We start from the raw sequence: 55,794 nt of genomic DNA, 5'->3' as shown, positions 1-55,794 counted from the left end.
CGACCTCGCCCGTGTCACGGAAGATATCGCGCAGGGCCGAATTTACAGCGGGGGATCTCGCCACCAGCCGGCCCGCGATAGACCGCAGGACATCATCGACACCAAGGATCGTCTCCGCGGCCGGATTGCTATGGACGATATGACACGCCGAATCGAGCAGGATCACGCCGGCATTCAACTGGTCCACGACGTCGGCGAGCGCGATCGCGCGCTGCTGCTTCCGCTCGATCGCCCGGTTGATAAGCAGCGCCCGGCTCGCATGCGGAACCAGGAACTGGATCCGCGCCCGCTGCTCGGCGTCGAGCATCTCCCTGCCCGGGATCACGGTCATCAGCATCGGACACGGCGACTTCGACTGCTCCAGCACCACGTTCGCGACATCGATGCAGCCCTGGGGGCGCAGCCATTCCTGATAGAAGCGGCCGCGGCGGTATTCGTCGAAATCCACGAGATCGGGAATGTTGCGCACCTCGCCATAGCGCGGAAGCCGCGCAAGCGGGTCGTATTGAGCGTAGGTCTCGGCATAGAGCCGAATGTAGTGCGGATCGACCCCGCAGTAATAATGCGTCGCGCCTGATTTGCTGACCGGGTCCTTTGAAATCAGACCGCAGGCCTGGCTGCCGATGAAGGCATTGAGCTTGACAACGACATCGCTCCACAACTCCGGATTGAGACCGGCATCATAGATGGTCTCGATCAACTCGGACGGTTTTGGAGGTCGGGGCATCGGAACAGCCAATGGTGACACATGGAGATGGCGAAATGCTCTTCGTGCCCGCCGGCCATTGTGAGTCTATCACGGGAGCGAAAGGTTCAACCCTGAAGGCACAATTGGCAGCTTAGTTGACGAGCGGCTTGGAGAACCCCGCCGCAAGCTTGACGAGATCGGCCTGACGCGAAACGCCCGTCTTGGCGAACACGCGATGCAGATGCGTCTTCGCCGTCGTTTCTGCGATACCGAGCGCAACCGCCGTCTCCGGGATGCCACCGACCTCGACGATCGACAGGAACACGCGCAGCTCGGCCGGCGTGAGATCGAACGTCCGCGCGACCAGTTCGCCATAGGACTGTCCGCCAAACGACACCTTGCGCAGCAGCAGCGCGCCGACGGCATCGACCACCCGCTCGCTGCCGTCCCGCAGCACGGACGACAGCGGCAGGATGTGCGCAACGTAGCGCTCGCCGCCAGGTGAAAGCAGCGGAAACGCATGGTCCGTTGCAGCCAGCAGCGCAATTTCATTGCGGGTCGCGAACGCTTCCCGCAGCGTCCGGTTGGCCTCCGCACTGCTGGTCACGAGTTGCCCGGCAACGGATCGAACCAGATCGTCGGCCGCGAGCAAGGCGCGCCCCGCGGAATTCGCGTGCACCACCCGGCAGAACGCATCGAGCAGAAAGACGCCGCAGGCAAGATTGTCCAGGACCTCCGCGAACGCGGTCGCCAGCGTCAGTTGCGAGGTCATGGCGCGGTTGATCAGCGACGCGCGGCTGGCGTGCGGCACGATCAGCGTGAGCCGCTGCTTCATCACCGGATCCACCATCCGGCGGCCCGACAGCACCGTCATCATCACCGGGCAACTCGCATTCGAATTCTCGAGCACGACGTTGGCCGCATCGCTGCAGCCCTGCGGCTTCATCCATTCCTGGTAAAAGCGCCCTCTCCGATATACGTCGAAATTGACGAGATCGGGAATGCTGGCGATCTGGCCGTGCGGAGGCAGGACCGTGAGCGGATCGAACTTCGAATGCGTCTCGGAATAGAGCTGGATGTAGTGTGGGTCCGCTCCGCAATAATAGTGCGTGACGCCGAACTTGCTGATCGAATCTTTGGAAAACAACCCGCAGGCCTGCCCGCCGACGAAGTCGCGGATGCCGGTGACGACGTTATTCCACAGCGAGGGATCGAGCCCGGCATCGTAGATGGCCTCGACCAGTTCGGCTAATTTCCGCGGTCCGTGCATGGCTATAAATGGCCTGAGCGATCAATATCACCAAGCGTACCACAGCCCAAACATGCGGCATCCTCCGATCGGAGGACGCGCCGGCCGGGCGGATGGATGGAGCCCGGCCGGCGGGCGTCGCGCTCAAGCCGCCGGGGCTAATGCCGGCTCAGAACGCGACGCGAACGCCACCTTTCGCGGTGCCGGTGCGGCTCTGGTCGGACATCATCATGCCCTCGACCGCGCCGGCTTCGGCCAGACGTATTGATGTTGATGGCTCCGTTGAAGTTGACGAAGGTCGGTAGCGCGACGGAGTTCAACGATGACACCTTCGTGTTCGGCGCGACGAGATTGACATTGATGGTCGCATTTGACTTGGACGGAGGCGACCGGACCCCGGCTCACAACGAACAGAATCCGTTTCGTCAGCCACTGCTGCACAGTTGCGACACTGCCGCCAAAGGCACTACGCTTGGTCCCAGCCGGCCTTCTCCGCATTCTCCGACCAGACCGCGGCGCGGTAGATCTCGCGCCCGCTATTGTCCCCTGACGCAGATCCAGGCGTCGCGATCGCGCAGATCGTCGCGCCACACAAAGAGATGGCTTGCCATCTCGTTGGCCACCACGAATGTTGTTTCGGCGCATTCGAACACCATGCCGCTAGGGTCGATTTTCACGATATTGCCGACCAGAAGGTCGAAGAAAAAACGGCGCATTCAACACTCCGGCTGCCGACGCCGCGCGCAACGCTGCATCATGATCTACTCCGCGCGCCAGAACACGTAGTCGGCCGAATACGGCGCGCTGCGATAAGCCCCGGCCTGTTCGCAAGAACCGCGCACCATGTGTGGTGATGCGCTGAAATCAGTCGCGCGCGGTCACGGCATGTCGCCGCTCCTGACGTCGCTGGGCGTAGCGCCATAAGTTCGACGGAAGCAGCGGTTGAAATAAGAGAGATCCCCGAAGCCGACATCGTAGGCGATCGAGCTCACCGTCCGCTCGGCATATCCGGGTTCCCGCAGCATGCGATGGGCGCGCTTGACGCGCTGGTCGATCAGGAAGGAGGAGAACGTCTTGCCGTCGGCCTCGAAAAGGCGCTGGAGATAGCGCGGCGTCACGCCGAGCTCCTGTGCAACCGTGGCCACCGACAGGTCCTGCCGCCAGCAATTGTTGGAGATGGAGACCTTCGCCTTCTGGAGTCGAGCCCCCTTGACGCCGCGCCGTCCGGCCAGTTCACGCGTCTCATGGGGCGCACCGAGCACGAGCGCCAGAAGATCGTGCAGATGTCCGACCCCCAGCTGCCGCAGATTGGGCGTCGCGAAGACTTTCTCCCGCACCAGCGTCACCGCGTAGTCGACCAGCAATCGAAGCCCCGTCGAGCTCCCCGGCATGACACGCATCACGACATCATCGACGTCCACGATCATCGGCGCCAGCACACGTCTCGGCACACGCAGCGAGAAGCAGCTGCCCAGCGACACCCGCTCGAACGTGGTGACGTCCTCCGCGCTGGTCAGGACCGCCTCTCCTGGGTGAAGGTTCAAATCGTGTCCTCGCTCGGATATCCCAAGCACGCCGGATCGATTCACGATCAGGGCGAAGCTGTCGTCGCCATCGGCCACGAGCTGCTTGGTGCGGATGACTCGCGCTCCGCACAATCCTCCGATCAACAGCTGGGCTTCCGGCAAGACGTGAGACGTGAAGCTCGCCGCGGCCGGCTTTCCGTCCCTTGCCTCGACCTCCGCCTTCAACACCCCGCGGCAGTAAAAATCGCGAAGTAGCGGGATGCGCTCGTTTTCGGGAATATCGTTGGTTGAAACATCGAGAACGGAAAAATCAAATTGGCTCACTGCAATCCCTCCCAACCGACGAGCAGGTCCGGCCACACGCTGTCGTTTCCTCACACGCGCGTTCGATGCCGTCGCGCGGCGCTTGCTGCTCGTCACTTTTATGGAGCGCGATATACGAAAGTATCAGATGGCGCGCGTCCTGCATTCGGAGGACCCGCGAGCCTGACTCATCACAATGGATTGAGATCGCTGCGCGTAACAACGAAGCGTGTGAAATGGATCACACGGCGTCTTCACCGCCGTTCGTTCGCCGCGCGAACGGAACGGCAAAGCCGGCTGCGATCTTGACCAGATCAGCCTGCCTGCCTGCGCCTGTCTTTTCGAACAGGCGGCCGAGATGTGTCTTCACCGTCGTCTCGGCGATGCCGAGCTTTGCCGCAATGTCGGGAACTCCGCCAATCTCGACGATGGCCATCAGCACGCGCAGTTCGGACGGCGTCAGCCTGAAGGCCACTGCGATCGCATCGGCTGCGAGCCATGGCGTCGTCGAGGCCTTTTGAACGAAGAGCGCCGTGGCGGCAACATCTCGCGATAGACTGCGATCCCGCTTCAGGGGAAAAGCTTGGAGCAGATAGTGCTGTCCATCGACCGACGTCGCAAGCTCGATCTGTCGGCGAGCAGCGGAAAGAATTTCGCTGTCTGCATCGATTTCGCACAGGCTGCGGAATATTTTGTCGGCCTGGGTGTTGCGGGCCACGATCCGGTCGCCGACGAGTGCCAGCAGATTGGCATCGGCGAACAGCCGGCGGCATGCTGCGTTGGCGTGCATGACCCGTCCGTCTGCGTCGAGCAGGCAAACCGCCGTGCTCAACCCGTCGAGGACATCGGCAAGGTCGTCTACGGTATGCGAGCGCGCCCTGATCTGCCGGCCCATGATTCTGGAACGCTGAAGGTGCGGGGCAAGCAGCCGCATACGCTCACGCATCGGCTCGTCGACTGTTCCGCGGGACCGGTGGCGCAACACCTGCAGGATCGTGGTGCGCGCGGCCGACTTTTCGAGCGCCACGGCTGCAAGGTCTATCGCTCCTTGCGGCTCCACCCACTCGCGGTAGAAGCTCGTTGCCATAAAATCCGCATGAGGCATGACGTCGGTCACGCCGATCGTCTGCTCGGCCGCGAGCGTGAGATGACGATCAATCAGGGGGTCGAGCTCGACATATCGGTCGCGATAAAGCTGACGGAAGCGGGATTCGGTCCCGAAATGCTGATGAATCTCGATCGAGAGCCCGGCTGAATCCCTGGAGAGGATGGTCGCGGCACACCCGCCAACGTAATGGGAGACCTGTTCCAGCGCCCCGCTGCGCAGCGCGGGCTCGACTGCCGCGTCGTAGATCTCGCCGAGCAGAGACGAGAACCGATTTGCCTGGAGGATCGTCATCGGCCGGACGACGCAATCTGCGTGTTGCCTGCGCGCGCGCGAGAGAGCGAGAACCGGGAACTGGCGGAGGAGACGCGCCGGTCAATCGCCGCCTTCGACGATGGGAAAACATTGCAACAAAATGCTGGAATATCGAACATCGTCCTTGCGTAACGTCAACCGCAGGATGCGGCTTGGACGTTTTCGCCAAAGACTAGGATAAATGCGAACAGCGGGCGGACTGTGTGCGATGAGTCACGCGCCGGCGCGCACCGCAAGATTTTGTCGCGGCCGATCCTGCTGGCTCCGGCAATTACTTCCGATTCTCCTCGCAGAATTTCAGCGCCGCCAGCGCTTCGCCGGCCCGCGGGATCTGCATCTCGATGCTGTCGTCGTCATCGTCCTCAAAATCGACCGAGAGGCGCTTTGCCTTCGAGAGCCGGTCCATCATCGACTGATCGTATTCGAAGATGCCGCGCACGGTGGTCTTGTCCATGACCTCCCACTTCGCCTTCTTCATGATATCGGCGTCATCGGTGCCGACGTCGGCCCGGAGTATCTCGCCGACCTTGTCCCACTCCCAGCCGTCGTAGATCATCACCATCACGATGGCCTTCTCGGAATAGGTGATCACGATGACGTAGTCGCGATTCTCGTCTTCCTTGTCCTTGTAGCCGCGGCTCGCATTGCAATGCGCGTCCTGCGTACGCTTTTCGATGTTCCAGTCGCCGACCTTGGATTGTTGCGCCTGCACCGGCCTTGCGGTCAAAGCGACCGCGCTCAAGGCGCCGGCCAGCACCCCGGCGGCGAGAAGGAATCGTTTCATGTCAGCCTCCAGCCTGTTCCCGGGCCAAGATGACCACCTCTGCCGACGGCTCGCAAGGGGTTCAGGCGCCTGTGTAGAGTGCGGCCCGTGCCCTACTCCCGACGCGGCACGATCGCGATCGGGGTAAAGGTGTAAACTTCCTCGCCGTTCTGGTTGAACATCGTCCATTTCACCAGCGCGATGCCCTGCGGCTTGGATTTCGACGGCGTCAGGCTCATGACCTCGCCGACCAGATGCAGGCGGTCATCGGGGCGCACCGGGATGGTCCAGCGCAGCCCGTCGACGCCCGCTCCGATCAGCGGATGCAGGCCGAAGGGGCGGGTCTGGATCGCGAGGTTCATGGCAATCGCGGCGGTGTGCCATCCCGAGGCGGCGAGGCCCTTGAACAGGGTCTCCTTGGCGGCCTCGTGGTCGAGGTGCATCGGCTGCGGATCGAACTCAGCCGCGAAACGCTTGATGTCGGCCTCGGTGACGTGAAATTCAGGGGATTTGAACTGCATTCCGATGGTGAGATCGTCGAACCACTCGACCCGCGCCATGATTTCGCCTCGCAATGTGATGCGCCGCTTCCGCGGCTAACAGGATTGAGGAAGAGCGGGATGTAGCGGCTCCGAAACGCACAAACCAGCCAAGGGGGGCCCACGAAACCCGTTTCCCGATACGACGAAACACGCCTGAAACAGATAGCCGGTTATTTAATGGTCAAAATCATACAGGGACGGCCGCCATGCAATTCTTACTCGACCTGATCTGGGATTATTCCTGCTGTCAGCACCTCGTCGCCCTGCCGCCGCAGGAGGACGAGCTATGATCGAGCTGATCTCGGCCCTGCTCGCCCTTTGCAGCGCCGGCGTTTTTGCCGCGCACGCGCTGGATGCCTATCGCACGACGCATTACTGAGCGGTTCGCCTTCCCGGCGCTAGAACGGCCGGCGGTAAAAGTGCTCCGAATGCGTTGCCGGCGGAAACCTGTTGGCGAGCGCCAATGCGCCCCTCTCGTCCGTCTCGAGCGCGATCTTCTGTGCGAGCATCACGTCCCCGGGGACGAGGAAGCCCGACGGGATGAAGCACCACCCCATCGTCGCAATTCCGGCCTCGTCGATCTCATGGACATTGGCGGCCGTGCCATAATGGATGCGATAGGTCTTACCGGTATCGCAGCCGACGACATCGAAATACCGGTATTGCTCGAACTGAGCGCGCTGCGCCGGTGACAGCCATTCGGCCATAAGCCGGCGGCCGCGGGCATCCGGCGTGTTCTCGCCGAAGAAACGCCGATAGAGTTCGCGTAGGGCATGCAGACGCGCACGCGCCGGCCCGCGGAGCCAGACTGCCGCGATCATGAGCAGCTCAAATCAACCGCCGACCAGGCGGGGATAGAACAGCGTTTCCTGCACGGCCGGGTCGAACGATCGGATTCGGGTGACTTCGCCGGGTCCGGTTCGCAGCGCGGCGGTGAAGCCTGCTCCGGTCAGCTCCCGAAAGCGCCGTTCGGCTCGCGCCAACGCTTCGGCATTGCCAGGATCAAACTCGTGGCGCGTGTCGCCAGTCTGGTCCATCACGATCTGGGTCGCCATGTTGAGTCTCCTCATGCCCAGCCCCGAACTGATCAAAGCAAACGTCGTGCTGTCGGTTCCTGATGGCAACAACTTTCTCGTGCTGGCGCATCACGGCTTGCTGAGCTGCTCAACGCGCGGCGGCTGCTCCTCCTCCCTCGTCGATCTGCCGTCCCATCAGGGCGATCGCCTTCTGATAGACGCCGGCAGCATTCCAGGCCTCGATGGCGACGAAATTCGCCTCACCCGGCTGGTAACCGGCTCCTGCGCGCCAGCCGTGCGCCTTGAGAAAATTTGCCGTCGAGTTCAGCGCATTGGCGGCAACTTCGAGATTGCCGGTGCCATAGGCCAGGATATTCTTGGGCATGAACTGGGTCTGGCCGACTTCGCCGTGCATCGAGCCGCGGGTTGCCCCGGTCAACGTCCCGCGATCGATCAGCTTCAGCGCCGAATAGAGCTGGTCGGTGAAGAATTCGGGACGGCGGCAGTCATAGGCGAGCGTCGCGATCGAGGAGAGCATGTTCTGGTTGCCGCGCTGGCTGCCGAAGCCGGTCTCCATGCCCCAAATCGCGATCAGCGGGCCCGGCGGGACGCCATAGCGCTGCTGGATCGAGGCGAACAAGGCGGCTTGCGATTGCTTGAGCTGGCGCCCCTTGGCAACGATGGTGGTGGCGCCGCGCTTGGCGAGGAACTGGTCGAGCGTCAGCGCGAAACTGCGCTGGCCGCGGTCGGCCGCGATGGTGGCACTGGCGTAATTGGTCTGCATCAATGCCGAGAGCGCGGTCTGGCCGACACCCTTGCCTTGCGCCTCCGCGCTGAACTCGCGCTTCCAGGCCTCAAAACCCGCCGACGAACTGCCGCATTGCGCGGCCTCGGCCACAGGCGCCAGCGAGAGAAGCAGCGCGGTAGCACCGATCACCGCCTTTGCAACGGTCCTGCCCTTGATCATTCCTCGTTCCTCTCACTTACGCTGCGCGACCCGGCTCGCGCGGACGCATGATCCTACGTCGGCCCTGATCGTCAAGCCCTAGAAGGGGCAACCGGTGCCGGCAAGGCCCTTTGACACCCGGGTGACCGCCTACCCCTGGCCGTTGTGACCGAGCAGGAAATCCACCATGATGCTCTGGTGCTGCTCGTACATGTCCGTGCCGGTTCCTGTCACGCCGCCAAGCTCTCGGGCCGCCGCGATGAAGGGCGAAACTTCCGGCTTGGTGATCACGCAGCCGCAATAGGCCGATGGCGCAAGCCGCGTGACATCGACCGGCAGCGGGTCGCCGTCCGTCATCCCGGCCGGTGTCGCATTGGCGACGAAGTCGAAGCCCGCGGGATCCGCGGTGCCGACCCGCACAGACGCCTTGCCGAGCCCGTTGAGCCGGCCGATCAACGCGTCGCGGCGCTCAGTTGCGCTGTCATGAATTGCGAGTTCGCTCACGCCGGACTCGACCAGCGCAAGTGCAATCGCCGACCCGGCGCCGCCGGCACCGACGAGAAGTGCCCGCATCCCCTTCGGATCGATCCCCTTCGCCCGCGCCGCTCCGACGAAGCCGAGACCGTCCACCATGTCGCCGTGCCAAGAACCGTCGGCGCGCCGGCGCATCAGGTTTACGGTGTGCAGGAAATGTGCGCGCTCCGTCGCACTCACGCAGGCCTCGTAGCAGGAAAATTTGTGCGGGATGGTCACGACGATGCCGTCGAGATTTTTCAGCCGCGTTGCCACGGAGAGGAAATCGGACAAATCCGCTGGTGCGACCTGAACCGGCACGAGAATGCCGTCGTGCCCCCCTGCGGCGAAGGCGGCGCTGACGCCTGCGGGCGAGCGCACCTGCGCAATGGGATCGCCGACAATGACATAGAGCCGCGTCGCGCCAGATGGTGCCGGGATCATGCCGTTCGAGCCGGAACCGTGGAGCGGTCCGCCTCTCCGGCAATTCCTTGGGTCAATTCCAACCCTGCCAAACTGCCCTCCTTGCGCCACTTGTCGAGTAGCCGCAAGAACGCCACCGGCCCGCGCCAATACTGGCTGTTTCTCGCGGCGATCGGATCGAACACGCCTTCATTGTTGTAATAGCCGGGCGTGCACTCCGCGAGATAGGCCTGGCGGCCGAGCGCGGCTTTGACGACCTCGTCGACCCAGGCATTCTCGGCGTCCAGCGTCGGCTCCAGCGTCCGGGCTTTGCGCTTGTGCGCCTCGGCGATCACATAGGCGATGTGCTTCGACTGCTCGTCGATGATGTGCGGGAAGTTGGCGCTCTGGCCGGCCTGCACCGTGACGATCTGGAAGCAGTTCGGGAAGCCGCGGCTGTAGAAGCCGTGCAGCGTCTTGACGCCGTCGCGCCAGCGCGCGGACAGGCTCACACCGTCGCGTCCATACACCTCAAAGCCCATGCGGCGGGCGTAGTCGGTGCCGACCTCGAAGCCGCTGGCATAGACCAGGCAGTCGAGCTCATAGGCCTTGCCGTCGACCACGACGCCATTCTCGGTGATGCGCTCGACGCCCTGCCCCCTGGTGTCGACGAGATGCACGTTGGGGCGATTGAAGGTGTCGAGATATTCGTCGTGGAAACACGGCCGCTTGCAGAACGCCTTGTACCAGGGCTTTAACGCCGAAGCAGTCGCCTCGTCCTTGACGATCGCATCGACGCGCGCCCGGATCTCTTCCATCTTGCGATAGTCGGCCTGCTCGATGACCTTGAGCGCCTGCTCGATCGAGGTCACCGGCTGCTTCTGCCGGCGCGGCGCCAGCAATATCTCGCCGAGCAGGCCGGTCCAGCCGTCCTGCACCAGATCCTGTTCGAACGGCTCGCCGGAGATCACCGCGGTGAAATTGTCCATGCGCTCGCGCTGCCAGCCAGGCTTGAGCCCCTGCGCCCAGCTCTGCTCCGTCGGACGGTCGCCGCGCACCCCGATCGCAGACGGCGTACGCTGGAAGACGTAGAGCTCTTTGGCGGAGCGGCCGAGATGCGGCACGCATTGCACGGCGGTGGCGCCGGTGCCGATGATGCCGACGCGTTTGTCGCCAAGTCCGGTCAGACCACCTTCGGCCGAGCCGCCGGTGTAGCCATAGTCCCAGCGGCTGGTGTGGAAGCTGTGTCCCCTGAAGCTTTCTATACCCGGAATGCCAGGCAGCTTCGGACGGCTCAGGGGGCCGCCGGCAAGGATGACGAAGCGCGCGCGGATGCGATCACCGCGATCGGTCTCGACCAACCAGCGCCCCTCCTGCTCCTGCCATTCCATGCGCGCGATGACAGTCTGAAACAGCGCCCGCCCATAGAGACCGAAGTGACGGCCGATGCGGCGCGAATGTTCGTAGATCTCGGGAGCCCGCGCATATTTGCGCACAGGCATGTAGCCGGTCTCTTCCAGCAGCGGCAGGTAGATGTAGCTCTCGGTATCGCAGGCCGCACCGGGGTAACGATTCCAGTACCAGGTGCCGCCGAAATCGGCGGCCTTTTCAACAGATCCGGAAATCATCGATGCCGGCCGCGCGCAGTCGCGCGCCGCAAAGCAGGCCGCCGAAGCCACCGCCGACGACGAGCACCTCGGTCTCTTCGCTGACAGCCTCGCGCGCAAATCCGGAATCGGCCCAGGGATCGTCGAGATAGCGCCCGAACTCGCGGGTCACCTCGACATATTGCGCTTTGCCCTCGGTGCGCAGGCGGCGATCGCGCTCGTCGCGATAGCGCGCACGGAGTGCGGCAACGTCGATTGTAGATTCGCCGGCTGCACCGGTCTTGTGTCTTTCCGCTGACATCCATTTCCTCCCCGGCGGACACTGCTTCGCCGGCAGCTCGCATCACTTAGCCCTGAAAAAGTGACGCATGCAATCACGTCCCTCGCTTTTTGCGTGAACGTCGCGTGGCGTTCCGCTAACCTCGAGCGCACATCACACGTACGCCATGCAACGACATGGCGGTCCGGAGGAACGATGCAGGGATTGATGATGGACATGCCGCTTCTGATCAGCGGCCTGATCCAGTATGCCGCGGATTATCACGGCGAGGCCGAGGTCGTCGCGCGCGAGATCGAGGGCGACATCCATCGCTACACCTATGCGGACGCCCATCCGCGCATCAAGCGCATGGCGCTGGCCTTGAAGCGGCTCGGCATGAAGGCCGGCGACCGCGTCGGCACGCTGGCGTGGAATACGCACCGTCACTTCGAGATGTTCTACGCCGCGCCGGGCATGGGCTATGTGCTGCACACCGTCAACCCGCGGCTGTTTCCCGAACAGCTCGTCTACATCGTCAATCACGCCGAGGACCGGCTGCTGTTCATCGACCGCGCTACGCTGCCGATCGTGGAGGCGATCGCGCCGCAGCTCGACTCGATCGAAGCCTATGTCGTGATGTCCTCGCGCGAGCGAATGCCGGAAACCAAGCTTGCCAACGTCCATTGCTACGAGGAGCTTCTGGGACGAGAGAACGACGCCGGCTTCGCCTGGCCGGAGTTCGACGAAAAAATCGGCATCCACGATCTGTTACACCTCGGGCACGACGGGCAATCCGAAGGGCGTGATCTATTCGCACCGCGCCGCGATCCTGCAGACCATGACCTGCTCCAGCTTCGACTTCCTGCCGGGCCATGTCGAAGGCGTGCGCGAGGTGATGATGCCGATGGCGCCGCTGTTCCACGGCAACGGCTGGAACATGCCGTTCACCGCGCCCTATACCGGATCGAAACTGGTGCTGCCTGGTCGCAATTACGAGCCGGACAAGCTCTACGAGCTGCTCGAAGGCGAGAAGGTGACGCTGTCGGCGGGCGTGCCGAGCTTCTGGCTGATCCTGCTCGACTGGCTCGGACGCACCGGCAACAGATTCTCGACATTGCGCGCAACGCTGTCGTCAGGCTCGGCGCCGCCGCGCGCCATGGTCGAGAAGCTCAAGCGCGACTACGACGTCGACTACATCCAGGCCTGGGGCATGACCGAGGCCCTGGGCTGCTCGATGCCGGGCCTGCGGCCGGGCTCCGAGCATCTCGGCGACAAGGAGAAATTTGACCGCCGCCAGGTGTCGGGTCGCGCCTGCTTCGGCACCGCGCTGCGCATCGTCGACGACGGTGGCACCGAGCTGCCGCGCGATGGCAAGAGTGTCGGCCATCTGCGCGCGCGGGGACCGTGGGTTGCCTCCGGCTACATGAAGCTCGACGAAGGCCTCGACAGCGACGGCTGGCTGATCACCGGCGACATGGCGGTGATCGATCCACAGGGCCACGTCACGCTGACCGACCGCTCCAAGGACGTGATCAAGTCCGGCGGCGAATGGATCTCATCGATCCAGCTCGAGGATGTCGCCTTGTCTCACCCCGATGTGTTGCAAGCCGCCGTGGTCGCGATCAACCACCAGAAATGGCAGGAGCGGCCTCTGCTCCTCGTCGTCCGCAAGAAGGGCGCGACCGTCGACGGCAAGGCTTTGCTCGATCACATGCGTCCGAAGATCGCGAGCTGGTGGATGCCTGACGCCGTCGAGTTCATGGACGAATTCCCGATGACCGGCACCGGCAAAGTACTCAAATCGGCGCTGCGCGAAAAATTCAGGGAATACCGCGTCGCATGACCTGACGCGCGATCGTGCGCGGACCCTTTCCGTGCGTGATCGTCTTCATCTTTTGGTGAATTCGGGGGCGATATATCGAGATGTCGCTAGCCCCTTATCGAGGACACCATGGCGTTTTCCGGATCGCCTACTTCCATGCGCAGTTCCGGCGCACCAATCCGCTGCCCTACAAGGAGGTCTACACCATCCTCGAAGGCATCAGCGGCCGCGGCCACTATGTTCGGACCTACATGGCCTGGGGCGTCAACAACAACGGCTGGTGGGGCGAAGGCGAGATCAAATTCTTCGTCGACGGCGACGGCGAATTCCCGACCATCTGCGGCACCGGCACCGAGGACTATATTTGCGGCGCCTATAATTTCGATCCCTATGTCGCGCATTCCGGCCAGGGGCCCGCGCAGCAATCGCGCTACCAGGAATTCACCACGCCCTATGCCGGCCTGCCGCAGGTGATCCGCCCCGACGGTGTCTACAAATCGCAGCAGCGGTTCGGCATGTACCGCTGGCACATCCCCGATCCCGTGCGCTTCCGCTCAGATCTGCGCGTGACGATCCAGGCGCTGGGCTGGCTGCCCGGCATCAAGAAGGCAAAGTATCTTCCGTTGCAGGACGACATCGCCTCGGTCGCGTTCTGGTATCAGACGCTTCCGCCCGCGCCGTTCCCGGAGCGGCCCGATCCTATCTCGAAATCGGCTAGCCGCCCTTCCCTGCGCTCGCAGGAGCAGCGCCACCCGGACGTCATGTCAATCGTCCGGGTGGCGTTCGCGTTACGGCTCTTCAGCGCCGGCCTACTTCGCGTTACGGCTCTTCAGCGCCGGCCTACCAGGAATACTGGAGACCGACTCGCCCAAGTGTCCGCACGTCGCTCCACGACTGCGCCGGGAGCGCCACGCCACTCTCCGTCGCCGTCCGGTTAGACGTCGACGTCAAGCTGCCGCGATCGAGACCGAACGCGATGCCCATGGTCAGTGACAGGTTTCCCTGGATCCTGATCATTCCAACGACACCGGCGGCATGCTGGCCGTCGAACACTGCCCAGTGCGTCGAGATCGCGTAGTTGGTCCCGGCGGGCAAGAACGGATTGACAAGCGAAGTTGCCATCGCCGTTCCCGTCGCTGCACGGGTTATCTGGCGTGCAAGATCGAACTGGCTCTGCACGGCCTGCTGCGCGTTCGTACAGGTGTCGGTCCCCGGTATGTAGAAAAAGCCGGCACCGTAGATTGAGCAGACCTTTTCGTACTCGACCGCAGCATGGCCCAGCGTCGGGATCGCCAGAACCAGGGCCGCGGCCGCGAGAATCGCGCGCAGGTGACGTCCGAAAGCGCATCGCGCCGCCTTCATTTGCTTCCACATGGTTGTCTCCCATCAATGACGGTGGCGCTGCTCAGTAACGAGCGACGATGACATCGCCGTTGAAGCGGTAGTTCACGCCGAGCTTCAAAAGGTGAAGGTCGTGATCGACATTCTGGGTGCTGATCCGTGTCGTCAGTGCGATCGCAGCCGGACCGAAATACAGGTAGTTGTATTCCGCGCGCGCCGAGAGATTGTTCGTCAGCGCGAATTCAAGACCCATGCCGCCGATCAAACCGGTTCGCTGGTGATTTATGTCGACCGGGAAAGGCGTGCCGGTAAAGGCCTGGTAGTCGACATTGGCCCACGCAACGCCGCCCTTGACGTAAGCCAGCAAGCCGTCGAATGCGTAGCCGACGCGGCCCGTGCCCGTCGCCAGCGCATGATACGCCACGGCAAGGCCGGAGGTGATGACCGCGGGATCGGCGGGGCGGCTACCCTTGATCGATGCCCAGGAGAGATCGAGCTCGGCGCCGACCACGAGGTTGTCGAACTGCCAGTTGGCGCCGACCTGCGCACCTGCGATCGCGCCGCGCGTGTCCATCGTGAAGCGGTCCTGCGCGAAAGCGAAGCTCGGATCGACAAGGCGGCTGCTACCCACGCCATAGCCGCCGTGAACACCAATGTAGAAGCCGTTCCAGAGCGGCACCGGAGCGACGACCGGAACCTTCACGGTCATATCGGCTGCCATTGCGGAGGTTGCGGTGAGCGAAATGGTTGCGAGCAGCGGCGTGACAGCAGCAGCGCAGGAGAGGAAACGGCGCGCCGATCGCAGGATGGAGATTGTCATGGGATGATCTTTCAAAATACTGGAATGAATTATCGGATGAGATTTCGGGTGCGTCACCAGGCGTACATAAAGCCCGCGCGGCCGAGGCCACGGACGTCACTCCACGATTGCGCGGGGATCGCCGTGCCGAATTCCGTCTGCGTCCGGTTCGAGCTGGACGTGAGGCTTCCCTTGTCCAGGCCAAGCGAGAAGCCGCCCGAGAACACGAAATTGCCCGAGACCCGCACCAGGCCGGAGAAGCCTGCGGCGTGCTGGCCGTCATAGGTCGCCCAGTGGGTCGAGACCGCGTAGGTCGTGCCGGACGGAAGCCACGGCGCGACCAGCGATGCAGCCATCGCCGTGCCAGTCGACGCGCGGGTCTGCGCACGCGCGAGGTCGAACTGGTTCGTCACGGCCTGGTTGGCGTTCGTGCAGGTGTCGGTGCCCGGAATGTAGTAGAAGCCGGCGCCGTACAACGAGCAGATCTTGACGTACTCGACCGGAGCAGCGTGGCTCGGTGCGGCGACCATGGCGGTGAGGCCGGCGGCAGCGACGGCGGCAGTGATTGTCCGGGCGGCGCGGCGCACAACGAGCCGGCGGTTCATGGATATGGTTGACATGATGTTCTCCAAATTTCTGCTGAATGCTGTTTCGATGCGGGGGAATTAGCGCGTGAGGCCGCCGTCGCCGTTGAAGCGCACGTTGATGCCGGCCTTCACCACCTGGACGAAATGCTTGATTTCAGACGTCGTGTCCGGGCTCACCCAGTGGAGCGTTTCGGTGGGGGAAAAAGATCGCGTTGTATTCGACCTTGGCGGAGACGTTGCGCAGGAAGGACACTTCCAGGCCGACGCCGCCGACCGCACCGAACAGTTCCCGGTTGTAGTTGGTGAGCTCAGCCGTGAACCTCGACGAGAGCTCCATGCGGGCATAGGCGGCGCCGCCCTTCGCGTAGGCGAGCCATTGGCCCGATGCGTAGCCGACGCGCCCCGTCGCGGTCGCGAGCCCGGTGTAGCCGACGCCGTTGTTGGTGCTCGCCGTGATGAGGGGCGAGGTGCTGGTGTTGCCCTTCACGAAAGACCAGGAGCCGTCGATCTCGGCGCCGAGGACGTAGTTGCCCTGCTGCCAGTTGTAGCCGAACTGTCCGCCAGCGAGCGGCCCGTTGTAATAGGCAAAGAACGGATTGTTGGCGGGGCTGTTGTTGGGATCGCGAAACTCCGACTTGCCCCATCCCCAGCCGCCGTGGACGCCGGCATAGAAGCCGGTCCAGGAGACAATTGGTGCAGGCAGCGGACCGCCGGCAAGAGCAGGTGAAGTGAATGCCGCGCTCGCCGCTACAATTGCGGCTGCGAGTCCACGTCGGCGAGTTACGAAACGTCCTGAATGTGGGGGCATGTCGATGTCCATTCCTTATCTAGAGTTTTAGTTGATCTATTTAAGTATATCTATTTTAAGTTGTGCTCCGGGTTGCAGCTTTAGGGTTAAGCTCCGATCGTTTTTGAACGCACGGGACCGGCGATCACGCTCGCTGCGGATCGACGGACAGACGTTCCTGGTTGCGGGAAGAGCCCGGGCGCAGCCTAGGACAATGCGCTCCGCGGCCTGTCGATTAGCGAACTAAGGGCGAGCGATCCGCAACGATGCGCTTCCGAAGTCCCCTTGTATTGTCATGATTTCAGCCCCCCGTTTTAATTGAGGCCGATCTTAGGCACAGCGCTTTGAATTGCCAGTATCGTGTGAGCAACAGTTGCGGTTTGTTGCTTGTTATTGTCCTGCTCGCTTCTCAATCGCTGCACGACGCAAGACGGCCTGTGAACGGCCGTTAACATCGCAACGCACCATGTCGACCCTGACCCAAGTTACGGCTGGCCAGCTGATGACGATGCAGCGCCGTGCCGCGCGATCGTCGGCGCGATTCGAATCCAGCCTGCCCTCCGAACGCAGGCGCTGATCTATCCACAGGAGGCCCAGATGCTCTACCCGATGTCGCCCAAAGTCGTCGAGCTCAAGCGCAAGCTCGAAAGTTTCATGGACCGGCACATCTATCCGAACGAGGAGCGCTTCTATCGCGAGGCGGAAGAACTCGGGCCGTGGAAGGTCTATCCGGTTGTCGAGGAACTGAAGCCGCTGGCGCGCGCCGAAGCTCTCTGGAACCTGTTCCTGCCGGAATCCAGTCACGGCGCGGGCCTGACCAATCTCGAATATGCCCCGCTCTGCGAGGTCATGGGCCGCTCGCATCTCGCGCCGGAAGTGTTCAACTGTTCGGCGCCCGACACCGGCAACATGGAGGTGCTGGAGCGCTACGGCACGGAGAAGGACAAGGAGCGCTGGCTGAAGCCGCTGCTCGCAGGCGAAATCCGCTCCTGCTTCGCCATGACCGAGCCTGCGGTCGCCTCATCCGATGCGACCAACATCGAGAGTTCGATCGTCCGCGACGGCGACCATTACGTCATCAACGGCCGCAAATGGTACACGACCAACGCGACCGACCCGCGCTGCAAGATCTGCATCTTCATGGGCAAGACCGATCCTGACAATGCAGACCGCCACAAGCAGCAATCCATGATCCTGGTGCCGATGGAGACATCAGGCGTCGAGATCAAGCGTGCCCTGCCCGTGTTCGGCTTCTACGGCGTGCCCGACCGTGCCTCCGAGGTCGTCTTCACCAATGTGCGGGTTCCCAAGGAAAACATGCTGCTCGGCGAGGGCCGCGGTTTCGAGATCGCGCAGGGACGCCTCGGCCCCGGCCGCATCCACCATTGCATGCGGCTGATCGGGCTCTCCGAACGCACGCTGGAAAAGATGTGCCGCCGGGTGCGCAGTCGCGTCGCCTTCGGCAAGCCGGTTTCCGAGCAGACAGTGACGCAGGAGCGCATCGCAGAAGCCCGCATCATGATCGAGCAGGCCCGGCTGCTGACGCTCAACGCCGCCTATGCGATGGACATCGTCGGCAACAAGGTGGCGAAAGCCGAGATCGCGATGATCAAGGTCGCCGTGCCCAACATGGCCTGCCAGATCATCGACTGGGCGATCCAGGCGCACGGCGGCGGCGGCACGTCGAACGATTTTGGATTGACGCAGGCCTATGCGACCGCGCGCTTGCTGCGCCTCGCCGACGGCCCCGACGAGGTCCATCGCAATCAGATCGCACGGTTCGAACTGAAGAAATATTCGAACGCTTGAATCGAGCGATGGCAATCGCGCCTAGTTCAGCACCTCCACCGTCGCCGAGCGTCCCGCGACCAGCGACATATTCTCAGGCACCGGATCCAGCGCGATGCGTACCGGCACGCGCTGGGCGAGGCGGACCCAGCTGAAGGTCGGGTTGACGTTCGCAAGCAGGCTTGCCCCCTCAGCACGGTCGCGGTCCTCGATGCCGGCGGCGATGCTCTCGACACGGCCTGGCAGCATGACCTTCTCGCCCATCAGGCGGACCTGGACCTTGTCGCCGATACGAATGCGCGCAAGTTTTGTCTCCTCGAAGTAGCCTTCCACATGCAGCGTGTCGGTGTCGACGAGTGCCATCACGCCTTTCCCGGCCGTCACGTAAGCGCCGGGACGCAAATCCATGTTGGTGATCACGCCATTCACGGAGGCGTGGACTTCGCTGCGATCGAGGTTGAGCTGGGCGACCGCGCGGTCGGCGACGGCCGCATCGAACGCCGCCTTGGCCTGGAGCTGGGTGGCCAGCACCTGCTCCTGCTTCTGCTGCGACACGGCGTCGGTCGTCAACGCGTTGTAGCGCTTCAGATCGGCATTGGCCTGGTCGAGCGTCGCCTGATGACCGGCCACCGATGCATCGGCTTGCCGCAACGCCAGCGCAAAACGTTCACGGTCGATCCGGAACAACACGTCGCCGCGATGAACCTTCTGGTTGTCCTTCACCAGCACTTCGGTCACGAAGCCCGACACATCGGGCGCGACCTGCACCACATCGGCACGCACGCGGCCGTCGCGGGTCCACGGCTGCTCCATATAATAGACCCAGAGCTCACGGCCGACAGCGAGTGCCGCGACGATGGCAAGCGCGGTGAGTGCGAGGCGACCGAGCCAGGCAAAATTCCCCTTCATGGCAAAAACTCCGAGAGATAGACGACGACGCCGAGAAGGCAGACGAAGATCGCGAAATCGAACAGCGCGCGGTGCCAAACCAGCCGATAAAGATCGAAGCGCTGCATGAGCCGGCGAAGCACGGCGCTCAATGCATAGGCGATGATGATCCACAACAGCAGCGCCGGCACGAGCACGCCGTAAATGTCGATCTGATATCTCATGCCGCAACACTCTCGCCTGCGCGCGGCCGATAGGCCGGTGCGTCCGGAAACAGGCCGCGGCGGATGCCGACGAGGCCGATCAGGGCATCCTCGCGCGCTGTTTCGTTGGGATCCTTCACCGCCCGGGCCAGCGCCCGATCGACACTGGTCAAGAGTTCGACCGGCATTCCATCGCCCGCATATTTGCGGCAGGCGATGGCGAGCTGGTCGAGCATGTCGTCGATGACGGAAATGGTCGATGCCGCGAGGCCATAGCGAGCGCGTCGCAGGTCGATGATGTTGATTCCGATGCGAAGCTGGACCAGGCTGTCGGCATCGCGGCGATCGCTCTCCGAGAGATAAGCGATGCGTTGCACCAACAACCCGAGCCGGTGCAGCATGAGGCCGGCAAACTCCGCCCGGTCGCGCTTGCCGCGGCGCTCGGCAGCGACCGCGAGCGTCGTCCAGTTCGAAAGCACCAGGCGATTGGCGATCCACTCGGCCCCCACCCCACGTGCGATGCGCGTCACGACTTCGGCGATGGCCACGCCGACGAAGAAGGCGACCGCCGAATTGGCGTAAGACGCGAAATCCGCGCTGTAGGTCGATTGCAGCGCCAGCAGCGTCGCCGTGTTGGCCGCGAGCGCCATGCCGGTACCGGCTGTCGCCGGCCGCGCAATCAGGAAGCCGTAGAGCAAGAAGGTCGGCGCGAGCGCGGCGACAAGCACCTCAATATGAGAAATCGCAGGCACCAGCGCGAACAAATAGACCGCGACGACCACAATGGCGACCAGCGACCACAGGCCGAAGCTACGGATGAAGCGTGCGGGCTCGTCCTGCGCGGCGAAGAAGGAACACGCGACCGCAGCCATCATCGGCGCCGACGCACCGTCGGGCCAGCCGGTCCCGATCCAGAACGCGCAGCAGATCAGGATGGCCGTGGCCGCACCGGCCGCCGACCACAAAGCAAGGCCGCGGTCGCGATGACGCACGGGCGCGGCGCCGGCCTCGGAATGAAAGGCCAAATCGAGGGTTGAAACATTGCTGCCTTCGGCAATCGCCTCGGTCAACGCACGGCAGTCGCGTGATAGGTCGACCAGGTCGCGCAGCCGCGACAGCAGGCTCGTGGTGATGATCCGCTCCCAGGACGCCTTGTCATCGAGCACCGCCTGCCGCTCCGCGATGACGGCGCGGATCCGCTCGGCCGGCTGCCGTGCGCTGAGGTCGCTCGTGATCCATTGCGCCAGATCCTGCAGCAGCCGCTTCAGCTCCGGCTGCCGGCGCAGTGCCTCCTCACCTAACGCGGCCAGCCGATCCTCGAGCGAGGCGATCACCGGCAACAGCATCAGCATGCGCAAGCGGATTTCACCGAGGCCACTCACCGCATTGCGATCGGTCAGCCGGTCATAGGCAAGGTGGGTGGAGAGCGTGTCGATCTCGACGATGTCGGTTGCGAGCTTGAGGCGCCTGGGGCGGCGGGATTCGCTGGTGCCCTCGCGCAACAGCACGGTCTGGCTGAGACGGCGCGCATCAGACAGCCAGAGATCGACACGGCTCGCAACCGCAGGTGCAACGCTGCGGGGGAAGATGATGGTGGAGACGAGGCTGGCGCAGATGATGCCGAGCGAAATCTCTTCGACCCGAGATACCGCCGTGTCAAAGATGGCGCCGGGCTCGGACACAGCGGGAAAGCCGATCAGCGCGACCGTGTAGCCGGCCAGCATGAAGACATAGCTGCGCGGCGTGCCGTCGAGCAGCGACAGATAAAGGCAGAGCCCGACCCAGAGCGCGATCGCAAGGCACAGAAGCTCGGGCGCATTGATCAGGTTCGGCACCAACGCCACCGTCATGATCGCGCCGACCAGCGTGCCCATCACCCGGAAGAATGCCTTCGAGCTGGTCGCACCCGCCAGCGGCTGCGAGGTGATGTAGACGGTGGCCATCGCCCAGTAGGGCCGCGGCAAGTCCATCGCCAGCGCGATAACGAGCGCCAGGATCGACGCGGCAAACGTCTTCAACGCGAAAATGAGGTTCCGCGTGGCGGACCAGGAACGGCTCGTCTGCGCGCATGACTATTTCGCCTCTGGAAACGTCTTTGGAAGTGCCTTGGCTTCCTGCAGGCGACTGGCCCGCTGCTCGATGCGCTGAAGAGTCTCGAAGGTTATCGCAAGTTCCTCGGGCCCGACATCCCTGAGGAGGCTGGCCCGAACGCGCCGCAGGATGCGGTTGGTCTCCTCGACCTTGGCATCGCCCGCCTTGGTCAGATGTAGCGTTTTGGCACGGCGGTCGGTCGGGTCTTCCCGTCGCTCAACCAGCCCCTCGGCCTGGAGCAGGTCGATCAGCCGGACCAGCGACGGCCTCTCGATACCGAGCTCGTCGGCGAGCACACCCTGCCGGACGTTCGCGCCCTGGCGCGACAAAACCAGCAGCGGGATAGCCGTCGCATAGGACAGGCCGTGATCGGACAACGCCTGATCCGACTCGCGCCGCCAGATCCGGCCAAGGCGCGTGACGAGCCGGCCGATTTCGGCGTGGATATGAGCCTGCGAAGGAGCCATGCAAATTAGATAGGACGCGAACTATTAGCCTGCAACTATATAGCCGCGCATATTCCAACAGATCACCCAAAAGCGAACGAGGACAACCCAGATGGGACCGGGTTCCGCGACGGACGGAACTGGCCGGCATTCGCTACGCCTGGCGCATGCTCGGCCTGCTCATCGTACGCTGACGGCGGAATTGTCGTGCAGCACGGCGATCAACCGTCAGGGCATGATCATGGGCCTCAATCAGTCGCTGATGTCAGGCGCCAATATCAGCGCCCCACTAATTAGCGGCGCGCTGATCGGCCATCGGCTCTTCGTCTCGTGGGCGATGGCAATGGCTGCGATCGCGGCAATCGGCGTGGCGCTGGCCGGCCAACTCCTCGACACGCCGCGGACGCGCTAGCGCCCTCGCCTCAGTTCACCGCATACACATCAGGATCAAAACTGGAGCTCGGCTTCTTGAAGGAGCTGCGCAGGGCCGGTGACATCGGGACGTTGTAGTTGAGGCCGCTCGGCGGCGTCGGCGATTGCAGCCACTTCTTGTAGAGGACCTCGATCTCCGGGCTCGCGTACAGCTCCGCAGTCGCGCGGTCGGCGAGCGCCTTGAACGGCGCGTCCTCCCGCCGCAGCATGATCCCGTAAGGCTCCGGCTTCGAGAACGTCTCCTCGCTGATCATGAACAGCTGCGGCTCCTTCGAGCGCGCGATCGCGACTGCGAGCTGCACGTCGTCGAGCGCGTAGGCCTGCGCGCGGTCGGTTTCCAGCAACAGGAAGGCCTCGGCCTGGTCCTTGGCCGGCATCACGTTGATGCCGAGATTGCGCTCGGTGTTGACCTTGGCGAGCTGCGTCAAATTGACCGAGCCGGCCACTGCCGTCACCGCCTTGCCCTTGAGATCGTCGATGGTGTTGATCTTCGCGGCTTTCTTGGCCGCAAATCGCGTTGCGCTGAGGAAGTGCGTATTGGTGAAGGCGACCTGCTTCTGCCGATCGGCGTTGTTGGTGGTGGCCGAGCAATGCAGATCGAGCGTGCCGTTGACCATCAGCGGAATCCGGTTCGACGACGTCACGGCGAGAGTGTCGACCGCGATATCGGGCATGCCGAGCTGCTTCTTCACGGCGTCGACGATCTTCAGGCAGATGTCCATGGCGAAGCCGACCGGCCTCTGGTTTCCGTCCAGATAGCTGAACGGGACCGAGGCCTCCTGATAACCCAGCGTGATCTTCCTGGTCTCCTTGACCTTCTGGAGCGTACCCGTGAGGTCTTCGGCTGAGGCGGCAGTCGCAAGGCATGTGAGGGCCAGGACAACGGTGGGTAAACGCATCGGGGGCTCCTAAAGAAACTTGCGCGTCCATGCCGGGCGCAGCAATCGCAAGGTTGATAGCGCAGGCGCGCGCCAGCCGCCAGCGGCCGTTTGTCTCCGTGAAATCGGGTCGGCTCGAGCGCCGGGACGGCTCTTACGCGTCGATGCCACGCTGGATCAAGATGCGCTCGGCGCTATCATTCCAGACGTCCATCTTGGTGATCTTGCCGTTCCGCACCACAAAGCGGTCCACGTAGCGGTTGCCCTCGAAGGCGGTCCCATCCTTCCATTCGCCGTAGAGCGTGCCGACGCTATAGACCACGGTCTCGCCGTCGCCGGGGCAGACGTCGAACCGGTCCATCTTCTTCTTGACCCAACGGTAACGCTTGGCGTTGAAGGAGGTCGGGCCGCGCGGATGATCGAACTCGCGCCCGCCGGTAAAGGTGATCACCGTGCCCGGCGCCATGTAGGCCGCCGCGGCATCCGGATCGGGGATCATGGATGCGGTGAGATAGGCTTCCACGATCGCGGCATCGGACAATGGATCGGCTTCAGCTCTTGCGGCAACGGACATGGCTCATTCTCCCAGGGTTTGCGCAACACTAACCCCCCGCCCGGGAAACACGTGCATATATTTTGAACATTTCCCTCGCTACACTGCGGACAATCTGGAGCCGCCGATCCTGGTCGATTGCTCTAAATTCCTTCCGCAAGAGCCATGACCACGCAATCAGCATTTGACCTGATTTTTCGCAACGTCGTGTTGCGCGGTGCTGCCAGCCCCGTGGATATCGGCGTCACGCGCGGCCGCATCACCGCCATCGAACCGACACTCGCCTGCGAGGCCATCGAGGTCGATGTCGCCGGGCGCCTCGCCCTGCCCGGCTTCGTCGACAGCCATATCCATCTCGACAAGGCCTGCCTGCTCGGCCGCTGCGATCATAATCACGGCAGCGTCTCGGAAGCGATCCGCGCCGTTGCCGGGATGAAGAAGGACTTTACGGTCGAGGACGTTTATGCACGCGGCGCCAGGGTGCTGGAACGCGCCATCGTGCACGGCACGACGCGCATGCGAACCCATGTCGAGATCGATCCGCGCATCGGCTTGCGCGGCTTCGAGGCGGTCAAGTCGCTCAAGCGCGACTATGCCTGGGCAATCGACCTTTCGCTCTGTGTGTTTCCGCAGGAAGGCCTCACCAACGATCCCGGCAGCGAAGGGCTGCTGATCCAGGCGCTCCGCGACGCCGGCGAGGTGATCGGTGGCTGCCCCTACACGGACACCGACCCGAACGCGCATCTCGCACGCATCTTCGATCTTGCCGAAGCGTTCGACGTCGACGTCGATCTCCATCTCGATTTCGATCTCGATCCCTCCTGGTGGCATCTCGACGAGGTCTGCCGGCAGACCGAGCGGCGCAACTACGGGGGGCGCGTGGCGATCGGCCATGCGACGAAACTCTCCGCACTGCCACCGGAGCGGCTGAAGGCCGCCACAGCGCAACTGGCGCAAGCCGGCGTTGCCGTCACCGTGCTGCCGGCAACCGATCTCTATCTGATGGGGCGCGAAACGACCCACAACGCGCCGCGCGGGCTGACGCTCGCCCACAAGCTCGCCGGCGAAGGCGTGCTGTGCTCGGTCGCAACCAACAACGTGCTCAATCCCTTCACGCCGTTCGGCGACGCCTCACTGCTGCGAATGGCGAATTTCTACGCCAATGTCGCACATGCCTCGGTCAACGACTTCGACACCTGCCTCGATCTCGTGACCGAGCTGCCGGCGCGGCTGATGAACCTTGGGGATTACGGCATCAAGGTCGGAAACCCCGCCGATCTCGTCGTGCTCGATACGCAAGACAGCCGCTTCGCCATCGCGGAGTTGCCGGATATCGTGATGGGCTTCAAGGACGGCCGGCAAACGTTTGCGCGGCAGCGGCCCACTGTGTTCCGCCCCGGTTCCTGATCCGCTCCCAATGCATATCTGTATTGAAGCGCGGCTGATCGCCAGCAACTTCCGTTCGATATTACCGCCGATCGTTTCAAAATTCCAAATCCGGTAGATTCCCGGATAGTAGATTCTTGCTGATTCCCGATAGCTGCGCGCATTGCAAATCCCGCGGTGCCGGTCATTGCAGGACCTGCACTGATGTCTGCATTCAACGGGGAAGCATCGACATGTTCAGCGCATTCAGCAGTATCGACACTCACACCATTCGAGCGAGAACGCCCAGCGAGGCCGCGGTGAAGCGGCTCGACGGCATCGGGCATGTCCTGTCGGACCTCGATCTGGCGGGCGTCCGGACCCAGGATGACCTGACGCGCACGCTCCGCACGCTCGATATCGCCGACAAGTGCATTCGGTCGATCCGCGCAGAATTCCGCACTGAAGTCGCGACCGATCGGCTGGCCCGCAAGGCCGAGAACCTGATAGCGCTGATCGAACGCGCCCGCGACGAGCTCACCGGCTGCCGCACGGCAAAATCCTGAGCAGCAACCGCTTTATTTCTCGCGATTGATCTTCGCCAGGATTTTGTCCGCTTCCGGTGCGCCAGTCGGCGCTGCGGGCGAATTCCTTCGTTCCCTTAGGTCCGAACACCCCTTCGTCGGCGAGATCGGCGACCCAGCCCTGACGCTCGGCGGTGCCCTGCGCGGACCACGGCGTCAGCCCCGCCTCGCGCACGGTCTCTGCGACCTCGCGCACTTCCTCGGCACGGCGGCGGCCATGCTCGATCACGCGCTGGAAGAAATAAGCACCCTGTTTTTCCCAATTGATCGTGGGGAAGGTTTCCGCCAGTGAAGCCAGCACCGCATCCTCGACGCCATAGGCGCGTGCGGTGGTGAAGCTTTCGATCACCATGGCCTCAAGGCCCTTGATCATGATGCTGCGGCACATCTTGACCGCCGAGGAAACACCGAGCTTGTCGCTCGCAACCTTGGCCGCAAAACCGATCGCGTTCAAAAGCGGCTCCAGCTCCCTGGCGCCGGGACCGCCGAGCAGCAGCGGCACCTTGATGCGATATGGCGGCACCGAGGTCATCACGGCACCCTCGACATACCGCCCGTCCGCGCCGTCGATCAGCGCCGCGGCACGCTGCTTGGCGCCGGGAGACGCCGAATTGAAATCGAGAAACCAGGTGCCCTGATTGATCGCGGCGGCGCAGGCTTGCGCCACGGGCACGGCCTGGCTCGCCGTGACGGCAGAGATGAGGAAATCGGATTTCGCGGTCAGCTCGGCGTGAGAAGCGGCCAGCCCGACACCGAATTTCGCCGCATGCTCTTTCAGGGACGCGCCCTGCTCGCCCCCGAGCTTGATGTCATAGGCCGAGACCTTGATGCCCTGCTGGCGCAGATCCTCAGCCAAAATCCTGCCGACCTCGCCATAGCCGACCAGCCCGATCTGCCAGAGCCTGGGATCACCCGCCATCAGTTCAGTCCTCGCGTCGTCTCGTCGAAGAGATCCTCGACCGCATATCGGCGCGGGATCAGCGACTGCTGGAACGCGTAGTCGACGATCAGCTCCAGCGGCTTTCTGTTCGCCTCGAACCCGAATGGCACGAGATCAGGTGTTGCCGCCGTGCCGATCTGTTCCTTGTTCTGCTTGAGGAGATCATAGACGCCCGCGACCACATCAGGGTGCGATTTCGCGAGCTGCTCGGTCACGACCACGAGATGGTTGACTGGCACGACGCCGCGACGCGCGTACCATTTGGCGGCTTCCGCGGCCGGATCGGGGAACAGCGTCTTCAGCTTGGGATCATTCGAGGCCTCGCCGAGGACGGCGTCGAGCTCACCGTCGAGCAGCATCTGCAGGATCTTCTTGTCCTTCGGTGCGCGCTCGGTGCTGTCGACATATTCGGCGACGTGCGGATCCTCGAAGGTCACCCAGCGGATGTTGTCGAGATTGACGCCGCAATCGTTGGCGAGGATGCCCCTGATCCAGGCGCCGGTCGTGGTCGTGAACGAGCGGATGCCGACGCGCTTGCCTTCGAGATCGGACGGGCCGAGTGTTCCATGCGCAGGATTATAGAGCGCGTAGGAATGCTGGAAGCGGCCGAGCATGGTAGCCGGCAGCAGCACCAGCGGCTTGCCATGCGCTTTCGCCATCAGATAGGTGACGATTGCCATCTCGCAGACGTCGAAGGCCTGCTCGCGCACCATCGGCTTGAATGCGGTGTTGGTCGGCGTGTACCTCGATGAAATCGAGATCGAAGCGGTCGGAGCGGAGCTCGCCGCTCTTCACCGCCTGGACATGAGGGTGACTGCCGAGCACGGCCTTCAGCTTGAGACGATCCATCCGCCCGCTCCGCTTCTGTTCGCTTTAGACGTCCTCGGGATTGTCGACATAGACGAGGCCGGCCTTCGCCAAGGCCTCGCGCATGCTGTACATGTCGAGCCCGAGTTCGCCCGAGCCGAGCCGCTTGCGCTTGCCGCCCTCATCCGCATTGCGCTTCTTCGCCTTCTCGGCGACCTCGGCGGCATAGCGCTTCGGCACCACGACGACGCCGTCGTCATCGGCCACGATGATGTCGCCGGGATCGACGTTGACGCCGGCGCAGACTACGGGGACGTTGACCGAGCCGAGCGTCGCTTTCACCGTCCCCTTGGCCGAAACCGCGCGCGACCACACCGGAAACTTCATCTCGTGCAGCGCTTTGACGTCGCGGCAACCGGCATCGATGATCAGCCCCTGCACGCCGCGTGCCTGAAGCGACGTCGCGAGCAGCTCGCCGAACATGCCGTCGGTGTTGTCCGTGGTGCAGCCGACGACGAGGATGTCGCCCTTTTTGCACTGCTCGACCGCGACATGGATCATCCAATTGTCGCCGGGCTGCGCCAGCACGGTGACCGCGGGACCGGCAATCGAAGCGCCCGGCCAGACCGGCCGCAAATACGGCTTCATCAGGCCGATGCGGCCATAAGCCTCGTGCACGGTCGAAACGCCGTATTCGGCCATGCCGGCGGGATCGGCACGCTTGATGTTGCGAACGACGACCGGCTTCATGCCAGCACCTCCGCAACCGTCGGGAACAGGCGCTGATAGGCCTCGCCATAGGTCATCGGCACGCCGGTGTTGCGGCTGCCCTGGATGCCGCGGTTAAGCGCGACGCGCTCGTAATAGCCCCATAGATGTTTTTGCGCAGCGAGGATCTGGAATGCCTCGTACTTCTCCTTCCAGACCTCGTCGATCTTGAGGAGCAGGTCCGGTTTGTAATTGCACTGCTCCGGCTGGTGCGGCTCGAACAGGAACACCGGCGGCGCGGAGTATTGGTACTGCGCGCCGGGCTTGTGGCCCATGGCCTGCGCGACCACGCGGGTTTCCTGCGCAAAATGCGCCGCGTTCGGATGGTCAAAATTATAGGGGTCTTCCAGCGCGTGCGTCAGCACAAAACTGGGATTGAGTTCGCGGTAGATGTCGACCATGCGGTCGAAATGCGCTTCGTTGAGCTTCAGCGGATAGTCGCCGCAATCGAAGAACTCGATCTCGGCGCCGAGCAGCTTTGCGGCCCGCTCCGCCTCGTCCTTGCGGCCCGCCTTGACCGACTCCAGCGTCGCGCCTTTTTCCTTCCAGGCGAACTGGCTCTCGCCGCGCTCGCCAAAGGACATGCAGACGATCTTCATGCGAAAGCCCTTCTTCGCATGCAGCGCGATGGCGCCACCGGCGCGCCAGACGAAATCGCCCGGATGGGCGGTGATCACGAGACCTGTTTTCATGGGACAAACTCCCCTCTTTTGTTCGTAAGCGTCATCAGTTCAAGCAGCGGCGGCGGGTTCCTCGCCGTCGAGCACGCGCTTCAGGCGTTCGCCATCGAGCGCGCTTTCCCATTTGGCAATCGCGATGGTCGCGACCGCGTTCCCGATCAGATTGGTCGGCGTCAGCCCCTGCGACATCAGGCGATGGATGCCGAGCACCAGCGCGACACTCGTCACGGGAATGCTGCCGGTAGCCGACAGGGTCGCCGCCAGCACGACAAAGGCGGCGCCCGCGATTCCCGCCGCGCCCTTGGAGGTCACGAGCAGGATCAAGAGCAGCTCGATCTGCTCGGCGAGCCCGAGCGGCGTGTTGGTCGCCTGCGCCAGGAACACCGAGGCGGCGGCGAGATAGAGGCAGGTGCCGTCGAGATTGAAGGAATAGCCGGTCGGGATCACGAGCCCGACCACGCTCTTCTCGCAGCCGGCCTTCTCCAGCTTGGTCAGCATCCGCGGCAGCACCGTCTCGGACGATGTCGTGGCGATGCAGATCAGCAACTCTTCCCAGATGTAGCGGATCAGCTTGAGGAGCGAGAAGCCGCAGAGACGCGCAACGGGGCCGAGCGCCACGATGATGAAGATCACGCAGGTGAGATAAAAGCCGCCCAGCAGCTTGCCGAGCGATGCCAGCGAGCCGACGCCGAACTTGCCGACCGTAAAGGCAATTGCGCCGAACGCGCCGATCGGGGCCGCCCACATTACGAAACCGACGACGGCGAACACCATCCTGGCAGCGATGTCGATCAGATTGACCAGCGCCGCGGCCCGCTCGCCGAGCTGCACCAGCGCAAAGCCTGATAGCACCGAGATGAACAGAACCTGGAGGATGTTGCCCTCGGCAAAGGCGCCGATGAAGGTCGCCGGCACGATGTTGATCAGGAACGGCACGAAGCCGATCACGGCGGTCTGCTTGACATAGGGCTCGATCGCGCTGGCATTGATGCTGGCGGGATCGATGTTCATGCCGACGCCGGGCTTGAGCAGGTTGACCGCCACGAGGCCGATGATCAGCGCGATCGTGGTCATGACCTCGAAATAGACGATCGCCTTGACGGCGACGCGCCCGACACGGGCCATGTCGGCCATATGCGCGATGCCATGGACGACGGTGCAGAAGATGATCGGCGCGATCAGCATGCGGATCGCCTTGATGAAGGCGTCCCCAAGCGGCTGCATCTTGGCGCCCGCCTCGGGATTGACGATCCCAAGCGCAACGCCGGCCGCCATGGCGATGAGCACTTGGATCCAGAGCTCCTTCCACCAGGCGCGGCCGCGCGGCTTGTCGATCGCTAGCGCCGTCATTGGTCGAACTCGAACAGGCGCGCCGGATTGTCGACGAGGATCTTCTGCTGATACTCCGGCTCCGGCGCGAACAGCGGGATCAAATCGACGAGATCGCCGTCATTCGGCATCGCCTTGACATTTGGATGTGGCCAATCGGTGCCCCAGATGACACGATCGGGCGCGGTCTCGACGATCTTTCGCGCGAACGGCACGGCGTCGGTGAAGGGCGGACCGCTGGAGGACACCCGCTCCGAGCCGCAGATCTTGACCCAGCACTTCTCGTCGCGCTGCATCAATTCGATCAGGATCTTGAACGGCACTTGATCGAGCCCTTCGGATGCCTTCACCCGTCCCATATGGTCGATGGTGTAGCTCAGCGGCAGCTTTGCCAGCATGTCGGCATATTCGGGCAGGTCGATCGCGTCGAAATGCAGGTCGATGTGCCAGCCGAGCGGCGCGACCATCGCGATGACCCGATTGAACACGCTCTTGTCGGGAACGCCGCCGAGATGGCGGACGAAATTGAAGCGGCAGCCGCGGAAGCCGCCCTCGTGCAGCATGTGAAGTCCGCGCTCGGTGATGGTGTCGTCGATATTGGCGACCGCGCGATAGGCGCCGTTACTCTGCGCGATGGCATCGAGCGCCACCGTGTTGTCGGTGCCGTGCACACTGGCATTGACGATGACGGCACGCTCAACGCCGAGCTGAGCATGCAGCGCGCGGAAATCCTCGATCGGCGCATCCGGCGGCGTGTAGGAGCGGTCCGGCGCGTAAGGGTACTTCGCGCCGGGACCGAAGATGTGGCAATGTGCGTCGCAAGACAGCTTCGGCAGCTTGAACTTCGGCGTGCGCGTGTTCGGGTCGGGCGGCGGAATGGTCGGCGTGTACATCATTGCCATCAGATAAACCGCCGAACGAGACCGCGTCTTCAAGTCTTGCTGCTGACGACCGGTCGTCGCCGTGCCGGCGCGGCCTGATCGAGCGCCGGCGCCTGGAACGCGGCCACCGTGGCCTGCACCAATTGCTCGATGGCGCTGGCGGCATCGTTGCCGTCGGCCTCGCCGCGCGACAGGCGCGAGACGCGATCCGGCGTCACCAGCGAGTAATAGAGCGCACCGAGCAGGAAGTGACTGCGCCAGACGATGTCGGTGCGCGGAACGTGCGGCAGGCTGTCGTGGATCGCATCGATGAAGGCGTGGCTGGTGTCGTCGAAAGTCTGCGCGATGATTTTGCGCGTGACCTCGTTGCCCTCCGCAGACATCACCGCGCGAAGCCGCGTGAACCGCGCCCCGCCCCCGGCGAGATCGCTGCCCGAGGTGAAGGCCGGCGCGACATAGGCCCGCACCACCGCTTCCAGCCGATCCTGGAGATCGCGCACGCGCCTGGCGGCTGCGAGCAGTTCGGAACGACGCAAATTCATCGGCCCGCAATGGCGCCGGTAGATCTCCAGCAGCAGGCCGTCCTTGGTCTTGAAATGATAGGTGACGCTGCCGGGATTGGCGCCGGCGGCCTGTGCGATATCGCGCACCGATACGGCATTGAAGCCGTTGGTGGCGAACAGCTCCTCGGCCGCGGCGAGGATCGCCTCGCGCATGTTCGGCTTGCGGGCCGTTTCCTTGCTGGTGGGCTTGCGTAGCATGTGATTTGTACTATCGTACAAAAGATCAGGTCTCGTCAACAAGAACCATGGGCGGCGTCCGGACGGCTCGAAAGAGCGACGGTCAGCGCGCGAACGCCCGCAATGGAGTGCTGGAAAATGCTGGGTTTGAACAAGAAGATCGGCGGCTTGATGCTGGGTGCCGGTCTGCTGCTGGCGGGCGGCGCCGCGCAGGCGGCTGACAATTATCCGAGCAAGCCGGTTCACATCCTCGTCCCTTACGCGGCCGGCGGCGCGGTCGACGTGCTCGCGCGCACGCTGAGCCAGGCGCTGGCGAAGACCTGGGGCCAACAGCCTGTGGTCGACAATCGCCCCGGCGCCGGCGGCATCGTCGCCTCGCAGGCACTGACGCAGGCCGCGCCTGACGGCTACACGCTGATCCTGGTCGCGAGTGGTCATCCGCTCAACCAGTTCATCTATCCAAGCGTGCCTTACGACACGTTCAAGGACTTCACCGCGATCACCGAGGTCGCCTCCTCGCCGCTCGCGATCGTCGTCGCCAAGGACAGCCCCTACAAGACGCTCGGTGATCTGCTCGCTGCGGCGAAGAAGGAGCCGGACAAGCTCTCCTACGGCATGTCCGGCAACGGCACCTCGGCGCATCTCGCCGGTGAGCTGTTGAAACACATGTCCGGCACCAAGATCGTCGCGATCCCCTACAAGGGCGGCGCGCCCGCGCTGACCGCAGTGATCGCCGGCGACATCCCGCTCAGTATCAATCCCCTTGCGGAAGCCATCGCTCAGATCGAAGGCGGCCCGGTGCGCGCGCTCGCGGTGACCTCGGCGGAACGCTCCAAGGCGCTCCCCAATGTTCCGACTGTCGCCGAGTCCGGCGTATCCGGTTACGATGTTTCGGTCTGGTGGGGCGTTCTTGGCCCGGCAAAAATGCCACCGGAGATCGTGGCGAAGCTCGAGACCGATCTGAAGGCGGCGCTGCAGGATGCGAACGTGCTGTCGACGCTCGGCAAGATCGGCGCCGCCCCGGTCGGCTCCTCGTCCAAGGATTTCGACGCCTACATGCACGCCGAGGCAACCAAATGGGAGCCGGTGCTGAAGGCCGCCGACATTCGCGCGCAGTGAGGCGGGCTCATCATATGAGGACCTCGTCCGGACACCTTGCCCGCTCAGCCTTGCTCGCGGTTACTATCATCAGCCTGCTCGGCGCGCCTGCGCACGCCGACGGTGAAGCAAAACTACTGGCGCCAACCGGAACGTTGCGCGTCGGCATCTATCCAGGCAGCCCGACCTCGATGGTAACAGACGCGGCCGGCACGTCGCACGGCCTCGCCTACGATCTCGGCGGCAAGCTGGCAAAACGGCTCGGCGTTCCTATCGACTATGTCAGGTTCCAGCGCGTTGCCGGCATCGTCACCGCGATCCATGACGGCCAGGTCGACTTCACCGTGACCAATGCCACGCCGGCCCGCGCCAACGAGGTCAGCTTCAGCCAGCCCGTGCTGGCGATCGAGCTCGGTTTCTTGGTGCCGGCGAACTCGCCGAATCGGCAAGGTCGAGGATATCGACAAGCCAGGCGTGAAGATCGGCGTCACCAAAGGCTCGACCTCCGAGCGCACGCTGCCGGCGAAATTCAAGAACGCGACCATCGTTGCCGCTGAAAGCGTCAAGGTTGCCATCGCCATGTTCGGCCGCGGCGAGATCGATCTCTACGCCACCAACAAGCCCACGCTGTTCGAGTTGTCCGACCAGATGCCGGGTGCGAAAATCCTCGACGGCAATTGGGGCGCCGAGCATATGGCCATCGCGATCCCCAAAGGACGCGAGGAGGCGCTGCCTCTGCTCAACCGCTTCGTGACGGACGAGCAGTCGTCCGGCGCGCTCGACACGATTCAGCAGCAGGCAGGCTTGCGCGGCGCCACGAAGGCCACGCGCCAATAGCTCAATGCAATGCAACATCCCCTTAGCGCGTGTTCGCGCGCGAAGTCGGGTTAGGTGCAATCGTCACCGAACTGCGCTATTTCTAGGCAATCATGACTCGACGTACCGGCAGCGCTGATCTTCCTCTTCACAACGGACGGGTTCCGCCGTGGCTTGCGAGCCGCATGGCCTCACTGGGCGCGATCGTGACTCAGGCGATCGTGCATCATTATGGCCGTGACGCATTCCTCCAGCGGCTCTCGCATCCGTTCTGGTTCCAGTCGTTCGGCGCCGTGATGGGAATGGACTGGCACTCCTCGGGCATCACGACCTCGGTGATCGGCGCGTTGAAGCGCGGGCTCGGACCGCTTCAGGACGAGCTCGGCATCTATGTCTGCGGCGGTCGCGGCCAGCATTCGCGCAAGACGCCGGACGAGCTGTTGCAGCTCGGCGACCGCGTCGGCTTCGACGGCGCGAAACTCACGCGTGCGAGTCGCCTCGTGGCGAAGGTTGAAAGCGCCGCGGTCCAGGACGGATTCGACCTTTATCTGCACGGCTTCTTCGTCACCGCCGATGCCAAATGGACCGTGGTGCAGCAGGGCATGAACGGCGACAAGCGGCAGGCCCGCCGCTATCACTGGCATTCCGAGGCGTTGAAGAGTTTTGTCGACACGCCGCACAGCGCGATCGACGGGCCGCTGCAAGGCGAGATCGTTAATCTCACCGACCATCGCGCCGATGTCTCGCGCACTGCGCAGCTCGAACTCCTGAGCGATCTCGGCCCGGATCGCATCGTCTGCGAATTCGAGCGACTCACCGGGACTGGGTCCGAGCCCGCGCAGGCGATGCTGCCGCACCTGATCATGCCAGCCCACCACGACGTACGGCCGAAGGACGTGTTCGCGCGCCGCCTGCACGGCACACTCGCAGCCGCCGCCGAGCGCGGCCCGGTCGATTTTCCGGAGCTGCTGCTGACGCCCGGCGTCGGTGCGCGTACCGTGCGCTCGCTGGCGATGGTGGCCGAGGTGGTGCACGGCGCGCCTTATCGCTTCAACGACCCTGCGCGCTTCTCGCTCGCCCATGGCGGCAAGGACCGGCATCCCTACCCTGTCCCGATCAAGGTCTACGACGAGACCATTCGCGTGCTGAAAGGTGCGATCCAGAACGCAAAGCTCGGACGCGAGGAAGAGATGCAGGCGATCAAGCGCCTCGACGACCAAGCGCGGCGGCTGGAGCGCACCGCACGCGGGCCATCGGTCGAAGCCTATATCGCCGGAGAGCGCGCGGCCTCGCCCGATCTCGACGGCCGTTCCGTGTTCGGCTGGGAACGCGACCTGGCATCGACAAAAAAACGGACCGGTTGAAAAACCGGTCCGCAAGTTGCTCGGGAGGAATGTCTCGCTTAGGGCTCCTCGCCCTCTTTATCCTCATCCTCGCCCGCGAGCCGGTTGGCCGAGTGATCCTGATATTGGTCGGTCTGGATGGACTTGCCGTCCATGCCGCGAATGTCCGAGTGCTGTGCCTTGTCGCGGTTGGATAGCACCATGTTGTCGCCGATCTTGTCCTTCGGGACTTCGGTGAAGGCACCCGTGCCGTCGCCCTTGCCATGCATGCCCGATCTGAAATGCGTCTTGCTGCCATGCCCACCTGGCATCGGTCTCTCCTCTTGCGTCTTGCGTTGATCGACCCTGAGGCTCAGTGCTTCTCTTGTGCCGGTGTCGGTTTCGGTGGCTTGTGGCCGCTCTGGCCGGCATCGTTGTGCTTGTTGTGGTCGCTCTCCTGGTTGAGACCACCCCGGCTCACCGGGAACTCGCTCTGTCGCGCTTGCCGATTGACGTGATGGACGGCGTTATTTTCGGGGTTCTGGCCGATCGCCTTGTCGAGCTCACGCTGATCTGGAACGTCCGGCTTCCGTTCGAGGATGCGCAGCTGCTGCTCATGCGTCTTGTTGCCTTGCATAGTACCTCCAGTCGTCAGCGACGAGGCCGATGGGAACCGCCGCGCGCGACGTTCTTGTCGATGCCGCCGACCGCGTTGACGTCGTTTTCGAGATCACCCTGGATCGTGTTCTCGCCTATGATCTCCTCGAAATCCTCAGGCGACGCGCCAGCCATGGTCACACCCTTGGATGCGCCGATCAGGGGATTTTCGTGCACGTCTTTCTCGCTCGGGGTGTAGAGCTTGGGTTGCTTGTTGCTCATCGTCGGCTTCCTGCATTCGTGATGTCGTAACAACAGAGGCCGCCGCTAGCCGTTCCTGTCGAATGCATGACATCGCGTTACGATCCGGCAAGGAAATCCGGCAAGGGAACGCCAGATCCTTAACCGCGGCGCGCGACGACACGTCGAGCCGGTCGGACCTGTTCCGGGCGAGACTTAGAGCGGGAGTTGGCCGATCGACTGGAGATGCGGCAATCTGCGGCAACGAGCCTGCGAGATCGCACCGCCCGGACAGAGGGCGGAACCGAGACCAGCTTGTCCTTATAGATGGAACGGGGACGAAAAGCCTATCGTCGTTCCGGCGAGCGCGGCCCAGCCTTGCGCTGCCGCTGATTGGAGTAGGCGTCCCAATTGCTCCAGCTGCCGTTGCTGAGGCTTTGCAGGTCGGTGGTGAGCGGACGGCGCGTGCGCTTGTCGTGATCGGCGACCGCGCGCTCGGATTGCGCGATCTTGCGCTTGAGTTCCCCGATCGCCTTCTGAGTCTGGCCGCTCCGCTTCGAGGCTGCGATCTCGCCCATCGTGAAGCGCGCGGTCTCAAGCGCCTTCAGCTCGGCGCGATTCTTCTTCAATTGAACCCGGTGCCAGGCAATGTTGCTGTCGCTGTCCGCAACCATGTGGGAACTCCGCTGATTCGTTCCCACAGTGTATCGCGTGCCGAATCGGCGCCGCAACGGGCTCCCGACGGCGGAACTACGGTCTTATTGCGAGACAATCCCGGGCCTAGCGCTCGGCGAAGGCCTTTTCGACCACAAATTGGGCCCGCTCGCCGTGATTGCCCTCAACAAGGCCCCGCTCGCCAAGGAGCACGCGGGTATCCGCCACCAGCGCCGGGCTGCCGCAGATCATGACGCGGTCGTGGGCGGCTTCCAGTGCCGGCAGGCCAATATCGGCAAACAGCTTGCCTGACGTGATGAGGTCGGTGATGCGGCCGCGGTTGCGGAAAGGATCGCGGGTCACGGTCGGGTAGTAAATCAGCTGAGCGCGGATGTACTCGCCGATCAGATCGTCGTTCGGCAGCGTCTTGGTGATCATCTCGCCATAGGCGAGCTCCTTCACGTGCCGGCAGCCGTGCAGCAGCACGACTTTCTCGAATCGCTCGTAGGTCTCGGGATCCTTGATCACGCTCAGGAACGGCGCAAGCCCCGTGCCGGTGCCGATCAAATAGAGGTTTCGTCCTTCCTCCAGATTGTCGATCACGAGCGTGCCGGTGGCCTTGCGGCTGACGATGATCTCGTCGCCTTCCTTCAAATGCTGAAGCCGCGAGGTGAGCGGGCCGTCCGCCACCTTGATCGAGAAGAACTCCAGCGTGTCCTCGTAATTGGCGCTGGCGACGCTGTAGGCCCGCAGCAGCGGCTTCTCGCCGACCTTGAGCCCGATCATGGTGAACTCGCCGTTGCGGAAGCGGAAGGTCGGGCTGCGCGTGGTCTTGAAAGAGAACAGCGTGTCGGTCCAGTGGTGGACGTTCAAAACGCTTTCCTGATTGAAATTGCTCATCTCACCCTTCCGTGGCGCTTCCGTGCGGTTCCGAGGCGGTCAGCTATGCGTCGTTTGTACACGATCATTTGTATACTAATGAATAATCCGGCTTGATCCCACGGTCAAGGCTGCCCAAGATCGGGAGCGTTGCAGTTAAGGATAAGGACCCATTCCATGGCGCATGACGCACCCCAGGCCACCGGACCCTCGAAGCTCGTGATCCGAAATATCGGCCTGATCCTGTCCGGCGCGCTGGAAAAGCCGATCCTGGACGGCGACACCATCGTCGCCGAGAACGGCAGGATCACCGCGATCGGCCGCTTCAAAGACCTCAACACCGAAGGCGCCACCACCATCGTCGAGGCCAACGGCACCACGGTGGCGCCGGGACTGATCGACAGCCATGTCCACCCGGTTGCAGGCGACTGGACGCCTCGCCAGAACCAGATCGGCTGGATCGACAGCAATTTGCATGGCGGCGTCACCACGATGATTTCCGCCGGCGAAGTGCATATGCCCGGCCGGCCGCGCGACGTCGTCGGCCTCAAGGCGATGGCAATCTTCGCCCAGCGCGCATTCTGGAATCTGCGGCCAGGCGGCGTGAAGGTTCATGCCGGCGCGCCCGTGATCGAATGCGAGATGGTCGAGGAGGACTTCAAGGAATTGGCCGCAGCCGGCGTCAAGCTGCTCGGCGAAGTGGGCCTGGGCGGCGTCAAGGACGGCCCTACAGCGCGAAAAATGGTCGGCTGGGCCCGCAAATACGGCATCCAGAGCACGATCCACACCGGCGGCCCCTCGATCCCCGGCTCCGGCCTGATTGACAAGGACGTGGTGCTGGAGGCCGACACCGACGTGGTCGGCCATATCAATGGCGGTCACACGGCCCTTCCCGACGACCAGATCCGTTGCATCTGCGAGGGCTGCAAGCGCGGCCTCGAACTGGTGCACAACGGCAATGAGCGCTCGGCGCTGTTCACGCTGCGCATTGCGCGCGAGATGAACGATTTGCACCGCGTCATCCTCGGCACCGACGCGCCGGCCGGCTCCGGCGTGCAGCCGCTTGGCATTCTGCGCATGGTCTCGATGCTGTCCTCGCTCGGCGATTTGCCGGCCGAGCTCGCCTTTTGTCTCGCCACCGGCAACACCGCGCGGATGCGCGAGCTCGATTGCGGCCTCATCGAAGTGGGCCGTTCCGCCGACTTCGTGATCATGGACAAGGCGCAGCACTCGGCCGGCAAGAACATTCTGGACAGCATCCAGCTCGGCGACCTCCCCGGCATCGGCATGACCATCATCGACGGCATCGTGCGCACCCAGCGCAGCCGCAACACCCCGCCGGCGGGGAAAGTGCCGGACGTGGTCGGGAAGTAATGTCGATCGACCTCGGGAAATTGCGTCAAAGCGCGTATCTGACGAAATCAACAATTACGTCTACCCCTACTCGGGCGTAGAGATCGGCAATCCAAAGAGCCCTGAGTGGATTGCCGACCAGCTTCGTCAGATCCGCATTGGTTAATCCCTATTGGACCACCGTCGGCAACGACCGCTGCGTCATCGTCGCCGACGACTGACGCAACCATTGCTTGGCGTACAGCTCCAAGCTCGACGAATACTTTCTCCTCCTACGCAAGAATGGTTCGCTGATCGACATCAATGTCTACGGCAATGCCGTTGGTTGCTTTATGGCGCGTTAGTGCCGTAGGTCGGCAACGCGGAGCGTACCCACCATTAAACGCTTGAAATCTGCAGACGTGGTGGGCACGACGCAAGCGCGCCTTTGCCCACGAGACCGAATTCACCGCAGCCTGTTCAACAGCGACATCAGCATCTCGCGCTCCTTGGCGTCGAGCGGCGCCAGCGTCTCCCGCGTGATCGCGAGCGCGCTCGGCGCTACTTTCTCCGCAAGTTGCTGCCCGGCGCGCGTCAGGCTGACCAGCAGCCGCCGCCCGTCTTCAGGATCCTGGCTCGTCTCGGTCAATCCGCGCGCCGTCAAACGATCGATCACGCCCTTGATGGTCGCGACGTCCATCGCCGTCAGCCGTCCGAGCTGGTTCTGCGAACATGGTCCGGTCTCTACGAGCTTCGACAGCGCAGCCCATTGCGTCGGCGTGATATTGGTGCCGATCTCGCGAGAGAAGATCGCGCTGTGGCGCTGCCAGACCTGGCGCAGAATGAAGCCGACCTGCTCATCGAGCACGTAAGAGGGCTTTGCCGGTTTGACGCCCTTCTTCACCGCGACACTTCTCGCCATCAGCTCCCCTTGCCCCTCACAACGACAGATGCGCATCGCGGATGTCCGGACGCGCGTCGAGCTCGGCCATGGTGCCGCCGAAACAGATGCGGCCGCGCTCAATGATATAGGCGCGATCGGAGATCAACCGCGCGAAATGCAGATTTTGCTCGGAGACGACGATACCGACGCCTTCCTTCCTTCATGGTCAGAATGGCCTCGACCATCTGCTCCACGATCTTCGGCGACAGGCCCTCCGAGGGCTCGTCGAGCAGCACCAGCGACGGATTGCCCATCAGCGTGCGTGCGATGGTGAGCATCTGCTGCTCGCCGCCGCTCATGCGGCCGCCCGGGCGATTTTTCATCTCGCCCAGATTTGGGAACAGCGAAAACAACTTGTCGCGGGTCCAGTGCGGCGCGTTCGGACGCTTCGGCTGACGGCCGACTTCGAGATTCTCTTCCACCGTCAAATCAGTGAAGATGCGCCGCTCTTCGGGAACGTAGCCAAGCCCATCCCGCACGATCTCATGTGTAGGACGTGCAGAGACATCTCTGCCTTCGAACATGATGCGTCCGCTACGTTGCGCGACGAGGCCGACGATCGAGCGGAACGTCGTCGACTTGCCGGCCCCGTTGCGCCCGAGCAGCGCCACCACCTCGCCCTCGCCGACCTCGAAGCCGATGTCGAACAGGATATGGGCCGGGCCGTAATGACTGTTGAGGTCCTGCACCGTGAGCTTCATGCTGATGCTCCCTCGCGATGCCCGGCATCGTAAAGCAGGCCCTCGCCGAGATAGACCGCCTGCACCTGCGGATTGCCGCGCACCTCGGCCGGCGAGCCCTCGGCGATCAGCGTGCCGCGATTGAGCACGATGATGCGGTCGGCGTGCTCGAACACCACGTCCATGTCGTGTTCGGTGAAGAGCACGCCGATAGCTTTCTCCCGCGCGATCTGCGCGGTCAGCCGCATCAGATCGACGCGCTCTCGCGGCGCCATGCCGGCCGTCGGCTCGTCCATCAGCAGCAGCTTCGGCTGGTTGGCCAGCGCCACCGCAAGCTCGAGCCGCTTGAGGTCGCCATAGGCGAGCTCGCCGCAAGGGCGGTCCGCATAACCGCCCATGCCGACCAGCTCGAGCAGGCGGCCGGCTTCGCCGCGGTCGTAGCTCGGGGCCGATCCCCAGAGATTGAACAGTTGTTTTCCCGTGCGAGATCAGTGCGACCTGCACGTTCTCGCGCACCGTCATGGTCGCGAAGGTCGCGGTGATCTGGAAGGTACGGCCGACGCCCATCCGCCAGATCTCGCGCGGCTTCCTGCCGGTGGTGTCCTCGCCAAGCAGGCGTACGTGACCAGTATCAGGCCTGTTCTGGCCGTTGAGCATGTCGAAGCAGGTGCTCTTGCCCGCGCCGTTCGGTCCGATCAGCGCCAAAATTTCGCCGGCGCGCAGCGAGAACGAGACGCCGCGCACGGCGTGGACGCCGCCATAGGATTTGGTGAGACCTTCGACCGCGAGAAGTGGGGGGGCGACACTCATTCGGCGGACTCGATCGGCTTGGCCAGCAAGGGTGATCCCGGTGGCGATGTCTTCCCGCGGCGCTGCGCCAGCATCTCCAGCATGCCGACGATGCCCTTGGGGAAGACGACGACGATCAGAACGATGAAGCCGCCGAGCACGAGTTTTGACAGGTCGGTCTGGCTGATCAGCCAGATGTTCAAAGCCTTGTAGACGATGGCGCCGATCACCCCACCCGACACTGTCTCGACGCCGCCCAGCAGCACCATGACCAGCGCATCGACCGAGAGCGAGATGCCGAGATTGTCCGGGAAGACACTGCCCTTCAGGTAGGCGAACAACGCGCCGCCGATTCCGGCAGTCGTGCCCGCGATCACGAATGCCGTCCACTGCATCCGCTTGACGTTGACGCCGATGGCCTCGCTGCGCAGCGCCGAATCGCGTGTCGCCCTGAGGGCGTAGCCGAACGGCGAGAACACCATGGCCCGTAGCGCGATCGTGACGAGCGCCGCAACGCCGAGCGACAACCAATAGAAATTCGATGGGCTGGCCGCCCATTTTTCCGGCCAGACGCCCAGAATGCCATTGTCGCCGCCTGTTACGCTCACCCACTGGAATGCGATCGACCACACGATCTGTGCGAAGGCGAGCGTGAGCATCGCGAAATAGACGCCGGACAGCTGCACCGCGAAGAAGCCGAACACGGCGGCGCCCATGCAGCCCAGCAGTGGCCCGAGCAACAAGCACACGATCATCGGCAGCCCCGCCATCTTGGCGAGAAAGGCGACGCCATAGGCTCCGAGGCCGAAATAGGCGGCGTGGCCAAAGGACGCGAGCCCGCCGACCGACATCAAGAAATGCAAGCTGACGGCGAAGATCACGAAGATCGCGATCTCGGAGCCGACGGTGAGCGCGTAGTTGCCGGCGAACAACGGCAGCGTTGCCGCCACGATGAGCGCTGCAAGCGCAGCCCGCCGCTCATTCGACGTCAGCGGCCGCCAGGGATTGACGGTGAGACCCGGCGTCTTGCGCGCGGGGGCCTCCGGTTTGCCGAACAGGCCCCAGGGCCGCACGATCAGCACCGCGGCCATCACCAGGAAGACCAGAATGATGGAGATTTTTGGAAAGATCAGGATGCCGAAGGCGTTGAGTTCCGACACCAGCACCGCCGCGACGAAGGCGCCGATGATGCTGCCGAGACCGCCGATCACGACCACGACGAAGACCTCGACGATGATGCGCAAATCCATCGCGTGATGCACGGCATCGCGCGGGATCTGGAGCGCACCACCCGCCGCAGCGAGGAAAACGCCGACTGCAAACACGCTCGTGAACAGCCATTTCTGATTGACGCCGAGCGCTGCGACCATGTCGCGGTCCTGCGTCGCCGCGCGCACCAGCACGCCCCAGCGTGTGCGCTGGAACAAAAGCCAGAGAATGCCGAGCACCACCGGGCTGAGCACGATCAGGAACAAATCATAGCTCGGGATGTGCTGGCCGAAGAAATCAATCGCCCCCCTGAAGCCGGGCGCGCGGCGGCCGACGAGATCATCGGGACCCCAGATCAGCACGACGAGGTCCTCGACCATCAAGGTCAGGCCGAAGGTCGCGAGCAGCTGGAACAGTTCGGGTGCGTGATAGATGCGCCGGAGCAGCACCATCTCGACAATGACACCGATCACTGCCACGGCAAGCGCCGCCATGACGATCCCGCCCCAGAAGCCGAACGTCCCCGACAGGCGCTCGGTGAGCGTGAATGCGATATAGGCGCCGATCATGTAGAAGGCGCCGTGCGCGAAATTCACGATCCGCGTCACGCCAAAGATGATCGACAGGCCCGACGCCACCAGGAACAGCGATGCTGCGCTGGCGAGACCGGTCAGAAACTGTACGACGTAAAAGGCCATTGGCGGTCCGGGTTGAGCGTAAGTCTCGGTATTGGGGCTACATCCTTCGAGACGGTGCTACGCGCCTCCTCAGGATGAGGTCCGGGATCCTCATGGTGAGGAGCGCGGCAGCGCCGCGCGTCTCGAACCACGAGGCCCGGTCTCTCTTTGCATCAATCCTTCGGACGCAGCTTCCCGACTTCGGCGTCGCTCGGCAGATAGTCTCCGCCCTTCTTGTAAGACGAGTCCACCATCACGCCCTTGCCGTCCTTCAGCGCGGTCTTGCCGACATAGGCACCCAGCGTGGACTGGTGATCGATCTTGCGGAAGGTGATCTCGCCAAACGGCGACGGCATCGACAGGCCCTCCGCGGCCGCAATCAGCTTCTCCGGATCGGTCGAGCCGGCCTTCGCCAGGATCGCCGCTGCCGACTTGATGGTCTGGTAACCGACAATCGAGCCGAGGCGCGGATAGTCGTTGTACTTGGCCTCATAGGCCTTAAGGAACGCGTCGTGCTCGGGCGTCTTGATCGAGTACCAGGGATAGCCCGTGACGATCCAGCCCTCGGGCGTCTCCTCCTTGAGCGGATCGAGATACTCGGGCTCGCCGGTGAGGAACGAGACGACCTCGCGTCCTTTGAACAGGCCGCGGGTGTTACCTTCGCGCACGAGCTTCACGAGATCGGCGCCGAAGGTGACGTTGAGGATCGCCTCGGGATTGGCCGCGGCAACGGCTTGCACCACCGGACCCGCGTCGATCTTGCCCTGCGGCGGCCACTGCTCGTCGACCCACTGGATGTCAGGCCGCTTCTCCGACATCAGCTTCTTGAACACCGCGACGGCGGACTGGCCGTATTCATAGTTCGGCGCGATCGTCGCCCAGCGCTTGGCCGGCAGCTTGCTGGCTGCTTCAACGAGCATTGCCGCCTGCATGTAATTGGAAGGGCGCAGTCGGAAAGTGTATTTGTTGCCCTTCGACCAGGTGACGGCGTCCGTCAGCGGCTCGGCCGCCAGGAAAAACACCTTCTTCTGGTTGGCGAAGTCGCTGACTGCGAGACCGATGTTCGACAGGAACGTACCTGTCAGCATCGCCACGCCCTCGCTCGACACCAACTCGTTGGCCGCGGTCTGCGCATCCGCCGGCTTGCCGCCGTCATCCTTGGAGATGACGACCAGCTTCTTGCCGTTGATACCGCCGGCCGCGTTGATCTCTTCGACCGCGAGCTGCCAACCCTTGCGATAAGGCTCGGTGAACGCCGGCAGCAACGAATAACTGTTGATCTCGCCGATCTTGATATCTTGCGCCAGGGCCGAATGAGCCATGCCGCCCGCCAGAAGCGCGAAGGCCGCGCCGACAAAAGTGTTTCCTGCTCGCATCCCAACCTCCAGTTTTGAACTCTCTACGTCGTCGGCATGATCTTGTCGGAGAACCTGTGCCCGTTTCTCCGGATCATGTTCTATTTCAAACCGTCTTCGCCCTTGATCTCCGCAACCGTCAGCCCGCCGACGCGCGGCAGCGGACGGCCGCTGTCGGTGACGGCGACCGCGACCATGATCTCGTTGGCGCGCGGCGCGTCGTTGATCTGAACTTCCATGCCGTCGAAATGACTGCGCACGAAGGCTGCATCCTTGTGGCCCAGCGGAATGTCCAGCGTCGTGCCGGGACCGCTGCGCTTCTTCGACGACGGGATCAGCGCAGCGCCCTTGCTCAGCACCTTGCGCACCGGCGCGCCCATCTTCGGGTGAAGGATCGCGGCTGCATGCTCCAGCTCGCCGTTCTCGCCGACGGCCGCGGCCTTGCCGTAGCTCTGCGCCTTGGAACCGTCGATGCCGAGCGCTGCCACCGCACGCTTCGACAGCAGTTCGCCAAGCTCCTCGCCGATCGCGATCAGCGGCGAAAGGTCCTCGACGTACTTTCCGGCAAAGGGATTTTCGATCACGGCGATTGCCGCCGCACGCCGCGTCGGCGGCGAGACCTGACGGCCCATCTCCATCTGCGTCTCTTCGACGACGGTGACGATCTTGCGGATGATCGCGCTCATAATTGTTTCCCCAAGTCGCTTCCCCGTTCAGGCATGAACCGCGTTCTCCAGCTCAAGCGGGCGCGATCGTTGCCGTTCAATATCTTTCGTTCCGATGACAAGCATATCACCACAGAGCTGCAATACGGCACCCTCGATCAGTCCACGATCGAACAATTTCCGTGCACATTCTGCGCCAAATTCGAGCGCCGTTGCGATTTCAGCCCGCGACAGTTCACCGACATCGCGGGTGACGAGACGCGCGCCGAGATCGCTATCGGGCTGAAGCTCGCTAGCAGGCTTTCGGATGATGGCGGGATGCCCCGGCAGGTCAACCGCGTTGGCGATGAACGTCGCCGCCGCATCGGCCTGCGACGCCGTTCCCGCCAACACAGTCACCGCATCGGCGATGCCGAGCGAAAAACTGCGACCGTGGCGACCGCTGGTGGCGATGCCGCGCACGAGGTCATTCGCCTCGACCCTCATGGCCCGCATCACGCCGTCGCGATCGGGGCGATCCATCAGGCCGACCGAGAAATGCTCGCCTTTGTCGAGATGGAGAGCAATATCGCCGCCATTATTGACGTAAGCTTGATCAAGCGACGCCGCGCCGAGCATCGCGCCGAGAACCTCCTCCGCCACGCTGCCGGCTACCGCCGCCATTGGCGTAATGAAGTCATCAACGGCATAAGGCGCGACCGCGGCGTGCATGCGGCGCGCCACAACGCCCTTCAGTGATGTCCGTTTCGGCTCAGCGGCCGCCCGCAGCTCAGGCAGTTCCGCGCAGAGCTCGTCGAGCAACCCGGTGAACCGGCGCGCCGCCGCCTCATAGGCTGCACGCACTTCGCTCGGCTCTCCCCTTGCCTCGACGATCAGATCAATCGGTCCATCCTGCAAATGCAGCCGCCGGCCACCAGACAGCAACGCGATTTGCGGGAGCCTTGTCATACGCGAGGCCCCGGAATCGGGTTCTGCCAGGGCAATTGGCGGACATCGTCGCCGCCCTGCACTTCGGAGAGCGGCTTGACATAATCCATGTGCCCGCCGAGCGCGGCATAATCGGACAGCTTCATCGTGAATTCGATCGGCGCGACCAGCGCGGGTGTGGGCACGTAGCCGAATGCCCCCGCCGGCATTTGCGCCACGTCGACCATGTAGGTGATGCCGCCTCCGGGCCAGACATAAACAGGCGCGCCGCCACTGGTGACGCGCGTCAGCGCGTCCTTCACCGAACGCGTCAGCCGCACCGGATTATCGGTGACGCCCGCCCGCAGCGAGCCGCCGGCGCCCGCCATAAACAGCACCGTGCATAACGCCGGCTCGCAATTCTCCTGGATGCGCTCGACCGAAAACTTGAGGTCATCAGGCATCTCGGTCTCGACCGGCTTCAGGGCCTCGTCGAGCACGTAATAAGACGAATGCTCGCCGGTCGTGGAGACCATCAGCATCGAGAGACCGGCCTTGGCTTCCTTGGCATCGAACGGCCCGAGGATCGCGAGCGGGTCGGAGATATTGGTGCCGCCCCAACCTGTGCCGGGATCGGCGACCTGGAAATAGCGGCCGGGCGTCGAGCGACGCCCCTTCATCTTGATGCCGGTGTCGGCGATATCGAGCAGCTTGCCGGCCTGGTGCTCGCTGAGCACGCCGGTGATGTGGTCATCGACCACGACCACCTCGTCGACCTTGCCGAGCCACTGCTTTGCGAACATGCCGATCGTCGCGGAGCCGCAGCCGACGCGCATGCGCTCTTCTTTCATGCCGTTGACGATCGGCGGCTGGCCGGCCTGCACTACCACGCTCGCGCCGCCGTCGATGGTGAGCTCGACCGCCTTGCAATTGGCGAGCTCCATCAGCGTGTCGCAGGTGACGCGGCCTTCCTTTTTGGAGCCGCCGGTCAGGTGATGCACGCCGCCGAGCGACAGCATCTGCGAGCCGTATTCGCTGGTGGTGACATGGCCGACTGCCTCGCCTTGTGCACGGACGGTCGCGGTCTCCGGCCCGAGATAGCGGTCGGTGTCGATCTTCACCTTGATGCCGCAATAGGAGAAGATTCCTTCGGTGACCACGGTCACCATGTCGACGCCATCGACCTCTGCCGAGACGATGAACGGCGCCGGCTTGTAGTCGGGATAGGTCGTGCCCGCGCCGATCGCGGTGACGAAGGTCGAGGGCTCGTGGACAATCCTGCCGTCCCAGTCCTCGGTGCGGCTGAACGGGACGAGCTTGCCGCCATGCGAGACGGTGCGCTCCAGGATCACATGCGGATCGACGCGGACGAGCTTGCCGTCGTGATTGGCGTAGCGGTCGCAGGCGCCCGCCGCACCCGGCTTGATGTAGCACATCACCGGACAGGCATCGCAGCGGATCTTGTCGATGGCAGCGCTCGTCGTTTCCATGTGCAAGCCAGCGGAGGTCGCGGTATATCATTTGTATACGAACGATGTTGCGCGCGCTCCGGAAGGCTGTCAAGCGGCGGTGCGGCGCAAAAGATGCGCATGCCGCATAAAACCTCATTTGCCTCTCCGCACTGTCCACAAAGAAGGCATTCGCGCTGCACTGCGGCATGCGCGGCTTGCACGTTTGTGTACAAACGGTATCGTCGCAACGTAGATTTTTCGCGAAGCTTTGGCCGCAGGCTTGGGAACGAGAATGACGCAGACACCGATCCGCCTCACCGTGAACGGCAGGATCCACGAGATCACTGCGGCGCGCCAGACGCCGCTGCTCTATGTGCTGCGCAACGACCTCGCGCTCAACGGTCCGAAATATGGATGCGGCCTCGGTGGAATGCGGCACCTGCACTGTCCTGATCGACGGCGCCGCCGCGCGCTCCTGCGTCATTCCGATCAGTGGCTGCGCCGGCCGCGACATCGTGACGCTCGAAGGGCTCGGCAGCCGCGACAAACCCGATGTCGTGCAGCAGGCCTTCATCGACGAACAGGCGGCGCAATGCGGCTACTGCCTCAACGGCATGATCATGACCACCAAGGCGCTGCTTGCGATCAACCCCCAGCCCACCGAGCAGGAGGCGCTGGCGGCGCTGCGCTACAATCTCTGCCGCTGCGGCACGCATATCGAAATCCTCCGCGCCGTGATGCGTGCGTCTGGACAGCTCGCCGAGGCCGGTGGTTGATGGCCTCCCCTGCCTCGAACGGAGCAGAGCGGCCATTGGGTTCGCTCGTCGTCGTCCGCACGGTGGACGAATGCACATCCGAGACCTTTCTCCGCATCACCGCGGACGGGTCGGTCACGGCCTATAATGGCCATGTCGATCTCGGCACCGGCATCCGTACTGCGCTCGGCCAGATCGCCGCCGAGGAGCTCGATGTCTCCTTTGCGCGCGTCGTCGTCGTGCTCGGCGATACCGCGATCGTGCCGAACCAGGGCCCGACGATCGCGAGCGAGACCATCCAGATCACCGCCGTTCCCCTGCGCAAGGCCGCGGCGCAAGCGCGACATTTCCTGATCGCACGTGCGGCCGAATGGCTGGAGCTGCCGGCTGCCGACCTCAAGATCGAAGACGGTCTCGTGCGCGGGCACAATCGCAGCGTCAGCTACGGCGAACTGATCGGCAGCGAGACGATCCGCCTCGAGCTTGCCGATGACGTCGCCGTGAAGCGTGTCGGCGATTACGCCATCGTCGGCCAGTCGATGCCGCGGGTCGACCTGCCGGCCAAGGCCGCGGGCGAGCTGATCTTCGTGCACGACATCCGAGTATCAGGCATGCTGCACGGCCGCGTGGTGCGGCCGCCCTATGCCGGCGTCGACGCCGGCCCGTTCGTCGGCACTAGTCTGATTTCGGTCGATGAATCCTCGGTGCGCGACATTCCCGGTCTTGTTGCCGTCGTGCGCATCGGCGATTTCGTCGGCGTGGTCGCCGAGCGCGAGGAGAATGCGATCCGGGCGGCGGAGCAACTTGCGGTGAGCTGGAAGCCCACGCCTGATCTGACCGATCTCGCCGACATTGAGACGGCTCTGCGCGCCAACGCGTCGACGCCGCGCACGCTGATCGACAAGGGCGACGTCGATGCGGCGATATCAGGTGCGGCCACGCCGATGCAGCGCACTTACGTCTGGCCTTATCAGATGCATGCCTCGATCGGCCCGTCCTGCGCGGTGGCGGATTTTCAAGACCGCAACATCCGGGTGTGGTCGGGCACGCAGAACCCGCACGTGCTGCGCGGCGACCTGGCGCTCTTGATCGAGCGGCCGGACAGCGAGATCGAGGTCATCAGGTTAGAGGCAGCCGGCTGCTACGGCCGTAACTGCGCCGACGATGTCACCGCGGACGCGCTGTTGCTCTCGCGCGCGGTCGGCCGGCCCGTGCGCGTGCAGCTCACGCGCGAGCAGGAACACGCCTGGGAGCCCAAGGGCACCGCGCAACTCGTCGACGTCAATGGCGGATTGGACGCAGACGGCAAGGTCGCTGCTTACGATCTCGCCACGCGGTATCCTTCGAATGCCGCACCGACGCTGGCGCTGTTGCTGACGGGGCGGATATCGCCGAAGCCGGACGTCCTCCAGATGGGCGACCGCACTGCGATCCCGCCTTACGATTACGACCACATGCGCGTCGTCGCCCACGACATGGCGCCGATCGTGCGCGCGTCCTGGTTCCGCGGCGTCTCGGCGCTGCCGAACACCTTTGCGCATGAATCCTACATCGACGAGGCTGCGACCGAGGCCGGCGTCGATCCGATCGAATACCGCCTGCGCTATCTCAAAGACCGGCGCGCCGTCGATCTCGTCAATGCGGTCGCCGAACGCGCGGGCTGGACGCCACGGCCGGTTCGCGAGGAGAAGGATGGCGAGATCGTCCACGGGCGCGGCTTTGCCTATGCACTCTATGTCCACAGTAAATTTCCCGGCTATGGCGCGGCGTGGTCGGCCTGGGTCGCCGACGTTGCCGTGAACAAGACCACCGGCGACGTCAGCGTGACGCGCGTCGTCGCCGGGCAGGACTCCGGCCTGATGATCAACCCCGACGGCGTACGCCACCAGATCCACGGCAACGTCATCCAGTCCACCAGCCGCGCGCTGATGGAGCAGGTCTCGTTCGAGCGCGGCACAGTGGCAGCGCGCGAATGGGGCGCCTATCCGATCATCCCCTTCGCCGACGTGCCGAAGATCGACGTATTGTTGCTGCCGCGGCCGGACCAGCCGCCGCTTGGCGTCGGCGAGTCCGCCTCGGTGCCGAGCGCCGCGGCGATCGCGAACGCGATCTTCGACGCAACGGGCGTGCGCTTTCGCGAGCCGCCGTTCACGCCCGAGCGTATCCTTAAGGGGCTGCACGGCGATGCATCGACGATGCCGCAGGCCCTGCCCGCGCCTGCTACACCGCAGCGGTCTCGCATCTGGCAAAATCCGTTCGCCAAACGCGCCGGCCTCTTCGCGGCGGTTGCGGCCGTCTGTACCGCGGTAATCGGCATCGGTGCGGCTCTCTTGCCTGGCCGCGCCATCGCGCCGATCGCTCGACCCGATGCATCTGTCTATTCCGCGGCGACCATCGCGCGCGGCCAGCGGCTTGCGGCGCTCGGCAATTGCGCGGAGTGCCACACCACGATCGGCGGCGCGCTCAACGCCGGCGGCCGTGCTCTGGAGACGCCGTTCGGCACGATCTACGCGACCAACATCACGCCAGACGCCGAGACCGGCATCGGCGCATGGTCCTATCCTGCTTTCGAGCGCGCGATGCGCGACGGGCTGCATCGCGACGGCCGGCGGCTCTATCCCGCCTTCCCCTACACGCACTTTTCGAAGACCAGCGATTCCGACATGCAGGCCGCTCTACGCCTACCTGATGGCGCAGCCTGCGGTGCGCGCGACGCAGCGTGCGAATACGCTCGCCTTCCCGTTCAATCTCCGTCCCCTGCTTGCCGGATGGAATGCGCTGTTCCACCGGACGCGCGAGTTCAAGCCCGATCCGGCCAAGTCCGAGGTCTGGAATCGCGGCGCTTATCTCGTCGAGGGTCTCGGCCATTGCAGCGCCTGCCATTCGCCGCGCAACGCGCTCGGCGCCGAGCAGCGTGAGGCCTATCTCGCCGGTGGTTTTGCCGAGGGCTGGGAGGCGCCGCCGCTGACGTCGCTCTCGCACGCGCCAATCCCATGGAGCGAGGACGAGCTTTACGCCTACCTTCGCACCGGCCAGTCCCGCTATCACGGCGTCGCGGCCGGCCCGATGGCGCCGATCGTCAGGGATCTCGCGGTCCTGCCCGACCAGGACATCCGCGCCATGGCCGTCTATCTCAATTCGTTCAATGACACCGCGATCGAGGGACAAACGCAGGACGCACTCGCCAGCAGGCTCGAAGCTTCAACGCGAATCACGGTCGCTTCTTCCGCGGGCGCCCGGCTCTATCAGGGCGCCTGCGCCGTCTGCCACGAGGTCGGCGGCCTGCCGCTGTTCGGCACCCGCCCCTCGCTCGCGCTCAACAGCAATTTGCACAGCGAGATATCGGACAATCTCGTGCAAATCATCCTGCACGGCATCGCCGAGCCGGTGTCGAGCGATCTCGGCTACATGCCGGCATTCAAGAACAGCATGAGCGATACGCAGGTCGAGGAACTCGTCACCTTCCTGCGCAAGCAGTTCGCACCGGACAGGCCGGCATGGAACGGCGTCCGCGAGACAGTCTCGCGCCTCCGGCCCTCAGCACATTAAGCGTGCTTCTTCACGTCCACCGGCGGTGTGCCGTGGGTGTGGAAGGACTCGATCGTCTTGAGGCCCCAGGCCTGCCCTTTCTTGCGCTCCTCTTCCGTCCACACGATCGGCTTCCAGTCGGGCGCGAGGATGAGGCGCGCGCCGGCATTGGCGACTTCGACACGGTTGCCGCCGGGCTCGTAGACATAGAGGAAGAAGGTCTGCTGGATCGCGTGCTTGTGCGGGCCGGTTTCGATGTGGATGCCATTCTCCAGGAAGATATCGGCGGCGCGCAAAACCTCTTCGCGGCTGTCGAGCGCGTAGGTGACATGGTGGAAGCGGCCGGGGGTGCCGGAATGGTCGAGCGAATAGGCGAAATCGTAGCTCTTGTTCGACATCGTCAGCCACATCGCCGCTTCGCGGCCGTCGTTCAGCACGATCTGCTCGGTGAGGCGGCAGCCGAGATAATTCTCGAAGAATTCGCGGTTCGCCTTGATATCAGTGGCGAGGCAGTTGAGATGGTCGAGGCGGCGGACGTTGACGCCGCGCGCTGGAAAGCGCTGCGCCTGGTTCTTCAGTGCAGGCTTCAGCTCGGGCGGCGCCTGATACCATTCGGTCTCGTAATAGAGCTCGACGATGTGGCCGTCGGGATCGCGGCAGCGGAAGGTCGGCCCCTGCCCCATGTCGGCGTCGGTCCAGCCGATATCGAATCCGGAGCCTTTCAGCGCGGCGACGCGGCGCTCCAGCGCCTGCTGGCTGCGCGCACGCAGCGCCATGTGCTCCATGCCTGATGTGTTCGACGCCGTGAGCTTGAGCGAATAGCGCTCGTAATCGTCCCAGCCGCGCAAATAGACCGACTCGCCCTTTTGTCCGCTGACGGTCATGCCCATCACGTCGACGAAGAACTTCAGGCTTTCGTCCGGCTTGGGCGTCAGCAGCTCCATGTGGCCGAGATGAGCAAGATCGAAGATCGGTTCGGGCTGCATGGTTTCCTCCAAGGCGTGGCTTGCGATCCGCCGGACCGGATCCGGCGATCTGGCGCAGGCTGTAATCCGCTCACGCGCCGGTGGGCGGCACCGAGGCCGCCGGTTCATTTGTACTAATGTACAAATGATTAGGTCTCGTCAACAAACTCGTCTTATCAAAGCCTACCCCGATACTACTCGATCGGTCGCCGTCCCATCGTCGATTCTGCGCCAACCTCTACGCCTATTCGCGCAAGGCTTGGGGCATTCACGCGCGGCGATTTGCCGTCTGGTCCCGGTTTATCTTGACGGCGCACGCTATCTCAAGCTGTATGGTGGAAACCCGAGCAGCAGCCAAGCGCTCGGTGCGCCGGGAGTCGGGGGAAGCTCGATGGCCAAGCAATCCGGGAGCACGGGTTCGGCCGGCAGTACGACGCCGGGGGGATCGATCGCCACGATTCGCGCGTTCGGCATCGAAGACACCGACATCAAAAATCCCGAACTCCTCCCACGCCTCGCGCAGGAGTGGACCTATCTCCTGCGGGTTCGCTCGCGCTGGGCTTCCGATTCCGACTTGCGCAAATCCATCGGCCAACGTGCCGCCAAGGACCTCGCCCGCGTCGGCGTGTCGTCCAAACGGTTGCAGGACCTGGCGCACGTGGACCGTATCGAGGTCGAACTATACGACTGGGATCGTCAAGATAAAGAGGCTTGCGCGATCCACGAAGCCGCCTGCGAAATTCCCTGGGAATACCTGCTCAGCGCCGGCACGCGCACAGAGGGCCGTTATCACGGCACCTTGATCTCGCGGCTCTTCAGCAGCGGTTTTGCGAAGGTCAAGCCGCACCCCCCGAACAGCGTCCTTTTCGTCGAGAGCGCGCCCGGACGCTTCGGTGACAAGTACGACTTCAAGGACGAGGAACAGCGTATCGATGCCGCGGTCGGTGCATCCAACAGACCGGACGACGACCCATACCGCACGATTCTGCGAACACCCCAGAAAACTGAACTCGCCGAGAAAGTCCGCAGTGCGAACTGGGAAGCGATCCACGTCACCGGGGTCGATACTCACCATGCCGGGTGGATCATCGATGATTTCTATCCGAACATGAAGAAGAACAACGAGGCGCTCTTCAACACGATCATCGACAAGGCCGGACGGCTGCCTGATGGGATGATCCTTCGCCAGGCCCACGAAAGCGAGCTTCCCGTTCTGTACGAAGAGCTTGCCGAGACCCTTGTGAACCCAACCACCCCACCCCGGATCGTGACGCTCAATCTTTACTATTCCGGCGCGCGTATCGCACGCGAGTTGGTCAGAAAGGGAGCCCATGTCGCCCTCGGTTTTCTCGACGAGATCGATGACGATGTCGCGGAGCTGTTCTTTCAAACATTCTATTGGAACTGGTGCCACGGAACGGATCAACTGATCCTGTCGATTCCGGATGCGTTCCTGATGTCGTGGAAGGCGATGCCGTTGGACGTGCATGGGACATCGATCGTGATCTGGATGGGACGCAGTATTTTCGCGCCGAGCACCGAATCCATCCCGAAGCCGACGTTGAAATCCAGTCCGGCTAAGAGATCTAGTCCGGCCAAGAAAAAGGCATCTTCCCGAAAGAAGAGGGCAGCCTCATGATTCCGATCAAGGTGGACCTGGGGGTCGCTCCGGAAATCAAACTACTCCCTGCTGCACAACAACAGGACCTTGCTCGATAAGTTGACGCTGACCCGGCTTATTCAGCATCCTGTCGATGCGATCACGATTCAAGTCGAGCTCTGCGTCGGCGCCGAGAACTATCCTTACCGCCTTACGATCCCGGTCATGACGGAGTTGCAGCTGCCGCTATCCTCCAAAGTGATCGTCCCCCTCACCGCCAGCCTGACGCGCTCGCTGCATGAACGGGTGCAGTCGGCGGTGTACGTGAAAGTGACTTGCGCAGGAGAGACGGCGTTCGAGGAAACCAGACGTGTCACGCTGATCCCCGTTGACGAATGGATCGATGACACCAAGAACAACCCGTGGCTGCCCTCCTTCGTGCTGCCCAGAGATCCCGCAATTCTTGCGATCATCCGCGCCTCGCGACGCTACCTGATCGGCATTCTCGACGATCCCGGAGCCGGGTTCGACGGCTATCAGCAGGACGAGGATGGCGCCGTCGACCGCCAGGTTCAAGCCATCTGGACCGCGCTCGTGAACGAGTATCGCTTCCAGTACATCAACCCTCCTCCTGCCTATTCCGAGCAGAGTCAGCGGCTGCGCACGCCGAGCGAGATCGTCGCGTCCAACACCGGCACCTGCATCGACCTCGCGCTGCTGCTCGCCTCGTGCCTCGAATATGTCGGCATCTTCCCAGTCGTAGTGCTGCTCAGCGGACATGCCTTCGTCGGCTATTGGCGATCGGAAGAGGCGCATGACGACTTCGTGGGCGTGATCAAGATACCGGCAACGGTGCCGAGCGTCGGGGACGCGGCCACCAGGGACGCGGGACTGCCCTACGTCGATCCCTACGGCTGGAGGCTCACCAAGATGAGTTACGCCGAGATCATGGCCTATGTGACGTCGGGCGACCTCGTGATGCTGGAAGCCACCTACCTGACCGGGGCCTACAGCTTCAAGGACGCGCAAACCGAAGGACGGGCCAATCTGCGTAGCCAAAAGGAATTCGACAGCATGCTCGACATCCAGCACGCACGAAGCCTGAGCGTCACCCCGCTTCCGATCATCGATGAATGACGGCATCGCACATGTCACAGTTTGTTGCGGAAGACCCCGGACGTTTCCTGTCGCAGATCAAGGCGGTCGCGGACAACGACGACCTGTTCGTGCCTCTCTATGTCGATCACGACGACAGAATGGACTCTGTCGCCGGCCTGCGCCGACGCAGACGGCGCGCGTCCAACACACCCGACGACAACATCCTTGCGGCTTCGCTGGTCGAGGAAAACGGTGTCCTGCGCTGGTATGACGGCGTTCCGGCACGCGCGGA

50 protein-coding genes and 9 pseudogenes (2 of these 59 only partly in view) are annotated in these 55,794 nt (G+C 63.5%); 16 read left to right on the top strand and 43 right to left on the bottom strand.

The genetic code is table 11. The annotated features are described in order from the left end of the window. The 12 genes and pseudogenes from ACVWW3_RS07850 to ACVWW3_RS07795 form a co-directional block, all read right to left on the bottom strand. On the bottom strand, positions 1 to 727 hold the 5' portion of the coding sequence (locus ACVWW3_RS07850; protein WP_456650406.1) for a helix-turn-helix transcriptional regulator. The gene continues 392 nt to the left of window position 1, outside the view; only the first 727 of its 1,119 coding nucleotides appear in the window; its start codon is at positions 725 to 727; its stop codon lies beyond the left edge, outside the window. Positions 728 to 839: 112 nt separating this feature from the next. Then, positions 840 to 1,958, bottom strand: a complete 1,119-nt coding sequence (locus tag ACVWW3_RS07845) for a helix-turn-helix transcriptional regulator (protein WP_456650407.1) — start codon at positions 1,956 to 1,958, stop codon at positions 840 to 842. A 445-nt stretch (positions 1,959 to 2,403) separates the two neighbouring features. Further along, positions 2,404 to 2,653 (bottom strand): annotated as a pseudogene (locus ACVWW3_RS07840) (DUF6894 family protein). A gap of 162 nt (positions 2,654 to 2,815) precedes the next feature. Beyond that, positions 2,816 to 3,787, bottom strand: a complete 972-nt coding sequence (locus ACVWW3_RS07835) for an AraC family transcriptional regulator (RefSeq protein ID WP_354103763.1) — start codon at positions 3,785 to 3,787, stop codon at positions 2,816 to 2,818. A 220-nt stretch (positions 3,788 to 4,007) separates the two neighbouring features. Then, on the bottom strand, positions 4,008 to 5,165 hold the full coding sequence (locus tag ACVWW3_RS07830; protein ID WP_354103764.1) for a helix-turn-helix transcriptional regulator: 1,158 nt from the start codon (positions 5,163 to 5,165) through the stop codon (positions 4,008 to 4,010). Positions 5,166 to 5,457: 292 nt separating this feature from the next. Then, positions 5,458 to 5,970 (bottom strand): hypothetical protein, encoded by a 513-nt coding sequence (locus ACVWW3_RS07825; protein ID WP_247345677.1) that lies wholly within the window; start codon positions 5,968 to 5,970, stop codon positions 5,458 to 5,460. A 92-nt stretch (positions 5,971 to 6,062) separates the two neighbouring features. Beyond that, a complete protein-coding gene (locus ACVWW3_RS07820) occupies positions 6,063 to 6,509 on the bottom strand; it encodes a MaoC family dehydratase (RefSeq protein WP_247345672.1) in 447 nt (148 codons plus the stop codon). 380 nt (positions 6,510 to 6,889) lie between these two features. Then, on the bottom strand, positions 6,890 to 7,312 hold the full coding sequence (locus ACVWW3_RS07815; protein WP_247345670.1) for a hypothetical protein: 423 nt from the start codon (positions 7,310 to 7,312) through the stop codon (positions 6,890 to 6,892). 12 nt (positions 7,313 to 7,324) lie between these two features. Beyond that, a complete protein-coding gene (locus ACVWW3_RS07810) occupies positions 7,325 to 7,546 on the bottom strand; it encodes a hypothetical protein (protein ID WP_247345667.1) in 222 nt (73 codons plus the stop codon). A gap of 109 nt (positions 7,547 to 7,655) precedes the next feature. Beyond that, positions 7,656 to 8,474 carry a lytic murein transglycosylase gene (locus tag ACVWW3_RS07805; RefSeq protein ID WP_456650408.1) on the bottom strand — a complete coding sequence of 273 codons (819 nt, stop codon included), beginning with the start codon at positions 8,472 to 8,474 and terminating at the stop codon, positions 7,656 to 7,658. A gap of 129 nt (positions 8,475 to 8,603) precedes the next feature. Continuing rightward, positions 8,604 to 9,410 (bottom strand): shikimate dehydrogenase family protein, encoded by an 807-nt coding sequence (locus ACVWW3_RS07800; RefSeq protein WP_456650409.1) that lies wholly within the window; start codon positions 9,408 to 9,410, stop codon positions 8,604 to 8,606. Next, a pseudogene (locus ACVWW3_RS07795) lies at positions 9,407 to 11,276 on the bottom strand (flavin-containing monooxygenase). The gene ACVWW3_RS07800 and the pseudogene ACVWW3_RS07795 overlap by 4 nt, the downstream one beginning before the upstream one ends. 174 nt (positions 11,277 to 11,450) lie before the next feature. Here ACVWW3_RS07795 and ACVWW3_RS07790 point away from each other — a divergent pair. Both ACVWW3_RS07790 and ACVWW3_RS07785 read left to right on the top strand, forming a co-directional pair. After that, a pseudogene (locus ACVWW3_RS07790) lies at positions 11,451 to 13,077 on the top strand (long-chain fatty acid--CoA ligase). 80 nt (positions 13,078 to 13,157) lie between these two features. Continuing rightward, positions 13,158 to 13,994 carry a glycoside hydrolase family 172 protein gene (locus tag ACVWW3_RS07785; RefSeq protein WP_456650412.1) on the top strand — a complete coding sequence of 279 codons (837 nt, stop codon included), beginning with the start codon at positions 13,158 to 13,160 and terminating at the stop codon, positions 13,992 to 13,994. Here the strand turns inward: ACVWW3_RS07785 and ACVWW3_RS07780 are convergent. From ACVWW3_RS07780 to ACVWW3_RS07765, 4 genes are all read right to left on the bottom strand, one after another. Continuing rightward, positions 13,897 to 14,430 carry a porin gene (locus tag ACVWW3_RS07780; RefSeq protein WP_354046673.1) on the bottom strand — a complete coding sequence of 178 codons (534 nt, stop codon included), beginning with the start codon at positions 14,428 to 14,430 and terminating at the stop codon, positions 13,897 to 13,899. The two genes, ACVWW3_RS07785 and ACVWW3_RS07780, sit on opposite strands and share 98 nt — an antisense overlap. Before the next feature lie 31 nt (positions 14,431 to 14,461). After that, complete coding sequence (locus tag ACVWW3_RS07775) at positions 14,462 to 15,217, bottom strand: outer membrane protein (RefSeq protein ID WP_456650413.1); 756 nt, start codon at positions 15,215 to 15,217, stop codon at positions 14,462 to 14,464. 53 nt (positions 15,218 to 15,270) lie between these two features. Next, on the bottom strand, positions 15,271 to 15,816 hold the full coding sequence (locus tag ACVWW3_RS07770) for a porin (RefSeq protein ID WP_456650414.1): 546 nt from the start codon (positions 15,814 to 15,816) through the stop codon (positions 15,271 to 15,273). A 121-nt stretch (positions 15,817 to 15,937) separates the two neighbouring features. Continuing rightward, a complete protein-coding gene (locus ACVWW3_RS07765; RefSeq protein WP_456671928.1) occupies positions 15,938 to 16,591 on the bottom strand; it encodes an outer membrane protein in 654 nt (217 codons plus the stop codon). Positions 16,592 to 17,167: 576 nt separating this feature from the next. Between ACVWW3_RS07765 and ACVWW3_RS07760 the strand changes: the two genes are divergently transcribed. Next, positions 17,168 to 18,379: an acyl-CoA dehydrogenase family protein gene (locus tag ACVWW3_RS07760; protein ID WP_456650416.1), complete on the top strand. Its 1,212-nt coding sequence runs from the start codon at positions 17,168 to 17,170 to the stop codon at positions 18,377 to 18,379. A gap of 21 nt (positions 18,380 to 18,400) precedes the next feature. Here ACVWW3_RS07760 and ACVWW3_RS07755 read toward each other — a convergent pair whose 3' ends face one another. Genes ACVWW3_RS07755 through ACVWW3_RS07740 form a run of 4 tightly spaced genes read right to left on the bottom strand, consistent with a single transcriptional unit; the run spans position 18,401 to position 22,007 of the window. Further along, positions 18,401 to 19,267 carry an efflux RND transporter periplasmic adaptor subunit gene (locus tag ACVWW3_RS07755; RefSeq protein WP_456650417.1) on the bottom strand — a complete coding sequence of 289 codons (867 nt, stop codon included), beginning with the start codon at positions 19,265 to 19,267 and terminating at the stop codon, positions 18,401 to 18,403. Beyond that, positions 19,264 to 19,470, bottom strand: a complete 207-nt coding sequence (locus ACVWW3_RS07750; RefSeq protein ID WP_247446765.1) for a DUF1656 domain-containing protein — start codon at positions 19,468 to 19,470, stop codon at positions 19,264 to 19,266. The genes ACVWW3_RS07755 and ACVWW3_RS07750 overlap by 4 nt, the downstream gene beginning before the upstream one ends. After that, positions 19,467 to 21,467 carry an FUSC family protein gene (locus ACVWW3_RS07745; protein ID WP_456671927.1) on the bottom strand — a complete coding sequence of 667 codons (2,001 nt, stop codon included), beginning with the start codon at positions 21,465 to 21,467 and terminating at the stop codon, positions 19,467 to 19,469. Before ACVWW3_RS07745 ends, ACVWW3_RS07750 begins: the two co-directional genes overlap by 4 nt. A gap of 54 nt (positions 21,468 to 21,521) precedes the next feature. Next, entirely contained in the window at positions 21,522 to 22,007 is a 486-nt protein-coding gene (locus ACVWW3_RS07740) for a MarR family winged helix-turn-helix transcriptional regulator (protein WP_456650419.1), read from the bottom strand. 91 nt (positions 22,008 to 22,098) lie between these two features. Here ACVWW3_RS07740 and ACVWW3_RS07735 point away from each other — a divergent pair, with 91 nt between their 5' ends. Beyond that, positions 22,099 to 22,398, top strand: coding sequence for a hypothetical protein (locus tag ACVWW3_RS07735; protein ID WP_456650420.1), 300 nt, complete (start codon positions 22,099 to 22,101; stop codon positions 22,396 to 22,398). 10 nt (positions 22,399 to 22,408) lie between these two features. On the opposite strand, the gene ACVWW3_RS07730 is transcribed toward ACVWW3_RS07735, so the two are convergent. Both ACVWW3_RS07730 and ACVWW3_RS07725 read right to left on the bottom strand, forming a co-directional pair. Then, positions 22,409 to 23,317: an amino acid ABC transporter substrate-binding protein gene (locus tag ACVWW3_RS07730; protein WP_456650421.1), complete on the bottom strand. Its 909-nt coding sequence runs from the start codon at positions 23,315 to 23,317 to the stop codon at positions 22,409 to 22,411. Positions 23,318 to 23,450: 133 nt separating this feature from the next. Then, complete coding sequence (locus tag ACVWW3_RS07725) at positions 23,451 to 23,870, bottom strand: nuclear transport factor 2 family protein (protein WP_247446760.1); 420 nt, start codon at positions 23,868 to 23,870, stop codon at positions 23,451 to 23,453. 144 nt (positions 23,871 to 24,014) lie between these two features. Here ACVWW3_RS07725 and ACVWW3_RS07720 point away from each other — a divergent pair, with 144 nt between their 5' ends. After that, on the top strand, positions 24,015 to 25,256 hold the full coding sequence (locus ACVWW3_RS07720; protein WP_456650422.1) for an amidohydrolase family protein: 1,242 nt from the start codon (positions 24,015 to 24,017) through the stop codon (positions 25,254 to 25,256). 212 nt (positions 25,257 to 25,468) lie between these two features. Beyond that, on the top strand, positions 25,469 to 25,780 hold the full coding sequence (locus ACVWW3_RS07715) for a hypothetical protein (RefSeq protein ID WP_456650423.1): 312 nt from the start codon (positions 25,469 to 25,471) through the stop codon (positions 25,778 to 25,780). Between the two features lie 12 nt (positions 25,781 to 25,792). Here ACVWW3_RS07715 and ACVWW3_RS07710 read toward each other — a convergent pair. The 7 genes and pseudogenes from ACVWW3_RS07710 to ACVWW3_RS07680 form a co-directional block, all read right to left on the bottom strand. Beyond that, positions 25,793 to 26,717: pseudogene (locus ACVWW3_RS07710) on the bottom strand (DUF1932 domain-containing protein). Continuing rightward, positions 26,717 to 27,587 (bottom strand): annotated as a pseudogene (locus tag ACVWW3_RS07705) (hypothetical protein). The pseudogenes ACVWW3_RS07710 and ACVWW3_RS07705 overlap by 1 nt, the downstream one beginning before the upstream one ends. A 24-nt stretch (positions 27,588 to 27,611) precedes the next feature. Continuing rightward, entirely contained in the window at positions 27,612 to 28,295 is a 684-nt protein-coding gene (locus ACVWW3_RS07700) for a 4-carboxy-4-hydroxy-2-oxoadipate aldolase/oxaloacetate decarboxylase (protein WP_456650425.1), read from the bottom strand. Then, positions 28,292 to 29,005 carry a PIG-L deacetylase family protein gene (locus tag ACVWW3_RS07695; protein WP_247345618.1) on the bottom strand — a complete coding sequence of 238 codons (714 nt, stop codon included), beginning with the start codon at positions 29,003 to 29,005 and terminating at the stop codon, positions 28,292 to 28,294. The genes ACVWW3_RS07700 and ACVWW3_RS07695 overlap by 4 nt, the downstream gene beginning before the upstream one ends. 39 nt (positions 29,006 to 29,044) lie before the next feature. Next, positions 29,045 to 30,343, bottom strand: a complete 1,299-nt coding sequence (gene dctA / locus ACVWW3_RS07690; protein WP_456650426.1) for a C4-dicarboxylate transporter DctA — start codon at positions 30,341 to 30,343, stop codon at positions 29,045 to 29,047. After that, on the bottom strand, positions 30,340 to 31,224 hold the full coding sequence (locus ACVWW3_RS07685; protein WP_456650427.1) for an amidohydrolase family protein: 885 nt from the start codon (positions 31,222 to 31,224) through the stop codon (positions 30,340 to 30,342). The genes dctA and ACVWW3_RS07685 overlap by 4 nt, the downstream gene beginning before the upstream one ends. A 29-nt stretch (positions 31,225 to 31,253) precedes the next feature. Continuing rightward, positions 31,254 to 31,964 carry a TetR/AcrR family transcriptional regulator gene (locus ACVWW3_RS07680; protein ID WP_456650428.1) on the bottom strand — a complete coding sequence of 237 codons (711 nt, stop codon included), beginning with the start codon at positions 31,962 to 31,964 and terminating at the stop codon, positions 31,254 to 31,256. A gap of 117 nt (positions 31,965 to 32,081) precedes the next feature. On the opposite strand from ACVWW3_RS07680, the gene ACVWW3_RS07675 reads away from it, so the two are divergent. From ACVWW3_RS07675 to ACVWW3_RS07660, 4 genes are all read left to right on the top strand, one after another. After that, positions 32,082 to 33,062: a tripartite tricarboxylate transporter substrate binding protein gene (locus tag ACVWW3_RS07675; protein ID WP_456650429.1), complete on the top strand. Its 981-nt coding sequence runs from the start codon at positions 32,082 to 32,084 to the stop codon at positions 33,060 to 33,062. 14 nt (positions 33,063 to 33,076) lie between these two features. Continuing rightward, positions 33,077 to 33,598: a transporter substrate-binding domain-containing protein gene (locus tag ACVWW3_RS07670; protein WP_456671926.1), complete on the top strand. Its 522-nt coding sequence runs from the start codon at positions 33,077 to 33,079 to the stop codon at positions 33,596 to 33,598. Then, positions 33,516 to 33,878: a hypothetical protein gene (locus tag ACVWW3_RS07665; RefSeq protein WP_456662660.1), complete on the top strand. Its 363-nt coding sequence runs from the start codon at positions 33,516 to 33,518 to the stop codon at positions 33,876 to 33,878. The genes ACVWW3_RS07670 and ACVWW3_RS07665 overlap by 83 nt, the downstream gene beginning before the upstream one ends. A 92-nt stretch (positions 33,879 to 33,970) precedes the next feature. Then, positions 33,971 to 35,221 (top strand): DUF763 domain-containing protein, encoded by a 1,251-nt coding sequence (locus ACVWW3_RS07660; RefSeq protein WP_456650430.1) that lies wholly within the window; start codon positions 33,971 to 33,973, stop codon positions 35,219 to 35,221. A gap of 38 nt (positions 35,222 to 35,259) precedes the next feature. Here the strand turns inward: ACVWW3_RS07660 and ACVWW3_RS07655 are convergent, their stop codons facing one another. The 5 genes from ACVWW3_RS07655 to ACVWW3_RS07635 all read right to left on the bottom strand — a co-directional run bounded on the left by ACVWW3_RS07655 (position 35,260) and on the right by ACVWW3_RS07635 (position 37,570). After that, the gene (locus tag ACVWW3_RS07655) at positions 35,260 to 35,511 is read right to left on the bottom strand and encodes a hypothetical protein (RefSeq protein WP_354069727.1); all 252 of its coding nucleotides are present in this window, start codon (positions 35,509 to 35,511) and stop codon (positions 35,260 to 35,262) included. Between the two features lie 41 nt (positions 35,512 to 35,552). Continuing rightward, the gene (locus ACVWW3_RS07650) at positions 35,553 to 35,816 is read right to left on the bottom strand and encodes a hypothetical protein (protein ID WP_247345596.1); all 264 of its coding nucleotides are present in this window, start codon (positions 35,814 to 35,816) and stop codon (positions 35,553 to 35,555) included. Between the two features lie 14 nt (positions 35,817 to 35,830). Then, positions 35,831 to 36,058 (bottom strand): hypothetical protein, encoded by a 228-nt coding sequence (locus tag ACVWW3_RS07645; RefSeq protein WP_456650431.1) that lies wholly within the window; start codon positions 36,056 to 36,058, stop codon positions 35,831 to 35,833. Between the two features lie 305 nt (positions 36,059 to 36,363). Continuing rightward, a complete protein-coding gene (locus tag ACVWW3_RS07640; RefSeq protein ID WP_247345589.1) occupies positions 36,364 to 36,690 on the bottom strand; it encodes a hypothetical protein in 327 nt (108 codons plus the stop codon). Between the two features lie 106 nt (positions 36,691 to 36,796). Next, positions 36,797 to 37,570, bottom strand: coding sequence for a ferredoxin--NADP reductase (locus ACVWW3_RS07635; protein ID WP_456650432.1), 774 nt, complete (start codon positions 37,568 to 37,570; stop codon positions 36,797 to 36,799). A 156-nt stretch (positions 37,571 to 37,726) separates the two neighbouring features. Here ACVWW3_RS07635 and ACVWW3_RS07630 point away from each other — a divergent pair, with 156 nt between their 5' ends. Continuing rightward, positions 37,727 to 38,923, top strand: a complete 1,197-nt coding sequence (locus tag ACVWW3_RS07630) for an amidohydrolase family protein (RefSeq protein WP_456650433.1) — start codon at positions 37,727 to 37,729, stop codon at positions 38,921 to 38,923. A gap of 424 nt (positions 38,924 to 39,347) precedes the next feature. On the opposite strand, the gene ACVWW3_RS07625 is transcribed toward ACVWW3_RS07630, so the two are convergent. The 8 genes and pseudogenes from ACVWW3_RS07625 to ACVWW3_RS07590 form a co-directional block, all read right to left on the bottom strand. Next, positions 39,348 to 39,803 (bottom strand): MarR family winged helix-turn-helix transcriptional regulator, encoded by a 456-nt coding sequence (locus tag ACVWW3_RS07625; RefSeq protein WP_247345576.1) that lies wholly within the window; start codon positions 39,801 to 39,803, stop codon positions 39,348 to 39,350. 16 nt (positions 39,804 to 39,819) lie between these two features. Then, positions 39,820 to 40,525, bottom strand: a pseudogene (locus tag ACVWW3_RS07620) (ABC transporter ATP-binding protein). Continuing rightward, positions 40,522 to 41,314, bottom strand: a pseudogene (locus ACVWW3_RS07615) (ABC transporter ATP-binding protein). The pseudogenes ACVWW3_RS07620 and ACVWW3_RS07615 overlap by 4 nt, the downstream one beginning before the upstream one ends. Then, positions 41,311 to 43,200, bottom strand: a complete 1,890-nt coding sequence (locus ACVWW3_RS07610; RefSeq protein ID WP_456671925.1) for an ABC transporter permease — start codon at positions 43,198 to 43,200, stop codon at positions 41,311 to 41,313. Before ACVWW3_RS07610 ends, ACVWW3_RS07615 begins: the two are co-directional and overlap by 4 nt. 152 nt (positions 43,201 to 43,352) lie before the next feature. After that, entirely contained in the window at positions 43,353 to 44,555 is a 1,203-nt protein-coding gene (locus ACVWW3_RS07605; protein WP_456650435.1) for an ABC transporter substrate-binding protein, read from the bottom strand. Between the two features lie 80 nt (positions 44,556 to 44,635). Beyond that, on the bottom strand, positions 44,636 to 45,220 hold the full coding sequence (locus tag ACVWW3_RS07600; RefSeq protein WP_247345560.1) for an amino acid synthesis family protein: 585 nt from the start codon (positions 45,218 to 45,220) through the stop codon (positions 44,636 to 44,638). Between the two features lie 27 nt (positions 45,221 to 45,247). Continuing rightward, on the bottom strand, positions 45,248 to 46,147 hold the full coding sequence (locus tag ACVWW3_RS07595; RefSeq protein WP_456650436.1) for a UPF0280 family protein: 900 nt from the start codon (positions 46,145 to 46,147) through the stop codon (positions 45,248 to 45,250). Next, positions 46,144 to 47,601 carry a 6-hydroxynicotinate reductase gene (locus tag ACVWW3_RS07590; RefSeq protein ID WP_456650437.1) on the bottom strand — a complete coding sequence of 486 codons (1,458 nt, stop codon included), beginning with the start codon at positions 47,599 to 47,601 and terminating at the stop codon, positions 46,144 to 46,146. Before ACVWW3_RS07590 ends, ACVWW3_RS07595 begins: the two co-directional genes overlap by 4 nt. A gap of 247 nt (positions 47,602 to 47,848) precedes the next feature. Here ACVWW3_RS07590 and ACVWW3_RS07585 point away from each other — a divergent pair. Together ACVWW3_RS07585 and ACVWW3_RS07580 are read left to right on the top strand one after the other, a co-directional pair. Beyond that, positions 47,849 to 48,332 (top strand): annotated as a pseudogene (locus tag ACVWW3_RS07585) ((2Fe-2S)-binding protein). After that, positions 48,332 to 51,860 (top strand): annotated as a pseudogene (locus tag ACVWW3_RS07580) (molybdopterin cofactor-binding domain-containing protein). Before ACVWW3_RS07585 ends, ACVWW3_RS07580 begins: the two co-directional pseudogenes overlap by 1 nt. Here the strand turns inward: ACVWW3_RS07580 and ACVWW3_RS07575 are convergent. After that, entirely contained in the window at positions 51,857 to 52,825 is a 969-nt protein-coding gene (locus ACVWW3_RS07575; protein ID WP_354103799.1) for a catechol 2,3-dioxygenase, read from the bottom strand. The pseudogene ACVWW3_RS07580 and the gene ACVWW3_RS07575 overlap by 4 nt on opposite strands. Before the next feature lie 370 nt (positions 52,826 to 53,195). On the opposite strand from ACVWW3_RS07575, the gene ACVWW3_RS07570 reads away from it, so the two are divergent. From ACVWW3_RS07570 to ACVWW3_RS07560, 3 genes are all read left to right on the top strand, one after another. Beyond that, positions 53,196 to 54,443, top strand: a complete 1,248-nt coding sequence (locus ACVWW3_RS07570) for a hypothetical protein (RefSeq protein WP_456650439.1) — start codon at positions 53,196 to 53,198, stop codon at positions 54,441 to 54,443. A 69-nt stretch (positions 54,444 to 54,512) separates the two neighbouring features. Then, positions 54,513 to 55,541: a hypothetical protein gene (locus ACVWW3_RS07565; RefSeq protein WP_456671924.1), complete on the top strand. Its 1,029-nt coding sequence runs from the start codon at positions 54,513 to 54,515 to the stop codon at positions 55,539 to 55,541. Between the two features lie 11 nt (positions 55,542 to 55,552). Beyond that, positions 55,553 to 55,794, top strand: the 5' portion of a protein-coding gene (locus ACVWW3_RS07560) for an esterase/lipase family protein (protein ID WP_456650442.1). The gene runs 1,144 nt beyond the window's last position; 242 of the gene's 1,386 nt are visible here — the first part of the coding sequence; its start codon is at positions 55,553 to 55,555; its stop codon lies off the right edge, out of view.

This window comes from Bradyrhizobium sp. LM2.9 (genome assembly GCF_054056555.1).
Note: the sequence above shows the minus strand (reverse complement) of the source record. Positions and strands in the feature narration are given on the sequence as shown.

Coding starts and splice junctions, on each gene's coding strand:
- ACVWW3_RS07845 (WP_456650407.1), bottom strand. CDS start 1,958: ATGCACGGACCGCGGAAATTAGCCGAACTGGTCGAGGCCATCTACGAT.
- ACVWW3_RS07830 (WP_354103764.1), bottom strand. CDS start 5,165: ATGACGATCCTCCAGGCAAATCGGTTCTCGTCTCTGCTCGGCGAGATC.
- ACVWW3_RS07825 (WP_247345677.1), bottom strand. CDS start 5,970: ATGAAACGATTCCTTCTCGCCGCCGGGGTGCTGGCCGGCGCCTTGAGC.
- ACVWW3_RS07820 (WP_247345672.1), bottom strand. CDS start 6,509: ATGGCGCGGGTCGAGTGGTTCGACGATCTCACCATCGGAATGCAGTTC.
- ACVWW3_RS07815 (WP_247345670.1), bottom strand. CDS start 7,312: ATGATCGCGGCAGTCTGGCTCCGCGGGCCGGCGCGTGCGCGTCTGCAT.
- ACVWW3_RS07810 (WP_247345667.1), bottom strand. CDS start 7,546: ATGGCGACCCAGATCGTGATGGACCAGACTGGCGACACGCGCCACGAG.
- ACVWW3_RS07805 (WP_456650408.1), bottom strand. CDS start 8,474: ATGATCAAGGGCAGGACCGTTGCAAAGGCGGTGATCGGTGCTACCGCG.
- ACVWW3_RS07800 (WP_456650409.1), bottom strand. CDS start 9,410: ATGATCCCGGCACCATCTGGCGCGACGCGGCTCTATGTCATTGTCGGC.
- ACVWW3_RS07785 (WP_456650412.1), top strand. CDS start 13,158: ATGTCGCTAGCCCCTTATCGAGGACACCATGGCGTTTTCCGGATCGCC.
- ACVWW3_RS07780 (WP_354046673.1), bottom strand. CDS start 14,430: ATGTGGAAGCAAATGAAGGCGGCGCGATGCGCTTTCGGACGTCACCTG.
- ACVWW3_RS07775 (WP_456650413.1), bottom strand. CDS start 15,217: ATGACAATCTCCATCCTGCGATCGGCGCGCCGTTTCCTCTCCTGCGCT.
- ACVWW3_RS07770 (WP_456650414.1), bottom strand. CDS start 15,816: ATGTCAACCATATCCATGAACCGCCGGCTCGTTGTGCGCCGCGCCGCC.
- ACVWW3_RS07765 (WP_456671928.1), bottom strand. CDS start 16,591: ATGCCCCCACATTCAGGACGTTTCGTAACTCGCCGACGTGGACTCGCA.
- ACVWW3_RS07760 (WP_456650416.1), top strand. CDS start 17,168: ATGCTCTACCCGATGTCGCCCAAAGTCGTCGAGCTCAAGCGCAAGCTC.
- ACVWW3_RS07755 (WP_456650417.1), bottom strand. CDS start 19,267: ATGAAGGGGAATTTTGCCTGGCTCGGTCGCCTCGCACTCACCGCGCTT.
- ACVWW3_RS07750 (WP_247446765.1), bottom strand. CDS start 19,470: ATGAGATATCAGATCGACATTTACGGCGTGCTCGTGCCGGCGCTGCTG.
- ACVWW3_RS07740 (WP_456650419.1), bottom strand. CDS start 22,007: ATGGCTCCTTCGCAGGCTCATATCCACGCCGAAATCGGCCGGCTCGTC.
- ACVWW3_RS07735 (WP_456650420.1), top strand. CDS start 22,099: ATGGGACCGGGTTCCGCGACGGACGGAACTGGCCGGCATTCGCTACGC.
- ACVWW3_RS07730 (WP_456650421.1), bottom strand. CDS start 23,317: ATGCGTTTACCCACCGTTGTCCTGGCCCTCACATGCCTTGCGACTGCC.
- ACVWW3_RS07725 (WP_247446760.1), bottom strand. CDS start 23,870: ATGTCCGTTGCCGCAAGAGCTGAAGCCGATCCATTGTCCGATGCCGCG.
- ACVWW3_RS07720 (WP_456650422.1), top strand. CDS start 24,015: ATGACCACGCAATCAGCATTTGACCTGATTTTTCGCAACGTCGTGTTG.
- ACVWW3_RS07715 (WP_456650423.1), top strand. CDS start 25,469: ATGTTCAGCGCATTCAGCAGTATCGACACTCACACCATTCGAGCGAGA.
- ACVWW3_RS07700 (WP_456650425.1), bottom strand. CDS start 28,295: ATGAAGCCGGTCGTCGTTCGCAACATCAAGCGTGCCGATCCCGCCGGC.
- ACVWW3_RS07695 (WP_247345618.1), bottom strand. CDS start 29,005: ATGAAAACAGGTCTCGTGATCACCGCCCATCCGGGCGATTTCGTCTGG.
- dctA (WP_456650426.1), bottom strand. CDS start 30,343: ATGACGGCGCTAGCGATCGACAAGCCGCGCGGCCGCGCCTGGTGGAAG.
- ACVWW3_RS07685 (WP_456650427.1), bottom strand. CDS start 31,224: ATGGCAATGATGTACACGCCGACCATTCCGCCGCCCGACCCGAACACG.
- ACVWW3_RS07680 (WP_456650428.1), bottom strand. CDS start 31,964: ATGCTACGCAAGCCCACCAGCAAGGAAACGGCCCGCAAGCCGAACATG.
- ACVWW3_RS07675 (WP_456650429.1), top strand. CDS start 32,082: ATGCTGGGTTTGAACAAGAAGATCGGCGGCTTGATGCTGGGTGCCGGT.
- ACVWW3_RS07670 (WP_456671926.1), top strand. CDS start 33,077: ATGAGGACCTCGTCCGGACACCTTGCCCGCTCAGCCTTGCTCGCGGTT.
- ACVWW3_RS07660 (WP_456650430.1), top strand. CDS start 33,971: ATGACTCGACGTACCGGCAGCGCTGATCTTCCTCTTCACAACGGACGG.
- ACVWW3_RS07655 (WP_354069727.1), bottom strand. CDS start 35,511: ATGCCAGGTGGGCATGGCAGCAAGACGCATTTCAGATCGGGCATGCAT.
- ACVWW3_RS07650 (WP_247345596.1), bottom strand. CDS start 35,816: ATGCAAGGCAACAAGACGCATGAGCAGCAGCTGCGCATCCTCGAACGG.
- ACVWW3_RS07645 (WP_456650431.1), bottom strand. CDS start 36,058: ATGAGCAACAAGCAACCCAAGCTCTACACCCCGAGCGAGAAAGACGTG.
- ACVWW3_RS07640 (WP_247345589.1), bottom strand. CDS start 36,690: ATGGTTGCGGACAGCGACAGCAACATTGCCTGGCACCGGGTTCAATTG.
- ACVWW3_RS07635 (WP_456650432.1), bottom strand. CDS start 37,570: ATGAGCAATTTCAATCAGGAAAGCGTTTTGAACGTCCACCACTGGACC.
- ACVWW3_RS07630 (WP_456650433.1), top strand. CDS start 37,727: ATGGCGCATGACGCACCCCAGGCCACCGGACCCTCGAAGCTCGTGATC.
- ACVWW3_RS07625 (WP_247345576.1), bottom strand. CDS start 39,803: ATGGCGAGAAGTGTCGCGGTGAAGAAGGGCGTCAAACCGGCAAAGCCC.
- ACVWW3_RS07610 (WP_456671925.1), bottom strand. CDS start 43,200: ATGGCCTTTTACGTCGTACAGTTTCTGACCGGTCTCGCCAGCGCAGCA.
- ACVWW3_RS07605 (WP_456650435.1), bottom strand. CDS start 44,555: ATGCGAGCAGGAAACACTTTTGTCGGCGCGGCCTTCGCGCTTCTGGCG.
- ACVWW3_RS07600 (WP_247345560.1), bottom strand. CDS start 45,220: ATGAGCGCGATCATCCGCAAGATCGTCACCGTCGTCGAAGAGACGCAG.
- ACVWW3_RS07595 (WP_456650436.1), bottom strand. CDS start 46,147: ATGACAAGGCTCCCGCAAATCGCGTTGCTGTCTGGTGGCCGGCGGCTG.
- ACVWW3_RS07575 (WP_354103799.1), bottom strand. CDS start 52,825: ATGCAGCCCGAACCGATCTTCGATCTTGCTCATCTCGGCCACATGGAG.
- ACVWW3_RS07570 (WP_456650439.1), top strand. CDS start 53,196: ATGGCCAAGCAATCCGGGAGCACGGGTTCGGCCGGCAGTACGACGCCG.